The 42,130-nt window shown below is 73.6% G+C and carries 40 protein-coding genes (1 of these 40 running past the window's edge); 20 read left to right on the top strand and 20 right to left on the bottom strand.

The window, feature by feature from the left end; all coding sequences use genetic code 11:
- Nucleotides 1-298: 298 nt before the first annotated feature.
- The 8 genes from ACGF4C_RS29000 to ACGF4C_RS28965 all read left to right on the top strand — a co-directional run bounded on the left by ACGF4C_RS29000 (nt 299) and on the right by ACGF4C_RS28965 (nt 8,829).
- A complete protein-coding gene (locus ACGF4C_RS29000) occupies nt 299-1,123 on the top strand; it encodes an SGNH/GDSL hydrolase family protein (RefSeq protein ID WP_393569958.1) in 825 nt (274 codons plus the stop codon).
- Between the two features lie 94 nt (nt 1,124-1,217).
- Nucleotides 1,218-1,826, top strand: coding sequence for a serine/threonine-protein kinase (locus ACGF4C_RS28995; RefSeq protein WP_393569956.1), 609 nt, complete (start codon nt 1,218-1,220; stop codon nt 1,824-1,826).
- Nucleotides 1,805-3,199, top strand: a complete 1,395-nt coding sequence (locus ACGF4C_RS28990; protein WP_393569954.1) for a transporter substrate-binding domain-containing protein — start codon at nt 1,805-1,807, stop codon at nt 3,197-3,199. The genes ACGF4C_RS28995 and ACGF4C_RS28990 overlap by 22 nt, the downstream gene beginning before the upstream one ends.
- Nucleotides 3,200-3,289: 90 nt before the next feature.
- Nucleotides 3,290-4,723 (top strand): adenylosuccinate lyase, encoded by a 1,434-nt coding sequence (purB, locus tag ACGF4C_RS28985; protein ID WP_393569962.1) that lies wholly within the window; start codon nt 3,290-3,292, stop codon nt 4,721-4,723.
- 15 nt (nt 4,724-4,738) lie between these two features.
- The gene (gene mug / locus ACGF4C_RS28980) at nt 4,739-5,296 is read left to right on the top strand and encodes a G/U mismatch-specific DNA glycosylase (protein WP_030413620.1); all 558 of its coding nucleotides are present in this window, start codon (nt 4,739-4,741) and stop codon (nt 5,294-5,296) included.
- 143 nt (nt 5,297-5,439) lie between these two features.
- Nucleotides 5,440-6,390, top strand: coding sequence for an alkaline phosphatase family protein (locus ACGF4C_RS28975; RefSeq protein ID WP_393569951.1), 951 nt, complete (start codon nt 5,440-5,442; stop codon nt 6,388-6,390).
- A gap of 1 nt (nt 6,391) precedes the next feature.
- Complete coding sequence (locus tag ACGF4C_RS28970) at nt 6,392-7,816, top strand: MFS transporter (protein ID WP_393569949.1); 1,425 nt, start codon at nt 6,392-6,394, stop codon at nt 7,814-7,816.
- Nucleotides 7,813-8,829 carry a TolB-like translocation protein gene (locus tag ACGF4C_RS28965; protein WP_393569947.1) on the top strand — a complete coding sequence of 339 codons (1,017 nt, stop codon included), beginning with the start codon at nt 7,813-7,815 and terminating at the stop codon, nt 8,827-8,829. Before ACGF4C_RS28970 ends, ACGF4C_RS28965 begins: the two co-directional genes overlap by 4 nt.
- Here ACGF4C_RS28965 and ACGF4C_RS28960 read toward each other — a convergent pair.
- Complete coding sequence (locus ACGF4C_RS28960; RefSeq protein ID WP_393569945.1) at nt 8,823-9,278, bottom strand: hypothetical protein; 456 nt, start codon at nt 9,276-9,278, stop codon at nt 8,823-8,825. The genes ACGF4C_RS28965 and ACGF4C_RS28960 overlap by 7 nt on opposite strands.
- Nucleotides 9,279-9,458: 180 nt before the next feature.
- Here ACGF4C_RS28960 and ACGF4C_RS28955 point away from each other — a divergent pair, with 180 nt between their 5' ends.
- From ACGF4C_RS28955 to ACGF4C_RS28945, 3 genes are all read left to right on the top strand, one after another.
- On the top strand, nt 9,459-10,700 hold the full coding sequence (locus ACGF4C_RS28955; protein WP_393569943.1) for a sensor histidine kinase: 1,242 nt from the start codon (nt 9,459-9,461) through the stop codon (nt 10,698-10,700).
- A gap of 9 nt (nt 10,701-10,709) precedes the next feature.
- The gene (locus ACGF4C_RS28950; protein WP_393569941.1) at nt 10,710-11,369 is read left to right on the top strand and encodes a response regulator; all 660 of its coding nucleotides are present in this window, start codon (nt 10,710-10,712) and stop codon (nt 11,367-11,369) included.
- Between the two features lie 97 nt (nt 11,370-11,466).
- Entirely contained in the window at nt 11,467-12,624 is a 1,158-nt protein-coding gene (locus tag ACGF4C_RS28945; RefSeq protein ID WP_393569939.1) for an ROK family protein, read from the top strand.
- Nucleotides 12,625-12,649: 25 nt separating this feature from the next.
- Here the strand turns inward: ACGF4C_RS28945 and ACGF4C_RS28940 are convergent, their stop codons facing one another.
- Nucleotides 12,650-13,393, bottom strand: a complete 744-nt coding sequence (locus ACGF4C_RS28940; protein ID WP_393569937.1) for a GntR family transcriptional regulator — start codon at nt 13,391-13,393, stop codon at nt 12,650-12,652.
- A 258-nt stretch (nt 13,394-13,651) separates the two neighbouring features.
- Entirely contained in the window at nt 13,652-14,536 is an 885-nt protein-coding gene (locus ACGF4C_RS28935) for an RNA polymerase sigma-70 factor (RefSeq protein ID WP_393569935.1), read from the bottom strand.
- Between the two features lie 310 nt (nt 14,537-14,846).
- Between ACGF4C_RS28935 and ACGF4C_RS28930 the strand changes: the two genes are divergently transcribed.
- The 3 genes from ACGF4C_RS28930 to ACGF4C_RS28920 all read left to right on the top strand — a co-directional run bounded on the left by ACGF4C_RS28930 (nt 14,847) and on the right by ACGF4C_RS28920 (nt 19,785).
- Entirely contained in the window at nt 14,847-16,457 is a 1,611-nt protein-coding gene (locus ACGF4C_RS28930) for an alkaline phosphatase D family protein (protein WP_393569933.1), read from the top strand.
- Nucleotides 16,458-16,541: 84 nt separating this feature from the next.
- Nucleotides 16,542-17,939: a GNAT family N-acetyltransferase gene (locus ACGF4C_RS28925; RefSeq protein WP_393569931.1), complete on the top strand. Its 1,398-nt coding sequence runs from the start codon at nt 16,542-16,544 to the stop codon at nt 17,937-17,939.
- A 151-nt stretch (nt 17,940-18,090) separates the two neighbouring features.
- A complete protein-coding gene (locus ACGF4C_RS28920; RefSeq protein WP_393569929.1) occupies nt 18,091-19,785 on the top strand; it encodes a DUF885 domain-containing protein in 1,695 nt (564 codons plus the stop codon).
- A 118-nt stretch (nt 19,786-19,903) separates the two neighbouring features.
- Here the strand turns inward: ACGF4C_RS28920 and ACGF4C_RS28915 are convergent, their stop codons facing one another.
- Nucleotides 19,904-20,410: a rhodanese-like domain-containing protein gene (locus tag ACGF4C_RS28915; RefSeq protein WP_393569927.1), complete on the bottom strand. Its 507-nt coding sequence runs from the start codon at nt 20,408-20,410 to the stop codon at nt 19,904-19,906.
- Nucleotides 20,411-20,504: 94 nt separating this feature from the next.
- On the opposite strand from ACGF4C_RS28915, the gene ACGF4C_RS28910 reads away from it, so the two are divergent.
- Nucleotides 20,505-20,951, top strand: a complete 447-nt coding sequence (locus tag ACGF4C_RS28910; protein WP_201810976.1) for an Lrp/AsnC family transcriptional regulator — start codon at nt 20,505-20,507, stop codon at nt 20,949-20,951.
- A gap of 27 nt (nt 20,952-20,978) precedes the next feature.
- Here the strand turns inward: ACGF4C_RS28910 and ACGF4C_RS28905 are convergent, their stop codons facing one another.
- The 5 genes from ACGF4C_RS28905 to ACGF4C_RS28885 form a co-directional block, all read right to left on the bottom strand.
- Complete coding sequence (locus ACGF4C_RS28905) at nt 20,979-24,158, bottom strand: AAA family ATPase (protein WP_393569924.1); 3,180 nt, start codon at nt 24,156-24,158, stop codon at nt 20,979-20,981.
- Entirely contained in the window at nt 24,155-25,321 is a 1,167-nt protein-coding gene (locus ACGF4C_RS28900) for an exonuclease SbcCD subunit D (protein WP_393569922.1), read from the bottom strand. Before ACGF4C_RS28900 ends, ACGF4C_RS28905 begins: the two co-directional genes overlap by 4 nt.
- A 105-nt stretch (nt 25,322-25,426) precedes the next feature.
- Nucleotides 25,427-26,965, bottom strand: coding sequence for an alpha/beta hydrolase (locus tag ACGF4C_RS28895; RefSeq protein WP_393569920.1), 1,539 nt, complete (start codon nt 26,963-26,965; stop codon nt 25,427-25,429).
- Between the two features lie 63 nt (nt 26,966-27,028).
- Nucleotides 27,029-28,564, bottom strand: coding sequence for an APC family permease (locus ACGF4C_RS28890; protein ID WP_393569918.1), 1,536 nt, complete (start codon nt 28,562-28,564; stop codon nt 27,029-27,031).
- A 199-nt stretch (nt 28,565-28,763) separates the two neighbouring features.
- Entirely contained in the window at nt 28,764-29,390 is a 627-nt protein-coding gene (locus ACGF4C_RS28885; RefSeq protein WP_393569916.1) for a YigZ family protein, read from the bottom strand.
- 264 nt (nt 29,391-29,654) lie between these two features.
- On the opposite strand from ACGF4C_RS28885, the gene ACGF4C_RS28880 reads away from it, so the two are divergent.
- From ACGF4C_RS28880 to ACGF4C_RS28870, 3 genes are all read left to right on the top strand, one after another.
- Nucleotides 29,655-30,446 (top strand): type VII secretion system-associated protein, encoded by a 792-nt coding sequence (locus tag ACGF4C_RS28880; protein WP_393569914.1) that lies wholly within the window; start codon nt 29,655-29,657, stop codon nt 30,444-30,446.
- Between the two features lie 161 nt (nt 30,447-30,607).
- Entirely contained in the window at nt 30,608-31,015 is a 408-nt protein-coding gene (locus ACGF4C_RS28875; RefSeq protein WP_393569912.1) for a CoA-binding protein, read from the top strand.
- 25 nt (nt 31,016-31,040) lie between these two features.
- Complete coding sequence (locus tag ACGF4C_RS28870) at nt 31,041-31,541, top strand: GNAT family N-acetyltransferase (protein ID WP_393569910.1); 501 nt, start codon at nt 31,041-31,043, stop codon at nt 31,539-31,541.
- 42 nt (nt 31,542-31,583) lie between these two features.
- Here the strand turns inward: ACGF4C_RS28870 and ACGF4C_RS28865 are convergent, their stop codons facing one another.
- The 3 genes from ACGF4C_RS28865 to ACGF4C_RS28855 all read right to left on the bottom strand — a co-directional run bounded on the left by ACGF4C_RS28865 (nt 31,584) and on the right by ACGF4C_RS28855 (nt 33,561).
- Nucleotides 31,584-32,306: a hypothetical protein gene (locus ACGF4C_RS28865; RefSeq protein WP_393569908.1), complete on the bottom strand. Its 723-nt coding sequence runs from the start codon at nt 32,304-32,306 to the stop codon at nt 31,584-31,586.
- An 82-nt stretch (nt 32,307-32,388) separates the two neighbouring features.
- The gene (locus ACGF4C_RS28860; RefSeq protein WP_393569906.1) at nt 32,389-32,946 is read right to left on the bottom strand and encodes a YbaK/EbsC family protein; all 558 of its coding nucleotides are present in this window, start codon (nt 32,944-32,946) and stop codon (nt 32,389-32,391) included.
- Nucleotides 32,947-32,988: 42 nt separating this feature from the next.
- Nucleotides 32,989-33,561, bottom strand: coding sequence for a helix-turn-helix domain-containing protein (locus ACGF4C_RS28855; protein WP_030413592.1), 573 nt, complete (start codon nt 33,559-33,561; stop codon nt 32,989-32,991).
- A 105-nt stretch (nt 33,562-33,666) separates the two neighbouring features.
- On the opposite strand from ACGF4C_RS28855, the gene ACGF4C_RS28850 reads away from it, so the two are divergent.
- On the top strand, nt 33,667-34,536 hold the full coding sequence (locus ACGF4C_RS28850) for an EamA family transporter (protein ID WP_393569903.1): 870 nt from the start codon (nt 33,667-33,669) through the stop codon (nt 34,534-34,536).
- A 21-nt stretch (nt 34,537-34,557) separates the two neighbouring features.
- Here ACGF4C_RS28850 and ACGF4C_RS28845 read toward each other — a convergent pair whose 3' ends face one another.
- Nucleotides 34,558-35,328: an acyltransferase gene (locus tag ACGF4C_RS28845; protein ID WP_393569901.1), complete on the bottom strand. Its 771-nt coding sequence runs from the start codon at nt 35,326-35,328 to the stop codon at nt 34,558-34,560.
- A 137-nt stretch (nt 35,329-35,465) separates the two neighbouring features.
- Here ACGF4C_RS28845 and ACGF4C_RS28840 point away from each other — a divergent pair, with 137 nt between their 5' ends.
- Nucleotides 35,466-35,999, top strand: a complete 534-nt coding sequence (locus ACGF4C_RS28840; RefSeq protein ID WP_393569899.1) for a gamma carbonic anhydrase family protein — start codon at nt 35,466-35,468, stop codon at nt 35,997-35,999.
- Between the two features lie 101 nt (nt 36,000-36,100).
- Here ACGF4C_RS28840 and ACGF4C_RS28835 read toward each other — a convergent pair whose 3' ends face one another.
- From ACGF4C_RS28835 to ACGF4C_RS28805, 7 genes are all read right to left on the bottom strand, one after another.
- On the bottom strand, nt 36,101-36,865 hold the full coding sequence (locus ACGF4C_RS28835) for an enoyl-CoA hydratase/isomerase family protein (protein ID WP_393569897.1): 765 nt from the start codon (nt 36,863-36,865) through the stop codon (nt 36,101-36,103).
- A 55-nt stretch (nt 36,866-36,920) separates the two neighbouring features.
- Nucleotides 36,921-37,988 (bottom strand): cytochrome P450, encoded by a 1,068-nt coding sequence (locus tag ACGF4C_RS28830; RefSeq protein ID WP_393569895.1) that lies wholly within the window; start codon nt 37,986-37,988, stop codon nt 36,921-36,923.
- A gap of 288 nt (nt 37,989-38,276) precedes the next feature.
- Nucleotides 38,277-39,644: a cytochrome P450 gene (locus tag ACGF4C_RS28825; protein ID WP_393569893.1), complete on the bottom strand. Its 1,368-nt coding sequence runs from the start codon at nt 39,642-39,644 to the stop codon at nt 38,277-38,279.
- A 10-nt stretch (nt 39,645-39,654) separates the two neighbouring features.
- Nucleotides 39,655-40,245: an ATP/GTP-binding protein gene (locus ACGF4C_RS28820; protein ID WP_030413585.1), complete on the bottom strand. Its 591-nt coding sequence runs from the start codon at nt 40,243-40,245 to the stop codon at nt 39,655-39,657.
- Complete coding sequence (locus ACGF4C_RS28815; RefSeq protein ID WP_030413584.1) at nt 40,220-40,600, bottom strand: DUF742 domain-containing protein; 381 nt, start codon at nt 40,598-40,600, stop codon at nt 40,220-40,222. The genes ACGF4C_RS28820 and ACGF4C_RS28815 overlap by 26 nt, the downstream gene beginning before the upstream one ends.
- The gene (locus ACGF4C_RS28810; protein WP_030413583.1) at nt 40,597-41,010 is read right to left on the bottom strand and encodes a roadblock/LC7 domain-containing protein; all 414 of its coding nucleotides are present in this window, start codon (nt 41,008-41,010) and stop codon (nt 40,597-40,599) included. The genes ACGF4C_RS28815 and ACGF4C_RS28810 overlap by 4 nt, the downstream gene beginning before the upstream one ends.
- On the bottom strand, nt 41,007-42,130 hold the 3' portion of the coding sequence (locus ACGF4C_RS28805; protein WP_393569890.1) for an ATP-binding protein. Its footprint extends 91 nt past the window's final position; the window shows 1,124 of its 1,215 coding nt (coding positions 92-1,215); its start codon lies off the right edge, out of view; the stop codon is at nt 41,007-41,009. Before ACGF4C_RS28805 ends, ACGF4C_RS28810 begins: the two co-directional genes overlap by 4 nt.

Genomic DNA, 42,130 nt, shown 5'->3' with positions numbered 1-42,130 from the left:
CCCAACGGGAGGGGACGGGCCGGAGGGGCCTTGTTCGTGGACGTAAAGCGTCAGCAGTCCACGAACAAGGCCCCGGAGGCCCGTCACCGCACCCACCACAAACCCAGCCCGCCGCAGGCGCAACGGCGACCAAGCCCCGCGCCGCCGCAGACAACTACGTGCGGCGCGCCGCAAAGCGCACAACGGCGAGGCGCCCCGCGGCGGGAAAGACAGCTACGTGGGAGGCGCCGCAAAGCGCAACGGCGAGCAACCCCCACGGCGGGAAAGCCAAGTACGTGGGGCCATATAACATCCGCATGTGTCGTACACGAGTTTCGTAGCCATAGGTGACAGCTTCACCGAAGGAATGTCGGACGGGCTTCCCGACGGCTCCTACCGTGGTTGGGCCGACCTGCTCGCCGTGCGGCTGGCGGCGCGGACGCCGGACTTCCGGTATGCCAACCTCGCGGTGCGCGGCAAGTTGATCGGGCAGATCCTGGACGACCAGTGCGGCCCGGCCGCGTCGATGGGGGCGGACCTCGTGACGCTGGTGGGCGGGCTCAACGACGTGCTGCGCCCGAAGTGCGACGTCGCGCGGGTGTGCGCGCAGCTGGAGACCGCGGCCGAGCTGCTGGTGAAGGGCGGCGGGCGGCTGGTGCTGATGCGCAGTCCGGGCCGCCAGGGGCCCGTACTGGAGCGCTTCCGGCCGCGGATGGAGCAGCTCTTCGCGCGGATCGACGAGATCGCCGCGCGGCACGGCGCGCTGGTCGTGGACCTGTACGCGTCGAAGGCGCTGGCCGACCCGCGGATGTGGGCGGACGACCGGCTGCATCTGAACGCCGAGGGGCACCGCCGGGTGGCCGAGGCGGTCTGGCAGGCGCTCGGGCTGCCCGCCGAGTCGGACTGGGACGCCCCGCTGCCGGCGGCCGCACCGCCGGGCTGGCGGGCCCGGCGGGCCGCGGACCTGCGGTTCGCGCGCGAGCACCTCGGGCCCTGGATAGGGCGGCGGCTGACCGGCCGTTCCTCGGGGGACGGCCGGCTGGGCGCCCATGTGAGTCCTGAGCTGGGGACGGCCTTCTGGGTCGGCCCGGCGGACCACACGGACCCCGGCCCGGTGACCGCCTGGGTCCCGGTCGGGGCGTAACGCAGGCGCGGTCACCGGCCACCGCACGGGCCGGAGGCGGGCGGCGTGCGGAATACTGCCGGGCACAAGTGCGGGCACGGGGTGGGGGTAGTGGGTGCGACCGTTGACCAAGGGCGATCCGCAGCGGATTGGACCGTTCCGGATCGTCGGGCTGCTCGGGGGCGGCGGGATGGGCCGGGTGTATCTCGGCCGTGCGGCGGACGGGCGGACGGTGGCGGTGAAGACCGCGCGGTCCGAACTCGCCGACGACCGGGGTTTCCGGACGCGTTTCGCCCGTGAGGTGGCCGCCGCCCGGCGGGTGGGCGGGCCGTTCGTGGCGCCGGTGGTCGACGCCGCGCCGCATGACGACGTGCCGTGGATGGCGACCGACTACGTGCCGGGTGTCTCGCTGACCGATGCCGTGCACGACGGCGGGCCGCTGCCGGAGCCGGCGGTGCGGCTGCTGACGGCGGGCCTGTTGCAGGCCCTGGCGGCGGTGCACGCGCACGGCCTGGTACACCGCGACCTCAAGCCGTCGAACATCCTGCTCACGGCCGAGGGACCGCGGGTGATCGACTTCGGCATCGCGTACTCGGCCGCGGACACCGCTCTGACGATGACCGGTACCGCCCTCGGCACGCCGGGGTTCATGGCGCCCGAGCAACTCGTCATGACGGGCCGGACGTCACGGGCGCGGCGGACGTGTTCGCGCTCGGCGGGGTGATGGTGTTCGCGGCGACCGGCGGCGGCCCGTACGGGAGCGCCGAGCCGCAGATCCTGATGTACCGCACCGTGCACGAGGAACCGCGGCTGGACGGGCTGCCGGACGGGCTGCGGGAGGTGGCGGCGGCCTGCCTGGCCAAGGAGCCGGAGCAGCGGCCCGCGCTGCCCGCCCTGATGGCGCGGGTGGGCCCGGCCGGCCCGTACGGCGACTGGCTGCCCGCCCCCGTTGCCGACCGGCTCCGCCGTCTGTCCGCGCAGCTCGCCGACCCCCGGTCGCCGGACGCCCACGTTCCGCGGCCCGGGGCCCAGGCGCCGGCCGGCGTCCCGTTCGACCAGCTGCCGACCCGTACGACGCCGGACGGCCCGCCGCCCCCGCCGTCGCCCGGCGCGACGCCGGCCTGGCCCGCGCACACCGCCACGCCCCCGCCGCCCGCCTCCCCGGGACCGAGCCGGCGCCGGTTGCTCGGCGCGCTGTCCGTGGTGGGGGGTCTGGCCGGCACCGGGGCGCTGGGCTGGGCGCTGTGGCCGCAGGGCGGGGACCGCGCCAGTGGTGAGAACGCCGGGGGCCGGCCCGTTGTCTCTCCGGAACCGTCCGGCCGGTTGCCGCAGGAGATCCTTGACAAGGGCAGGATCACCATCGGCTCGGACATCGCCTACGCGCCCATGGAGTTCGTCCGGGACGGCAGGCCGGCCGGAGTCGACGTCGAGATCGCGAACGCCCTCGGACGCGCACTGGGGGTGCGCGTCGCCTTCGAGAACACCGTCTTCGACTCCCTGCTCGCCGGCCTGGCCGCGGGCCGTTTCGACCTGGTCATGTCGGCGCTGGCCGACACCAAGGACCGGCAGCAGGGGATCGCGGACGGAACGAAGACCGGCAGCGGCGTCGACCTGGTCGACTACTTCAGGGCCGGGCTCGTGCTCGTGGTCCGCAAGGGTGACCCGGAGGGCATCCGGAAGCCCGCGGACCTGGCCGGCCGGACGGTCGCCGTCCAGCGTGGCTCCCTCGCCCGGGACTACGTGGACGAGCTGGGCCGGAAGGTCGCCAAGGGGCCGCGGATCCGGGAGTTCGAGTCGCAGGCGGAGGTCTACGACGACGTCGCCAAGGGCCGTTCGTCGGCCTGTCTGGACGACTTCCCGGTGGCGGCGCACACCGCCGCCACGCTCTCGGGCGGCGGCGTCCTCGCACTCGTCGGCGAGCAGATCGAGCCGCTGCTCTACGGCATCGCGGTGGCCAAGAACCGCGCGGCGCTGCGGGACGCGGTGCGCGGAGCCCTCGACCGGCTGATCAGGAGCGGCGAGTACGCGAAGATCCTCAAGAACTGGTACGTCGAGGACGGCGCGGTGGAGCGGGCGGCCGTCAACGGGGGCCGGTAGCGGGGCCGGCCGGCGCCTGTAGGAACGCACAGCCGGGACCGGGGCGCTGGCCTGCGCGAATCGCCAGTAGACTCTGACCACGTGACTGCTGTGTCTGCGAAGCCTCGCATCCCCAATGTTCTGGCCGGCCGCTACGCCTCCGCGGAGCTGGCCGTGCTCTGGTCCCCCGAGTACAAGGTCAAGCTGGAGCGGAAGCTGTGGCTCGCCGTGCTGCGTGCGCAGAAGGACCTGGGGGTGGCGGTCCCCGAGGAGGCGCTGGCCGACTACGAGCGGGTCCTGGAGGACGTCGACCTGGCGTCGATCGCCGAGCGCGAGAAGGTCACCCGGCACGACGTGAAGGCGCGGATCGAGGAGTTCAACGCGCTGGCCGGGCACGAGCAGGTCCACAAGGGCATGACCTCCCGCGACCTGACCGAGAACGTCGAGCAGCTTCAGGTGCGGCTGTCGCTGGAGCTGATGCGGGACCGCACGGTCGCCGTGCTGGCGCGCCTGGGTTCGCTGGCCGCCCAGCACGCCGAGCTGGTGCTGGCGGGCCGCTCGCACAACGTCGCCGCGCAGACCACGACGCTGGGCAAGCGGTTCGCGACCGCGGCGGACGAGCTGCTGGTGGCGTACGCGCGCCTGGAAGATCTGCTCTCCCGTTACCCGCTGCGCGGCATCAAGGGCCCCGTGGGGACCGCGCAGGACATGCTGGACCTGCTGGGCGGTGATGCGGCGAAGCTGGCCGAGCTGGAGCAGCGGATCGCCGCGCACCTCGGCTTCGGGCAGGCCTTCACGTCCGTCGGTCAGGTCTACCCGCGCTCGCTGGACTACGACGTGGTCACCTCGCTGGTGCAGCTGGCGGCCGCGCCCTCGTCGCTGGCGAAGACGATCCGGCTGATGGCCGGGCACGAGCTGGTCACCGAGGGCTTCAAGCCCGGCCAGGTCGGCTCGTCGGCGATGCCGCACAAGATGAACACCCGCTCCTGCGAGCGCGTCAACGGCCTGATGGTGATCCTGCGGGGCTACGCCTCGATGGCCGGTGAGCTCTCCGGTGACCAGTGGAACGAGGGCGACGTGTCCTGCTCCGTGGTGCGCCGGGTGGCCCTGCCGGACTCGTTCTTCGCGCTGGACGGGCTGCTGGAGACGTTCCTGACGGTGCTCGACGAGTTCGGTGCGTTCCCCGCCGTCGTCGCCCGTGAGCTGGACCGTTACCTGCCGTTCCTCGCCACGACGAAGGTGCTGATGGGCGCGGTCCGCGCCGGGGTGGGCCGCGAGGAGGCCCACGAGGCGATCAAGGAGAACGCGGTGGCGTCGGCGCTGGCCATGCGTGAGCAGGGCGCCGAGCGGAACGAGCTGCTGGACAAGCTGGCGGCGGACGCCCGGATTCCGCTGGACCGGGCGCAGCTGGACGCGCTGATGGCGGACAAGCTGTCGTTCACCGGTGCGGCCGCCGACCAGGTGGCGTCGGTCGTGGCCCGGATCGAGGAGATCGCCGAGCAGCACCCGGAGGCCGCCGGCTACACCCCGGGCGCGATCCTCTGACCCGGGAGTCATGAGGTGCGTTTCACCCCGGAGGAGCTGCAGGCCGCTCGTGACCGCCTCGTCCCGGACGTGGCGGCGAGCGGTCTGCGGGTCCTCTTCTGCGGGATCAACCCCGGGCTGATGTCGGCGGCGACCGGCCACCACTTCGCCCGGCCCGGCAACCGGTTCTGGCCGGTGCTGCACGCCGCCGGCTTCACGCCGCGGCGGCTGCGCCCCGATGAGCAGGAGGAGCTGCTCGCGCACGGGGTCGGGATCACCAATGTCGTCGCGCGGGCGACCGCGCGGGCGGACGAGCTGACCGCGGAGGAGTTCCGCGAGGGCGGCCGGCTGCTGGCGGAGAAGGTGGCCCGGCTGCGGCCGCGCTGGCTCGCCGTCGCCGGGGTCACGGCCTACCGCGTCGCCTTCGACGACAAGCGCGCGACAGTCGGGCCGCAGGCTCGTACGCTGGGGGAAACGCGGATCTGGGCACTCCCCAACCCCAGCGGACTGAACGCCCATTGGACGCCGGTGACGATGGCGGAGGAGTACGGGCGGCTGCGCGCCGCGGCGTTCGCGGAGGACCAGGACGCATAGCGGGTCCCGCCTTCCGGGACCGGGTGGCGGGCGGACGGCGGGCGTTCGGCCAACCGTCATCCTGAAGGCGTGTACATGTCACCTCGGTGGCTCTACTCTGTCGCCGCCCGTGCACGCCCCCACTCTTCCGTACGGAGGCAGTCGTGCCCACTCCGTCCTCCTTGCCCTCCCCCGTCCCCTCCCCCTCCGCCGCCGGGTCCGCGGCGGACCACCGCGGCCGCCGCTCGCGCCGCCACAAGCTCACCGCGCTAGCCGGGGCGTTCGGCCTCGCCGTCGCCGGACTCGGCATCTGGGCCGGCAACGGCTTCGGCGCCGAGGCCGCCGCGGCCGGGGTGCCCAGCCCCGACCACGTGGTCGTGGTGGTCTTCGAGAACCACGCCTACAACCAGGTGCTGGGCAGCTCCAGCGCCCCGTACATCAACTCCCTGGCCGCCGGCGGCGCCAGCCTCACCGCCTCGTACGCCGAGACCCACCCCAGCCAGCCCAACTACTACGCGATGTTCTCCGGCGACACCCAGGGCGTCACCGACGACAGCTGCGTCACCCCCGGTTTCAGCTCAGCGGCCAACCTCGCCTCCGAGGTGACCGCGGCCGGCAAGTCCTGGGCCAGCTACAACGAGTCGCTGCCGGCCGAGGGCTCCACCACCTGCCGGAGCGGCAAGTACGCGCAGAAGCACAACCCCTGGTTCGGCTTCAGCAACGTGCCCACCAACACGGCGCACACCTTCGACGCGTTCCCCACGGACTTCAGCACCCTGCCGACCGTGTCGTTCGTCGTGCCGAACCTGTGCGGCGACATGCACGACTGCTCGGTCTCCACCGGTGACACCTGGCTGAAGAACCACCTCAAGAGCTACGCGGACTGGGCCAAGACCCACAACAGCCTGCTGCTGCTCACCTTCGACGAGGACAACCGCCTCAGCGGCAACCGCATCCCGACCGTCCTGTACGGCCAGCCGGTGCAGCCCGGCTCCACCTCGGGCACCACCTACAACCACTACGACATGCTGCGCACCCTTGAGGACATGTACGGCACCTCGCACGCCGGGAAGGCCGCCGACGCCAAGGACATCACCGGCGTCTGGGCGAACTGAGGTGTACCTCGCGGACAGCCGCGCCACCCCCACGACGGCCGGCCCGGGCGCACGCCCGGGCCGGCCGGTCCGGGCCGCGGTCCCCGGCACCGTCCTCGTCCTGGGCACCGTCAGCCTGATCACCGACGTCTCCTCGGAGATGGTCACCGCCGTCCTGCCGCTGTACCTCGTCGCCGAACTCGGCCTGTCCCCGCTCGGGTTCGGGCTGCTGGACGGCCTGTACAACGGCGTCGGCGCGCTCGTCCGGCTGGTCGGCGGGCGGGTCTCGGACCGCGGCGGGGGCGGCGGCCACAAGGTCGTCGCGGTGGTCGGGTACGGTCTCTCGGCCCTGTGCAAACCGCTGTTGCTGCTCGTGCACACGCTGCCGCTGATCGGTGCCGTGCTGGCCGTCGACCGCACCGGCAAGGGGCTGCGCACCGCACCGCGCGACGCGATGATCTCGCTCGCCGGCGAACCGGCGGTCCGCGGCCGGGCGTTCGGCGTGCACCGGGCGATGGACACCGCCGGCGCGCTGCTCGGCCCGCTGGTCGCCTTCCTCGTGCTGCGCGCCGCGGCCGGGGGGTACGACGCTGTGTTCACGTTCAGCGGCTGTGTGGCCGCGCTCGGCGTGGCCGTCCTGGTGCTCTTCGTCCCGGCCCGGATCCGGCCCTCCGCACCGGACACCACCGAGGCCGCCGGCCGGTTCCCGTCCCCGGCACACGGCTCGCTCCCGTCCCCGGCGCACGGCCCGGCGTCGCCCACCCCGCCGCGCGACGCCGCGTCCGCCCGTCCGCGGGGCCCGGCGTCCGCCCCTCCGCTGCGGCCGTTGTTGCGGCTGCCCGCGCTGCGCCGGCTCACCGGCTGCGCCGTGCTGCTCGGTCTGACCACGGTCAGCGACTCCTTCCTGTACCTCACCCTCCAGCACCGGCTCGGGCTGTCCGGGGCGTGGTTCCCGCTGCTGCCGCTGGGCACCGCCGCGGCCTTCCTGCTGCTGGCCGTGCCGCTGGGCGCGGTCGCGGACCGGTGGGGCCGCCGCCGGCTGTTCCTGCTCGGCCATCTCGCGCTGCTCGGCGCCTACGGGGTGCTGCTCGCGCCGTTCGCCGCCTCGCCGGTGCTGACCGGCCTGGTCCTCGTCCTGCACGGGGGCTTTTACGCGGCCACCGACGGTGTGCTCGCCGCGGCCACCGCCGACGCGGTGCCGGACGCCTGGCGCGGCAGTGGGCTGGCGGTGGTGCAGACCGGCCAGGCCGCGGCCCGCTTCGGCTGCTCGCTGGCCTTCGGCGCCGCCTGGACCGCCTGGGGCGACCGCTGGGCGCTCGCCCTCGCCGCGGCCGGTCTGGCACTTGCCGCAGCTATCAGCGCCCGGCTGCTGCGCGCCACCTCCGGGGCCGACGCCACTCGGCCCCCGGCCGATGTCACCCCCACACCTTCGGAGCCCGCCCCGTGAGCCGTACCGCCCGCCTCCTGGTCCTGCTCGTCACCGTCCTCGTCCTCGGCGGGATCGCGGTCGGCGCGACCCTGCACGCCGCCGGGCGGGCCGCCGAGAAGGACCGCCCCCAGGCCGGCGGCCCCGCGGTCGCCTCCGGGACAGTACGGCTGAGCGATCCGCACCGCGTGCTCTTCCGCAACCTGGCCTGGGGCCCGCACCGCGACGAGATCGCCGCGGTGCGGGCCGGCGGACCCGCCGGCCCGCGCACCGCCTCCGGCGTCCGCTGCCTGCGCTTCCACGCGGCCGCCGGCACCGGCATCTGCCTGCAGGCCGTGCACGGCGAACTCCGCGACACCTACCGGGCGGTGGTCCTCGACGACCGGCTGCACGAGCGGCGCCACTACGGTCTGGCCGGCACCCCGACCCGGGCCCGGGTCTCCCCCGGCGGCCGCACCGTCGGCTGGACCGTCTTCGTCAGCGGCGACTCCTACGCGGGCACCGCCTTCTCCACCCGGACCTCGATCCTCGACACCCGCACCGGACATCTGGACGCCAACCTGGAGACCTATGCGCTGTCCGTCGGCGGACACCGGGTGCACGCGGCCGACGTCAACATCTGGGGCGTCACCTTCGCCGACGACGACCACTTCTACGCCACCGCCGCCACCGGCGGGCAGACCTACCTCGTCCGCGGTGACCGCACCGCCCGTACCCTGCGCGCGCTGCACGGCAACGTCGAATGCCCCTCGCTGTCGCCCGACGGCACCCGCATCGCGTACAAGAAGCGGGTCACCGGCGCCGATCCGGACGCCCCCTGGCGGCTGTACGTGCTCGATCTGCGCACGCTGCACGAGACCGCGACCGGGGAGCACCGCAACATCGACGACCAGGCGGTCTGGCAGGACCGCCACACGCTGGTCTACGCGCTGCCGGGCGACTACGGCGCCGATCTGTGGACCGTCCCCGCCGACGGCTCGGGCACCCCGCACCGGCTCGCCAGCGCCGCGCTCGCCCCGGTCTTCCCTCACTGACCGCCGGCCGACCGCGCCACCTCCTCCTCCCCCACCGCCACCAGCAGCTGCAACGGCAGCTCCCGGCCGCCCTGTCCGACGCCGACGCCTATCCACCGGCCCGCCACCCGCCAGCCGTACATCCGCGGCACGAAACCGCACAGGGTGTCCAGCGGCGGCCGCACCGGCAGCCCCTGCGCCGTCCGCTCCAACGCGCCTTCCAGGTCCAGGACTTGGGGCTCGCCCCACCGTAAGGACAGCGCCTGCACCAGTGCGGTCAGCGCGGCCTCGAACTCCTCCTCGGCCTCCGCCAGCTCGGTGTGGTCCGCGTCCCAGAAGTCCCCACTGACCCGCAGGTCCGCCATGTGGAAGCCCGGCCCGCTCCCGGCCGGCGCGGAGCCGACCCGCTGCGCCGGGAACTCCTGCAGGCGCAGCCGGTCGATGGTCGTCAGCTGCTCGTCAAGCGTCATACCGTCAGTAAAGCGCGGGGGTCTGACATTTGGCCGTGCGCCCGGCGGCAGACCGGCTCCCACCAGCCCTCGACCTCCTCGTCCGGCCTCCCCCTGCACCGGGAAGCGCCTCCCTCACCGGTCAACGTCTCCCCCACCAGAGGGAGGCGACGCCCGGTCGCGCGCTGGCACGATGACGGCGTGACCGTCCCGTTCGCCTTTGTCGTCCGCCGGCTCGGCCGGCCCGTCACGTACACCCGCTGGCTGCACCTGCTCATGGCCACGGTCGCCGGGGTGCTGGCCGGTTTCCTGCACCCGCAGACGTTCCGGACGGGCGGCTGGGAGACCTGGCTGTGGATCGCGGTGCTGCCGGTGCCCCTGGTCCTCGCGGCCGCCCTGGTACCCGTGGTCCGGCGGATCGAGGGCCTCCAGGCCCAGCTGCTGCTGACGCCCGGCCCGCACGGCCCGGTGCAGCGGGCCGCGTCCGGTATCTCCACCACCCCGGCGGCCCGCCGGCGCGATCGCGTCCGCACCGCCGGATGGCTGCTGCTGCGGCTGGAGACGGGTGTGGCCGTGACCGCCCTGACCGTCCAACTGCCCGTCCTGGTGGTCGCGTTCGCCATGGCGGCGGCCGGCCGGCCCAGCCATCTGAGGGGTCTGCCGGCCATCGAGGCGCCCCACTGGTGGTACGGCCTGTTCGTGCCGCTCCCCCTCGTGCTGCTCCTGGCCGTGGTCCTGGCGGCGGGGTCGCTGATGGCCCGTGCCGCGCGGCTGTTGCTGGGCCCCTCGGCGGCCGAACGGCTGGCCGCGCTGGAGGCCCGTACGGAGCGGCTGCTGGCGCACAACCGGCTGGCCCGGGAGCTGCACGATTCGATCGGGCACGCGCTGACCGTGACCGTGGTGCAGGCGGGGGCGGCCCGGGCCGCCGGGGCGCCGGAGTTCACCGACCGGGCGCTGGAGGCCATCGAGGAGACCGGGCGGCAGGCGCTCGGCGAGCTGGAGCGGGCCCTCGCGCTGCTGCGCGAGGACGCACCGCGGCCGGCCGACCGGCCCCTGCTCACCGAGGCCGAGCGGCTGCTGGAGTCCGCCCGGGCCGCCGGCTGCACGGTCGGCGCCGAGTTCAGCGGCCCGCTGGCGGACCTGCCCGGGCCGGTCTCCCGGGAGGGGTACCGCATGGTGCAGGAGGCCCTGACGAACGTACTGCGGCACGCGGGTCCGGTGCCGGTGTCCGTCCGGATCGCGGCCGGCGGCGGTGTGCTGGAACTGGACGTCCGCAATCCGCTGCCCGCCGCCCCGGCGGGCCCCGGCAGCGGCGGCCGTGGCCTGCGCGGCATCCGCGAACGCGCCGCACTGCTCGGCGGCGAGGCCCGCACCGGCCCGGCGGACGGCGCATGGCAGGTGAGCGTCCGCCTGCCGCTGCCCGTTCGACCGCGCCTCCCCTAGGGTGGTCCGGTGCCGATATCCGTACTCCTGGTCGACGACGAGCCGCTGGTGCGCGCCGGGTTGCGCGCCGTTCTGGAGGCCCAGGCCGACATCGAGGTGACGGGTGAGGCGGCCGACGGGGCCGCCGTGGTCCCGCTGGTGCGGCAACTGCGGCCGGACGTGGTCGCCATGGACGTACGGATGCCGCTGCTGGACGGGATCGAGGCGACCCGCGCGGTGCTCCGGACGGTCACCGACCCGCCGCGGATCCTCGTCATCACCACCTTCGAGGCGGACGAGTACGTCTACGAGGCACTGCGCGCGGGTGCGGACGGCTTTCTGCTCAAGCGGTCCCGGCCGGCCGAGATCGTGCACGCGGTGCGGCTGGTCGCGGAGGGTTCCTCGCTGCTGTTCCCGGCGTCGCTGCGGGCCATCGCCGCGGAGCGGGTGAGCGACCGGGCCCGGTCGGAGTTCGAACGGGCCGCGCTGACGGGCCGGGAGCGGGGGGTGCTGCGGCTGATGTGCCGCGGCCTGTCGAACGCGGAGATCGCCGCGGAGCTGGTGGTCGGGGCCGAGACGGTCAAGACGCACGTCAGCGCGGTGCTGGCCAAGCTGGGTGCCCGGGACCGCACCCAGGCCGTGATCGCCGCCTACGAGTCCGGGTTCGTGACGCCGGGAACGGTCGGGTAGCGGGGGCCGGCGCCTGCCGCGGCCCCGGGCGGGGCTCGCCGCACACCGTCTGACCGGCTACGATCCGCCACACAACGGAAAGCTAGGGAGACGGACGTTGGGGCGGCTCACCGGCGGGGACCCCTCGCTGCTGCGACGGATCAACTCCGCGGTGGTGCTGGACGCGCTGCGCGCCGCGGACGCCGCCACGCTCACCCATCTCGTCCAGGTGACGGGCCTGTCGCGGCCCACGGTCGAGGGCGTGGTCGAGGGGCTCATCGAGAGCGGTCTGGTCGTGGAGGTGCCCGCCGAGGAGGGTGAGGCGCGCCGCCAGGGCCGCCCGGCCCGCCGCTTCCGGTTCCGTACCGAGGCCGGTCATCTGCTGGGCATCGAGATCGGGCCGCACCGCATCGTGGCGCTGCTGTCGGATCTGAGCGGCCGGGTGCTGGACACCGCGCAGCGCCCCGTCGAGGAGGGCGCTCCGGCCGATGAGCGGCTGGACCGGGTGCGGGCCGTGGTGGCCGATCTGCTGCGGCGCACCGGCGTGCCGCGCCGGGGCCTGCGGGCCGTCGGCGTGGCCAGCCCCGGCATCGTGGAGGCGGACGGCACGGTACGGCTGGGCACCGCGCTGCCCGGGTGGACCGGGCTGCCGCTGGGTGACCGGCTGCGGCGGTCGTTCCGCTGTCCGGTGCTGGTCGAGAACGACGCCAACGCGGCGGCGGTGGCCGAGCACTGGCAGGGCGCGGCGACCGGTTCGGACGACCTCGTCTTCGTGCTGGCGGGGCTCAGTCCGGGTGCCGGTTCGCTGATCGGCGGGCGGCTGCACCGCGGGTTCGGCGGCGCGGCCGGGGAGATCGGCGCGCTGCATCTGCTCGGGCGGGAGGCGACCCCGGAGGCGCTGCTGTCGACGACCGGGAAGCCGCTGCATCCGCTGGACGAGGCGCAGGTCGCGGCGGTGTTCGCGGCGGCCGGGCGGGGTGATGCGCGGGCCCGGGACGCGGTGGACCGGTTCGTCCGGCGGCTGGTGCACGACGTCGCCGCGCTGGTGCTGGCGCTCGATCCCGAGCTGGTGGTGATCGGTGGGTGGGCGACCGGGTCGGCCGGCGTACTGGAGCCGCTGCGCGCGGAGTTGGCGCGTTATTGTCTGCGGCCGCCGCGGGTCGTCCTGTCCCAGCTGGGCGAGGCGGCGGTGGCGACCGGCGCGCTGCGGCTGGCGCTCGACCACGTCGAGGGGGAACTCTTCGCGGTGGAGGGGACCGTGACGGCCCGTCGGTGAGCCGTCACCCTTCCCCGGCGTACGGTCAGCCCGCGAGGGCCATCGCGTCGCGCTCGCCGAACGTCAGCCGGCAGGTGTCCGCGCGGTATGTGGACACCGCGACCGCGGTCGGGCGTCCCCCGGAGACATAGCGGGTGGTGACGACGAGAACGGGCGCGCCCGGGAGCCGGTCGAGCTGCTTGGCGTCCTCGGCCCGGGCCGAGCCCAGCTCGACGGTGCGGTCCTGGCCCTCCAACTCGCGCTCCTGGAGTGCGCGCAGCACGGCACGGGCGCGGCCGGGGGCGCTGAGCGCGGCCGCCGCGTCGTATCCGGGGACCGCGGCCGCGGGGACGTACAGCAGCTCGGCGGCGACCGGGCGGCCGTCGGTGACCCGGCTGCGGCGCACGACGTGGACCGGCTCGCCGGGGGCGGTCTCCAGCAGCCGCGCCACGTCGGCCGGGACGGTGTCGCTCTCGGCGGCGTCGACCGGCTGCCAGTCGTCGCCGGGGGCGCCGGGCCAGGTGTGCCGGACGGAGTCGACGGCGACGTCGGCGCGCGGCGGGGCGACGGTGGTGCCGACGCCGCGGCGGCGCTGGAGCCGGCCCTCCAGCTCCAGCTGTTCGAGCGCCTGCCGGAGCGTGGCCCGGGCGACCCCGAACCGGGCCGCCAGATCACGCTCGTTGGGCAGAACCTCACCGACCGCGAACTCCGAGTCCAGCGCCTGGCTGAGCACGGTCTTGAGGTGCCAGTACTTCGGCTCCGGCACCGTGTCGAGCTGCGTGGTCCCCACCCTGTCCTCCGCACTGGCGGCTGCCCGCGGGGCAGCGCCCCCTGGGATCCGGGCCCGCACACGGGCCCTGCACGACGGCCCGTCCGCGCACCCTTTATGAGCGCTTCTTTATTAAAGGTTGTTGCAGTATCCCGACGATATGGCCGCCCCCACCCTTGGTCAAGACCAATCCCGCCACCGAATTCACCAAGCGCCGCGCGCCAAGGAGGCCCCCGGGACGCCCGGCCTGCGGGCCACGCCGGCCACGGGGGCCACGGCTCAAGGGGTGGCCAGCGCCCCGAGCTTGTCGGGGTTGCGCACGATGTACACGGTCCGGATCCGGCCGTCCTGGACGCCGAGCTGGATGACCGTGTCCGGGACGCCGTCCAGGTGGAGCAGCACCGCGGGCCCGCCGTTGAGGTCGCACAGGCGGAAATCCAGGCCGGCCGGCTGGGACTTGGCGACGCCGAGGAGGAAGCGGGCGACCTTGTCGGCGGACTCGATGATCCGCAGCGGCGCCTTGGCCTTGCCGCCGCTGTCGCCGACCAGCCGGGCGTCCGCCGTCAGCAGGCTCAGCAGTCCGGCCAGGTCGTCACCGGCCGCCGCGGCGAGGAACCGCTCGGTCAGATCGCGCTGCCGCTCCGGGTCGACCTCGTAGCGGGGCCTGCCCTCCTCGACGTGGCGCCGGGCCCGGCCCGCCAGTTGGCGCACCGCGGCCTCGCTGCGGTCGAGGACCGCGGCGATCTCCGCGTAGGGGTAGCCGAACGCCTCGCGCAGGACGAACACCGCGCGTTCCAGGGGGGAGAGCGCTTCCATGACGACGAGCACCGCGAGGGTGACGGTCTCGGCGAACACCGCCCGCTCCGCGCCGTCCGGCGGGCTCCCGGCGGCGTCCGTCGCCAGCGGCTCGGGCAGCCAGGGCCCCACGTAGGACTCCCGCCGCGACTGGACCTGGCGCAGCCGGTCGATGGCCAGCCGGGTGGTGATCCGGATGAGGAAGGCGCGCGGCTCGCGGACCTCGGCGCGGTCCGCGCCGGCCCAGCGCAGCCAGGCGTCCTGCACCACGTCCTCGGCGTCGGCCACCCGGCCCAGCATCCGGTAGGCCACCCCGAACAGGACGGGCCGGTGTTCCTCGAAGACCTCGGTCGCGGTATCGCTTCGCACCCGCCCATCCCACCCGGCGATCCGGCCGTTGTCCAGCGGAAACGGCCCGGTGCGAGGCACACCACTGCCCCGGCGGGCCGGGCCGGCGCGGTGGGCTGCGGCGCGTACGGGGAGCGTCATCGTCGTGGCGGAGTCCTGGCGGTCGCCCCGCCGGCTTGCGACCATGACCCGGGGCCGGCCGCTCCCGTGGGCCGGGATACCCGTACACCACCCGTGAACCCCTCTGCGTTCACCGGGAGTTCGACTGCGGGGCATCGAACAGCGATACGAACGGGTCGTCAGTGAGTCGGTCGAGGCATGGAGGTTGGACATGGCGCAGGGATCCGGCGGCGGCTGGGGGCGACGGGCGGTGTTGCGGGGCGCGGCGGCGGGTTCCGCGGCGCTGGCGCTGCCCGCGCTCACCGGGGCCGCGCCCGCACTGGCCCGCGGCGGCCGGCCGAGCGCCGACTGGGGCGTGCAGGTCGGCGATGTGACGACGTCCTCGGGTCTGGTGTGGGTGCGGTCCGACCGGCCGGCCCGGATGGTGGTGCAGACCGCTGCGACCGAGTCGTTCCGCAACGCCCGTAGCTGGCGCGGTCCGGTCCTCGGGGCGGGCACGGACTTCACCGGCGTCACCGGGCTGCACGGCCTGCCGCCCGGCGAGCAGATCCACTACCGGGTGCTGCTGGCCGACCCGGACGACCCGCGGCGCACCGGCGAGCCGGTGACCGGCACCTTCCGTACCGCCCCCGAGGGGCGCCGCTCCGATGTGCGGTTCCTCTGGTCGGGTGATCTGGCCGGCCAGGGCTGGGGCATCAACCCGGATCGCGGCGGCTACCGCATCTACGAGGACATGCGGCGCCGGAACCCGGACTTCTTCCTGTGCAGCGGCGACAACATCTACGCCGACAACCCGATCACCGAGCGGGTGACGCTGCCGGACGGCCGGATCTGGCGGAACATCACGACCGAGGAGAAGTCGAAGGTCGCCGAGACGCTCCAGGAGTTCCGCGGCGCGTTCCGCTACAACCTGCTGGACGAGAACCTGCGCCGCTTCAACTCCCAGGTCCCGACGATCACGCAGTGGGACGACCACGAGGTGCACAACAACTGGTACCCGGGGCAGCTGCTCGACGACGACCGGTACACCGAGAAGCGCACGGACGTGCTCGCCGCGCGGTCGCTGCGGGCCTTCGCCGAGTACTTCCCGATCCGTACGCTGCGGCCGAATGACGGGGGTACCTCCCGGTCGAGCGAAGCCGAGAGTGGGGAAGGCCGGGTCTACCGGGTGGTGCACCACGGCCCGCTGCTGGACGTCTTCGTGCTGGACATGCGGCGTTACCGCAACGCCAATTCGGCGGACCGGCAGACCGACGACCCGCAGGGCATCCTCGGGGCGGAGCAGCTGCGCTGGCTGAAGCGGGAGCTGTCCCGCTCGCGTGCGGTGTGGAAGGTGATCGCCTCGGACATGCCGCTGGGACTGGTCGTCCCGGACGGCAGGACGAACTTCGAGGCGGTGGCGCAGGGCGATCCGGGCGCTCCGCTGGGGCGGGAGCTGCAGCTGGCGGAGCTGCTGCGGCACATCAAGCACGCCCGGGTGACCGGCACGGTGTGGATCACCACGGACGTGCATTACACCTCGGCGCAGCACTACGCGCCGGAGCGGGCGGCGTTCCAGGACTTCGCGCCGTTCTGGGAGTTCGTGTCGGGGCCGTTGAACGCGGGCGGTTTCCAGGCCGTGAAGCTGGATGGAACGTTCGGCCCGGAGCAGGCGTTCATCAAGGCACCGGACCGCGCGAACGTCTCCCCGGCGGAGAGTCCGCAGTACTTCGGCGAGATCGACATCGACGGGGGAAGCGGGGAGCTGACGGTGCGGCTGCGCCAGGAGGGCGGCGACGTATTGTTCAGCAAGGTGCTCCAACCCGGACAGGTAGGGCAGTAGGGACCAATGCCCCGATTGCACCTTTTACCCGTCGGACACAATGTGTTGGCGACCAGGCAACACCTGTCGGCAAGGCTTGTGTGCATGACTGAAGCAACCTCTGCCACATCGTCCCGCCGTCACCATTGGCGGCGGGAGCTCGTCGAGCTGGCGGCGCTGTTCACGGCCGTCGCGGTGGCCGACGCGGTCGCCGACACCGTCGCGCACGGCCCGTCCGGGCCGGGGCTGCTGTGCGCCTTCGCGGTGGCCCTGCTCGCCACGGCGGGCTTCCACGTCTGGTGGTCACGGCGCCACGACCACGCCCCGCCGCCGACCGATACCGGCGCCACGGCGCCGTCCCCCACCGGCGCCGCCCCCCGGGCCGCCGGCCGGGAGACGACGCTGTGGCGGATGCGGACCACGGTCCGCGACGAACCGGGCAGCCTGGCCGCGCTGTGCACGGCACTGGCCGCCCGGCAGGTGGACATCCTCAGCCTGCAGACCCATCCGCTGTCCGAGGGCACCGTCGACGAGTTCCTGCTGCGCGCGCCGGCCCCGCTGACGCCCGCGGAGCTCACCCGCACGGTGACCGGCGCCGGCGGCTCCCGGAGCTGGCTGGAGCGGGCCGATGCGCACGACCTCGTCGACGCACCGACCCGGATGCTCGGGCTGGCGACCCGTACGGCCCTGGATTCCGCCGAACTCCCGTTGGCACTGCGGCAGTTGCTGGGGCGCTGCACGATCCACTCGGTGCCCGCCCGGTCACTGACCGGGCAGCCGCTCGCCGAGCAGGTGCCCGCGGAGGGCGTGCTGGAGGACCATGTGATGAAGTTCCGTGACCCCTGGGGGGGCTCACTCACGATCGAAAGGCCGCAGTTGCCGTTCACCCCCACCGAGTTCGCCCGGGTGCGGGCGCTGGTCGAGCTGGACGCCCGGCTGGGCCAGCGGGTGCCGCCGCGGCGGGACGTGCTGACCCTGCCCGAGGGCAACGAGATCACCGTCCGCCGGGCCGGCCCCGCCGATCTGGCCGCGGCCCGCGAGATGCACGACCGCTGCTCGACGCGGACCCTCGCGCTGCGCTACCACGGCCCGGTCGGGGACGCGGACCGCTACCTCGCCCATCTGCTCAGCCCGCGCTTCGGCCGCACGCTGGCGGTGGAGACCGCGTCCGGCCGGCTGGTGGCGCTCGGCCATCTGCTCTGGGACGGCGACGAGACCGAGGTCGCCCTGCTGGTCGAGGACGCCTGGCAGCAGCGCGGCATCGGCGCCGAGCTGCTGCGCCGGCTGGTGGCGATGGCGGCCGAGACCGGCTGCGAGAGCGTGTACGCGATCACCCAGGCGTCCAACACCGGCATGGTGGCCGCGATGCGCGGCCTCGGTCTGCCGCTGGACTACCAGATCGAGGAGGGCACGCTGGTGATCACGGCGCGCCCGGCCGGCCCGCCCGCCCGGCGGGAGCCCCGCGAGACCGTGCACATCCAGGACGCGACCGGCCGCCGCTGAGGCGGGGCCGCGGCCCACGGTCCGGCCGGGTGGCGCGCACACCCGGCCGGCCGCCCGCCGGGCCCGCGAAGGCAATGACGGCGTAAAGTGACAGGAACGTATGGGCTGTTGATGGTGACGCGGCGGGCCGATCCGTACGAGGATGGGCCGCATGCCCCACACCACTACTCCCGCGAGCGGTCCACTGCCCCGCCAGGTCGCCGACGCCTACGTCGACGCGCTCGTCGAGCTGAACCCCATCATCGGCACCTACCTCGGCATTCCCGAGAGCTCCGGCAAGCTCCCCGACTTCTCACCGACGGGCCTGGAAGCGGTGGCCCAGCTCGCCCGTACGACGCTGGAGAAGCTCAGCGAGGCGGAGGCCCGGCCGGGCGCGGAGCACCCCACCGAGAAGGTCTGTGCGCGGCTGCTGCGCGAGCGGCTGACCGCCGAGCTGGCGGTGCACGAGGCGGGTGAGGGCCTGCGGGCGGTCAGCAACCTCAGCTCGCCGCTGCACCACGTCCGCGAGGCGTTCACGCTCACCCCGTCCGAGACCGAGGAGGACTGGGCGGCGATCGCCCAGCGGCTGCGGGCGGTACCGGCCGCCCTGGAGGGCTACCGCGCCGCCCTGGACGCCGGCCGCAAGCGCGACCTGCCCGCCGGTCCGCTCCAAGTCACCACGGTCATCGGCCAGTTGGACGAATGGATCGGCACCGACCGCAGCTGGTTCGCCGAGTTCACCGACCCGGGCCCGGAGAAGCTGCGCGCCGAGCTGGCCGAGGCCGCCGAGGTGGCCACCGGCGCGCTGGTGGAGCTGCGCGACTGGTTCCGTGACGTCTACGCCCCGGCCATCGCCGGCGCACCGGACGTGGTGGGCCGGGAACGCTACGCCCGTCTCGCCCGCTACTACAACGGCGCCGACGTCGACGCGGACGAGGCGTACGCGTACGGCTGGTCGGAGTTCCACCGGCTCCTGGCCGAGATGAACAAGGAGGCGGAGCGGGTACTGCCCGGCGCGAGGACGCCGTGGGAGGCGCTGGCCTGGTGCGACGAGCACGGTGAGGCGATCGAGGGGGTCGAGGAGACCCGGCAGTGGCTGCAGTCGCTGATGGACGAGGCGATCGACGCCCTGGACGGCACGCACTTCGAGCTCGCCGAGCGGGTGCGCCGGGTGGAGTCCAGGATCGCCCCGCCCGGCAGCGCCGCCGCCCCGTACTACACCCAGCCGTCGTTGGACTTCTCCCGCCCCGGCCGCACCTGGCTCCCGACCATGGGCGAGACCCGCTTCCCGGCGTACGACCTGGTCTCGACGTGGTACCACGAGGGCGTGCCCGGCCATCACCTCCAGCTGGCGCAGTGGGCGCACGTCGCCGATTCGCTCTCCCGCTACCAGACGACGGTGGGCATCGTCAGCGCCAACGCCGAAGGCTGGGCGCTGTACGCCGAACGCCTCATGGACGAGCTGGGCTTCCTGACGACGCCGGAGCGCCGGCTGGGCTATCTGGACGCGCAGATGATGCGGGCCATCCGCGTCATCATCGACATCGGCATGCATCTGGAGCTGGAGATCCCGGCGGACTCACCGTTCCACCCGGGCGAGCGGTGGACGCCGCAGCTGGCCCACGAGTTCCTGGCGGGCCACTGCAGCCGCCCGGCCGACTTCGTGGAGAGCGAGATCATCCGCTATCAGGGCATGGCCGGCCAGGCGATCGGCTACAAGCTCGGCGAACGCATCTGGCTCCAGGGCCGCGAGGCCGCCCGCGCCCGCCACGGCGCCGACTTCGACCTGAAGTCCTGGCACATGGCCGCGCTCTCCCAGGGCTCCCTGGGCCTGGACGACCTCCTGAGCGAACTCTCGGCTCTCTGAGGGGAGTTCGCGCCGCGCCGGGGTCCGGGGCCGGTACGTGACCACCCGGTCCGGTACGGGAGTGCCGGGCCCGTACCGGAACCGACGGGTCCCGGCGCCCGGCGCGCGCCCGGACCGCTCAGCAGCCGCAGTCCGCCGCGCCGACCGGGGCCGTCAGCGGGTCGGCGGGCCGGGTTTCGGTGCCCTGCCAGGTCTCGGTCGGGTAGCCCTCGCGGATCCAGTACTCGATGCCGCCGAGCATCTCCTTGACGCGGTAACCGAGCCGGGCCAGCGCGAGGGCGGCGCGGGTGGCGCCGTCGCAGCCCGGGCCCCAGCAGTACACGACGACCGGCACCGCCGGGTCGAGCAGCTGCGGGGCGTCCGCGGGGATCCGGGCGGTGGGCAGGTGGACGGCGCCGGGGACGTGGCCCTGGTCCCAGGCGGCGGTGCTGCGGGAGTCGACCACGACGAAGTCCGGGGCGCCGGCCGTGAGGGCGGTGTGCACATCGGCGACGTCGGTGTGGAAGGCGAGCCGCGCGGCGAAGTAGGCGGCGGCGTCCGCCGGGGCGGCCGGCGGGGTGGCGAGGACGGGGCTGGGGGCGGCGGCCGGGGACGGCTCGGCGGGGCGGGGCTGCTGAGTGATCATGGCGGTAAATCTATGGTCCGCCACGGCGGCCGAGAAGTGACGATCCCCGGCGGAAACCTTGCCGAGCCGGGGATTCCACTGCTAGACAGCGCAGATGACCGGATATTCCCCCGACGCCACCGACTGGCGCATCCTCGACGTCCTGCAGCGCAACGGCCGCGCGGGCTACGCCGAGCTGGCCCGCGCCGTGAACATGTCCGCCAGTGCCGTCACCGAGCGGGTCCGGCGGCTGGAGGAGGCCGGGGTGATCTCGGGGTACGCGGCGGTGGTCGACCCGGAGCGGATCGGACTGCCGGTGCTGGCCTTCGTACGGCTCCGCTACCCGAACGGCAATTACAAGCCGTTTCATGATCTGCTGGAGACGACGCCGGAGATCCTGGAGGCGCACCACGTCACGGGCGACGACTGCTTCGTGATCAAGGTGGCGGCCCGTTCCATGAAGCATCTGGAAGAGGTGTCCGGGCGGATCGGCGCGCTCGGCGCGGTGACCACCAGCGTGGTGTACTCGTCGCCGCTGCTGCGCCGCCCGGTCGGCCACTGACCGAGGCGCCCCGCCCTCCCCCGGGGCTCAGTGCCGCAGGTGGTGCCGTACCGCCGAGCCGGTGCGGGCCTTGACGACCTCCAGCTGGGCGGGGATGCGGGCCTTGAGGTCCGCGACATGGCTGACGATGCCGACGCTGCGGTCGCGTTCGCGCAGCGAGTCCAGGACGTCCAGGACCTCGTCGAGGGTCTGCTCGTCGAGGCTGCCGAAGCCCTCGTCGATGAAGAGGGTGTCCAGCCGGGTGCCGCCGGCCTCGTCGGTGACGACGTCGGCGAGGCCGAGGGCCAGCGCGAGCGAGGCGAAGAAGGTCTCGCCGCCGGAGAGGCTGGCGGTGTCCCGCTCGCGGCCGGTCCAGCCGTCGATGACGTGCAGCCCGAGCCCGGAGCGGCGGGTGCCGCCGGCCCGCTCGTCGGAGTGGACGAGGGTGTAGCGGCCGGCCGACATCCGGTGCAGCCGGGCGCTGGCGGCGGCCGCGACCTGTTCGAGCCGGGCGGCCAGGACGTACGACTCCAGCCGCATCCGCCGCTCGTTCTCACCGGACGTGCCGGCGGCCAGGGCGGCGAGCCGGGCGATGCGGTCGTGGGCGGCGCGCGCCGGGGCCAGCGCCCGGGCGTCGGCCTCGGCGCGCGCGGAGAGCCGGTCGAGTGCGGCGGCGCGGTCCTCGGCGGCGGCGTGGGCCGTGGCGGCGGTCCGCAGCCGTGCCGCCGCCTGCTGGTGGGCGGCCTGGGCGGCGTCCGGGTCCGCGGGCGGCAGGACGGACGCGGCGGACACCTCCGGGTCGGCCAGTTCCGCCTCGGTCGCGGCGGATTCCCGCTGCTGGTCGTCGAGCCGCTGCTGCAGGGCCCGCCACTCGTCGTCCCGCAGCAGTGCCCCGGCGACCTCCTGCGGGGTGTCGAACCCGGCGCGGTAGGCGGCGTCGGAGAGCGCGGCGTCGGCCTCCTTGAGCCGCTCGGCGCAGGAGTGCGCCGTACGGGACGCCTCGGCCGCGGCGGCCAGCCGGGCCACCTGCCGCTCCAGGTGCCCGGCCCGCTCGGCGACGCTCGCGCAGTCCGCGCGGGCCCGGGTCAACTCCTCGTCCAGGGACGCTCGTTCGGCGTCCAGTGCCTCGCGGCGGGAGGTGCGGGCGGCGGCCCGGCGCTCGGCCTGCTGCTGCTCGGTGCGGCGCCGTTCGTGCTCCCGCTCGGCGCGTTCGAGCGCCTCGCGGGCGGCGTGCAGATCGGCGCCTCGGGCGTGCTCACGGGCCAGCTCGGCCCGCAACTCCTCGACCTGCGCGATGAGTTCGGCCACCGGGGCGTCCCCGGCGGTGGCGGCGGCGCCGGCCAGTTCCTCCTTGGCCGACTGGCCGCGCTGCTCGGCCTGCCGGCGGGCGTCCTCGGCCCGGCGGTACGCGGCCAGAGCGGCTTCCTCGGCGGCGCGGTCGACGTGGCCGGCGCCGGCCCGGGCCGGTGCCGGGTGCTCGGTGGCACCGCACACCACGCAGGCCGTGCCGTCCGTCAGCCCCGCCGCGAGCTCGGCGGCGATCCCGCGCAGCCGCCGGTCCTTGAGGTCGAGCCAGTGCTCATGGGCGGCCGCGGACTCCTCACGTGCGGTGAGCAACTCCTGTTCCGTGGCGCGTACTTCTTCGGCGAGCCGGTCGCGACGGCGGGCCGCGGCGAGCCGTTCGGCGGCCGGTTCCACGCGGGCGGCGAGCTGCTCGGCGCGGGTGGCGGCCTCCTGGGCCGCCTCGATGCGCTGCTGGTGGGCGCGGCGGGCCCGGTCCCACTGGGCGAGCCACTCGTCGGCGTCCAGCAGGGTCTGCTCGTCGGCGCGCGCCTCGCGGTCCAGTGCGCCCCGTTCCGTACCGATCTCGGCGGCCCGCCGCTCGGCCCGCCGGGCCGCCCCGAGCGAGCCCAGTTCCTCCCGCAACTTTCGCTCGTGGAGGGCGAGTTGGTCGCCCGCGGCGTCGGTGAGCTCCGGCGGCAGGAGGCCGCGGCATTCCGCGTCGGCGCGCCGGGCGGCGTCCAGGTCGCGTCCGGCGGCGTCGCGCAGCGCCAGCGCGGGCGCCACCTCCGCGGCGGCGCGGGCCCGGGCCAGCCTCGCGCGGGTCTCCTCCCGTTCCGTGGCCCGGGCCTCGATCGCATCGGCCCGGCGGCGGGCGTCCGCGTACCGCTGCTGGAGCCGGTGCCGTTCGCGGGCCTCCGCCAGCCGGCCGGCCGCGGTCCGTTCGGTCTCCTCGGCCCGGTGCAGCGCACAGCGGGCGATGTCCAGCCGCTCCCGTGCGGTCACCCGGGCGACGGTGGCGACGGCCAGCACCGCGTCCGCGAATCCCGGCTCGCCCGGCCCGGGTACGTCCGACTCCGCGCGGGCGGCCCCGGTGCCGCGTCCGGCCCGCCCGGCCGTGCCCGCGGTACGCCGTCCGGCGGCGCCGCCTTGTGCCGGGACCGCGGCCGCCGTACGCCGGCCGGGGTCCGCGGCGGGCAGCAGTCCCGCGAAGACGGCGGCGTCGCCGGTTTCCGCGTCCGCGGTCCCGCCGGCCGCCTGTGCCATCCGGTGCGCCAGCGCCAGCAGCCGTTCGTCGCCCGCCGCGACCTCGTCGGCGGCGGCCCGGCGGCGCGCGGTCAGCTGCTCCTCCAGCGCGGCGAACCGGCGGGTGTCGAAGAGCCGCCCCAGCAGCCGGGCGCGGGCCTCGGCGTCGGCCCGCAGGAAACGCGCGAACTCCCCCTGCGGCAACAGCACGACCTGGCAGAACTGCTCCTTGCTCATGCCGAGGAGCTGCCCGATCTCCTCCCCGATCTCCTGGTGCGAGCGGCTCAGCGCCTTCCAGTGCCCGTCGCCGCCGGCCGCCCGCTCCTGCGGCCCGGCCGGTACGAACTCCCGCAGCCGGCTCTGCGCCTTCTCCCTGGTCGTGCCGCTGCCGCGCTTCTTGGGCCGCGGCTGCTCGGGCAGCCGGGTGATCTCCAACCGGCGTTCCGCGACGGTGAGTTCGAGGACGACCTCGGTGAGGGTCAGTGGGTCGGCCAGGTCGCTGCGCAGTGCCTGGCCGCTCTGCCGCGCCCCGGGGACCGACCCGTACAGCGCGAAGCAGACCGCGTCGAGGACGGAGGTCTTGCCGGCGCCGGTCGGCCCGTGCAGCAGGAACAGGCCGTCCCGGGTGAGCCGGTCGAAGTCGACGGTCTGGGTGTCGCCGAACGGCCCGAAGGCGCTGACGGTCAGCCGGTGCAGCCTCATCGTGCCCCCTCGCCCGCCATCTCCTGGGCGCGCACCTCGTCGATCGCGGAGCTCAGTTCGGCCCGCTCGTGCGCGTCGGCCGCGCGACCGGACCGTACGTGTGCCACGAAGTCCTCGGCGATCTCCTGGTCGCTGCGGCCGCGCAGCCGCTGGGCGTACGAGGCCGACGAGCGGCCCGGCTCCTGGTCGGGGTCGAAGACCAGGCTGACCAGGTGCGGGAAGCGGCGGGCCAGCCGGGCCATGGGTTCGTGCGGGCGGGCGCTGTCGGTGAGCGTCGCCTCGACCCAGGAGTCCTCGTGCCCGGCCAGCGCCGGGTCGTCGAGCAGGTGCGCAAGCGGCCCCCGGATCCGGGCCAGCGGCCGCGGGACCGGGCAGTCCACCCGCTCCGCGTGCACCGCCCCGTCCGCGTCGAGCTCGACCAGCCACATCGATTTGCGGTGGGTGGCCTCGGAGAACGAGTACGCCAGCGGGGATCCCGAGTAGCGGACCCGTTCGGTGAGGGTCTGGCAGCCGTGCAGATGGCCGAGCGCGGCGTAGTCCACGCCGTCGAACACGGCCGCGGGGACGGAGGCGACGCCGCCGACGGTGATGTCGCGTTCGCTGTCGCTGACCGCGCCGCCGGTGACGAAGGCGTGCGCCAGCACCACCGAACGGGTCCCGGGCGGCCGGCCGGCGAGGTCGGCGCGCACCGTGTCCATCGCCGCGCCCAGCACCGCCGCGTGGTCGGCCCGGGGCGCGCCGAGGGCGTCGCGCACCATGGCGGGTTCGAGGTAGGGCAGGCCGTAGAGCGCGACCGGGCCGTGCGCGTCGTGCAGCAGCACGGGGGTGGCGCAGTCGGCCGGGTCGGTGCGCAGGTGTATGCCGGCCCGTGCCATGAGTCCCGAGCCGACGCCCAGCCGGCGGGCGGAGTCGTGGTTGCCGGAGATCATCACGGTCGGGACGCCGAGCTCCGCGAGCCGGTGCAGCGCCTCGTCGAAGAGCTCGACGGCGGCGAGCGGCGGCACGGCCCGGTCGTAGATGTCGCCCGCGACGAGTACGGCGTCGATCCCCCGGTCGTGCACCGTCGCGACGAGGTGATCGAGGAAGGCGCGCTGGGCGGTGAGCAGGCTTACCCGGTGGAAGGACCGGCCCAGGTGCCAGTCGGAGGTGTGCAGAAATCTCAACTATCCGCTCCGACCTGCACGATTCCCCTCCCGGTCCGTCCTGTGCGCCGTCCGGGGTCCGCCGGCCGGCCGTGCCCAGGGTAGCCGCCGGCGGCCCGCCGTCGGCTACCGGGCTCCGGCCGCGGGCGGCGTGGCGCGGTCCGTGCAGCGGACGTCGTGGGCCGGGCGGCGGCCGGTGGTGAGGAAGGTGGTGACCGTGCGGTCGCCGCAGGCGGTGCCATTGGTCAGGTAGGCGCCGTGGCCGCCGTGGTCGAGCGTGACCAGGCGGGCGCGGTCACCGAAGGCCCGCCGCATCTTCAGGGCACCGAAGTAGGGGGTGGCGGGGTCCCGGAGGTTCTGGAGCATCAGGACGTTGGACGGGCCGTCGTCGGTGATCCGCGTGGGCCGGGCGTCCGGCTTGTCCTTCCAGAAGGAGCAGGGCGTGATGTTCACCGGCATGCCGGCGGTGAGCGGGTGGCGGGCCCGGTCGGCGGCGACCGCGCGCCGGTGGGCGGGGACCGACGCCGGCCAGCGCACGTCGTTGCAGAGGGTCGCCATGATGCCGGTGGCGCCGGGGTCGGGCAGCGGCCGGGCCAGGTCGGCGGGCAGCTCCGGGCGGGCGGCGGGGTCCTGGGCCTGCCGGACGAGCCGGGCCAGCGGCGCGAAGAAGGTGTCGCTGTAGAGGGCGTTCTGCAGCGCCTGCCGCAGCACGTTGCCGGTCAGTGGCACGGACGGGGTGCTGGATTCCCTGGGCGCGCGGTCCAGCTTCGCGGCCAGTGCGACGAAGCGCGGGCGGACGTCCTCGGGGCGGGCGGCCAGCCGCAGGCCGTCCTTGTCGCGGGCCGGGTCGGCGGCCCAGGCCGCGAAGTCGGGGAACCGGTCGTCCGCGGCGGCCGACATGTTCGCCAGCCAGCCCCGCTCGACCCGCGCCGGGTCGGGGTCGCCGCTGCTGTCCAGTACCCAACGGTCGGTGTGCTGCGGGTACTTCTGGGCGTAGACGGCGCCCACGTAGGTCCCGTAGGAGACGCCCCAGGCCGAGAGTTTCCGCTCGCCGAGCGCCTGCCGGAAGCGGTCGATGTCGCGGACCTCGTTGGCGGTGGAGATGCCGCGCAGGACGGCGCCGCCGTTGCGGTGGCAGGCGTCGGCGACGCGCCGGGCGCGGGCCACGTTGTCGGTGATGTCGCCGTCCGGGGAGGGCCAGGAGCGCAGGGTCACCAGATAGCGGTCGGCGGGCGCCAGGCCGCAGCTCGCCGTGGTGCTGCCGCCCACCCCGCGCGGGTCCAGACCGACCAGGTCGTACGCCCCCGCCGTGGCCTTGCGCAGCGCCTCCCCCTTCTGCGTGAGCCGCTGCACCCCCGAGCCGCCGGGGCCGCCCGGGATCAGCAGCAGGGTGCCGCGCCGGGCCGCGGGCCGGTCGCTCGGGAGCCGGGACACCGCAACGGTCAACCGCGGGCCGTCCGGGTGCCGGTAGTCCACCGGGACGGCCAGGTCGGCGCACTCCTGCCCGGCGGGGCCGCCGGGCCGGGCACAGGGCCGCCAGGCGAGGGGGGTGGGCGCGCCGGTGGCGGCGGGGGCGGGGGCGGGCGGGGCGAAGCCGGTCAGGGTGGCCGCGACCGCCGTGGCGGAGAGGCTGAGGAGGAGGGCGCGTCGTGGGTAACTGGTCATGGGACAAGGGTGGTTGGGGCGCGCCCGGACTCCCATCCGGCAGCCACGAGACCCGGGGTGGGGTTATCCCCCGGCACCGGCGGCGCCGGCCTCGCCCCCGGCCGGGCGGACGCCCTCGTCGCCGCGCCCGTCCCGGTGCCCGTCGCCGGGTCCGTCCGCCTCCGGGGAGCGCTCGTCCCCTTCCGGGTACCGCTCGTCGATCCGCTTCGGGCCGAACGGCCACTCCTTCTCCCGGCGGGCCCAGCCTAGGAACGCCACCATGCCCGCCGCGACCCAGGCCAGCGACCATTCGATCGGATGCCGGCCGGGCGCGTTGCGGTCCGCGTAGCCGTAGATCACCAGCCAGCCGACGAGCGCGACGAGCCCGGGCAGCGGGTAGAGCCACATCCGGTAGGGGCGGTGCAGGGCCGGCCGGCGGCGGCGCAGCACGGTGACCGCGGCGACCTGGGCCAGCGACTGCACGATCACCATGACGGTGGTGAGCAGCTGGATGATGGTGGCGAGGTCGGTGTGGCGGCCCAGGAGGAAGCCGGCCGCCATCACCGTCCCCATGGTGAGCAGGCCGAGCACCGGGAAGCGGTGGCGCGGGTGGAGGGTGCCGTACGGGCGGAAGAAGACCCGGTCGCGGGCGGCGTCGTAGGGGACCCGGGAGCCGCCGAGGAGCCCGGTGAGGACGGAGGCGACGGCGGTGACGAGGATGAGCACGGTGACGGCGCGGGCCGCGCCCGGGCCCCAGGCCCGCTCCAGCACGGCGGAGGCGACGGAGGAGGACGCCTTGGAGTGCGGGTCGAGCATCTCCCGCCAGTCGACGACGCCGAGCGTGCCGATCTGCAGCAGCAGGTAGATGGCCATGATGCCGAGGATGGCGGCGATGATCGCGCGCGGGACGGTGCGCCCGGGATCGCGGATCTCGGCGCCCATGTAGGCGATGGTGTTGTAGCCGAGGTAGTCGTAGATGCCGATGGTCAGCCCGGCCGCGAAGCCCACCCAGAAGTGACCGGCCGTCAGCTCGAAGGCGTGCGCGGGGTAGGTGAAGGCGCGCTCCGGGCTGAAGTGGGTGAACGCGGCGACGATGACGAGGACGACGGCGGCGATCATCACCACCCAGAGGACGACGGTGAGCCGGGCGATGCGCTCCACCCGCCGCCACAGCAGCACCACGATGCCCACCGTGACCACGAGTCCGACGGCATCGCCCTGCCCCTGGCTCATCCCCGGCCACAGATAGCCGAGGTACTGCACGAAGCCGATCACGCCGGTGGACATTCCCAGCGGGATGAACAGCATGGCCGTCCAGACGAACAGGAACGGCATCAGCTTGCCGGTGCGGTACTGGAACGCCTGCCGCAGGTAGACGTAGCTGCCGCCGGCGCCGGGCAGCGAGGCGCCGAGTTCGGCCCAGACCAGCCCGTCCGCGAGCGCCAGGACGGCGCCGGCGAGGAATCCGATGACCGCCTGCGGTCCGCCGAAGGCGGCCACCATCAGCGGGATGGTGACGAACGGACCGATGCCGCACATCTGGCTCATGTTGATGGCGGTGGCCTGGAACAGGCCGATCCGGCGGACGAATCCCGCCCGTTCGTCGAGGAGTTCAGGCATCGGCGGCCCCCTTCTCGTGCCGGCCCGGCGGAGCTTTTCGCCCCCGCCGCTCGCCGGTGCGGCACCGGTCGCCGCGCCACAGGCTGACACGCCCGGCACCGCCGCGCACCGGTACGGACCGGACTTTCCGCCGCGGCCGCGGACGGACGTCACCGCGACCGCCGCGCCCGGCCGCCTCCCCCGCAGGCCGCGCCGCCGATCAGAGCTCCCCGTACGCCTCGCCGCCGAGCTCCAGCCGGGCGGTACCGGCCGTCGCGTCCGCGAGCCAGGCGCGGAACGCCGCCACCTCGGCCTCCGGCAGCCCGACCTCGATGCGCACCTCCGCCCCGTACGTCACCTCTCGCACCGCGCGGCCGGTGGTCCGCAGGTCGTTCTCGACCCGGCCGGCCCGCTGGTGGTCGACGGTGACCGTGGCCAGCCGGAAGCGCTGCCGGGTGACCGTGCCCAGCGCGTCCAGGGCCTCGCCGACGACGCCGCCGTAGGCGCGTATCAGCCCGCCGGCGCCGAGCTTGATGCCGCCGAAGTAGCGGGTGACGACCGCGACGACGTAGCGCACCTCGCGGCGGAGCAGCATCTGCAGCATCGGGACGCCCGCGGTGCCGCCCGGCTCGCCGTCGTCGCTGGCCTTCTGCACGCCGCCGTCGGCGCCGAGGACGTACGCCCAGCAGTTGTGGCGTGCGGTGGGGTGCTCCTTGCGGATGCGCGCGATGAAGTCCTGCGCCTCGGTCTCGTCCGCGACGGGCGCGAGCGCGCAGACGAAGCGGGACTTGTTGATCTCGATCTCGTGGACACCCTCGCGCGCGAGCGTGCGGTACTGCTCCTGCATCGCTCCAGCCTATGCGGCCCCTGTGACAACGGGCTCCGGGTCCCGGCGGCCCGCGCCGCGCTGGACCGTCCGCCAAAAGGGCACGGGGGTCCGCCGGACGGGCGCAGTCCGCACGGCCAGGCGGCGTACCCGCCCCGTCCGCACGGTGCGTCGGGGAGACGTCGGGGCCGGCCGTGGGCAGGGTGAGGCCAGTGCGAGAGCCTCGTGTTTCCGGGGCCCCGCGCGTACGCGCAGGAACGGAACGGCGGGTTGGCGGAGGGCTGCATGGAAGAGAGCACACAGTCGGCGATGACGGCGGGCGAGCCGCTGACGGGCGAGGACATGCCCGAGCCCCCGCCGGAGGTCGTCGAGGCGGCACGCGAGGCACCCGACCACTGGCTGGCCCTGGTGGACCTGACCTGGCAGGGCGAGGGACCGCCGCCCCTCTGGGCGCTGATCGGGCAGTGGCGGTCCGGGCCGACCGGCGAGATCGAGGAGTGGCGGGACAACCCGGAGTACCGGCCGTCGCCGCAGATGCTGGAGTGGTCGGAGCCGGCCGACCCGGTGGACCGCGCGGTGCAGCTGGCCGCGACCGGCTACGGGCCCGGCCAGGACGTCACCGAGGCGCTGGCGCGGGCCGAGGTGTCCGTCCTGGTCACCGCGACCGGCACCCCGCTGGCCGCCGCCTCGCCCGAGGGCACCCCGGTGATCCCGGTCTACACCTCGGAGGGCTACCTGGAGTCGGTGGGCCGGCTGCTGTACGACCGCCGTCCGGTGGCCGACCTCGTCGACCAGCTTCCGCCCGGCCATGCGCTGTACCTGAACCCGACCGGGCCGGTGAGCATGCTGGTCGACACCGAGGAACTGCGTGCCGCGCTGGCCGGGACGTCCGCGGAGGCGCCCGAGGAGGCCCGGGGCGCGGCCGCGAACGGGGCGCTGCGGCCCGGCACCGGGGCCGGCGGCGTCGAACCGGTGGGCGGCGGCCGGGCGATCGGCAAGCCGGCCCGGGCCGCCACCGGCAGCACCGTCGTCGGCGCCGGACTGGCCGGCGGCACCGTCGTCCGCGCCCGCCGCTGACCGCCTCCGCCCCGCCGCACTAAAGAACCCGCCCCGCCCGCCTTCCCCTTCGGGCGGGGCGCCTGCGTCCACGGCCGCGCCCGCCGTGGCCCGGGCGGGAATCTTCCGGCGGTGCCGGCCGTTGATCCGCACGAGAACCTTCCCTGAGCAGGAGGCAGTGCGTGTACGGCGATCCCAGTACGATCCGCAGGATCCTCACCGAGCTCGGCGACACCTGGGCCGTCGTGGGCCTGTCGAACAACGACCGGCGTGCCGCGTACGGCGTGGCCGAGGTGCTGCAGCGCTACGGCAAGCGCATCGTTCCGGTGCACCCGAAGGCCGAGACGGTGCACGGCGAGCCGGGCTACCCCTCGCTCGACGCGATCCCGTTCCCGGTCGACGTGGTCGATGTGTTCGTCAACAGCGAGCTGGCGGGGTCGGTCGCGGACGAGGCCGTGGCGGCCGGCGCGAAGGCCGTCTGGTTCCAGCTCGGCGTGGTCGACGAGGGGGCCTGGAACCGCGTGCGCGATGCCGGTCTCGACATGGTCATGGATCGTTGTCCGGCCATTGAGATACCGCGTTTGGGCTGAGCCGGGCGTCCGCTAGCGTCCGTACATGAGCGAAATACGGGCCGCCGTCCCCGAGGACGCCGCCGAACTGGTCCGGCTGCGCCGTCTGATGTTCCAGGCGATGAACGGCGAGGACCGGCCCGGCAGTTGGGAGCAGGAGGCGGAGGCGGTGGCGCGCCGGCTGCTGTCCGGGCCGGAGGCGCGCCTGGGTGCGTTCGTGGTGGCGGGCGACGAGGCGGCCGGTGCGCCGCATCTGGCGGCGTGTGCGGTCGGGACGGTGGAGCAGCGACTGCCCGCGCCGGGCCATCCCTCGGGCCGCTTCGGCTTCGTCTTCAACGTCTGTACGGACCCGCGCTATCGGGGCCGCGGCTATGCCCGTGCCACCACCGAGGCCCTGCTCGACTGGTTCGCCGAGCAGGGCGTCAGCCGCGTCGACCTGCACGCCACGGACGGCGCCGAACCGCTGTACCGCAGCCTGGGGTTCCACGAGCACTCCACACCGCTGTCGCTGGACCTGCGCGCGGGCGTGCGGCGGAAGGCCGGCTGAGCGGGCACACGGCCCGCCCCGGCCCGCCCGGAGGCACCGGCCCTAGTCCACCCGGGCCGCGAAGCCGTAGGGGAGGCCGCTGCCCGGCACCGGCAGCCCGGCGGGCAACTCCTCGCCGGTCAGCGGCGGAAGGGGGACGGTGCCCCAGTCGACGGTCCGGTCGAAGTGTGCGGCGAGGTGGATGACGCTCGTCCGCTCGCCGTGCGCGTACGTGGTGAGGGTCGGCGCCCCGCTCAGCCCGCAGCCGCCGACGACCGAGAACCACTGGTCGCACGCCCAGCGCAGCTCTTCGGGGCGGGAGGCGACGAGCGTCACGCAGTGCGCGGCCGAGCCGCTCCAGCCGGTGTCGTCCAGCACGTAGAAGCTGTACGGCCCGGCGGGGTGGTGCGCGGGCCCGGCGGCGGCTGCCCGGGCGAGGAGTGCGTCCGCCTCGGCCTGCCGCCGCGCGAGGGTGGTCTCGTCCTCTCCGAACGCCTCGGCGGCCTCGGGGTTGAGCTCGCGCATGTTCTGCCAGAAGTCGATCTGCTGGACCAGCCGGCCGGCCAGCAGGGTCATGGCGGGCACGTGCCCGGGACGGATGCCGAGGGCCGCCCGCAGCCAGGTTTCCTCCGGCCAGCTCTGCCCGGGGCCCTCGATGTCCTCCGGCGCGTCCGCCGGGCCGGTGGCCGTCAGGCACAGCAGCCGCCCCAGCGCGAAGGCGGCCTCGGCCTCACCGGCCGTCGCGGCGGCCCGCAGCCGCGTCAGCCTCTCGTCGTCGATCGTCATGTGCCGCAGGGTAGGCGCCGGCACTGACAGGCGGCGCCGCCATGGCCCGGCCGGGTGCCCGGACGGAGCCGGCAGGCCGCCACTAGGCGATGCCCAGGCCGTCCAGGACCGTGGCGCCGGGGAGTTCGGCCAGGGCCTTGCCGGGGACGATGAGCTTGCCGCGGCGGCTGCCGCTGCCGATCAGGGCGTAGGGGGTGTCGGCGACGGCGGCGTCGACGAGCAGCGGCCAGCCGGCGGGCAGGCCGACGGGGGTGATGCCGCCGTATTCCATACCGCTTTCGCCGACCGCCCGGTCCATCGGCGCGAAGGACGCCTTGCGCGCGCCGAGTTGGCGGCGGACCACGCCGTTGACGTCGACGCGGGTGTGGGAGAGGACGACGCAGGCGGCCAGGGTGGTCTCGCCGCCGCGCTTGCCGGCGACCACCACGCAGTTCGCCGACTGCTCCAGCAGCCAGGGGCCGTAGTGCTCGACGAGCAGGGCGGTGTCCGCGATGGCCGGGTCGGTGTCGACGAAGCGGAGTTCCTCGACCGGTACGGAGCCGCTCCAGGCGCGGATCGCCGCGGCAACGGGCTCGGTCAGCAGGTCCAGGCACTCGACGGCGGGCCGGACCTCGTCAAAGGCATCCATCGGGACGGGCATGGCGCCAAGTTAACAGCCGCGGCCGGTCGCCGTACGACCGTCTCAGCGGGCGGGCTGGATGATCACGGACATGGTCATCTCGACCGGTTCGGTTCCGTCGTTGCGATAGCCGTGCGCGACCTTGGCCTCGAACGTCGCCGAGGCGCCGGCCGGCACCGTGTGGTCGACCCCGTCGACGACGAGGGTGAGGGTGCCGGCGCGGACGTGGAGCAGTTCGACCGTGCCGGGCGGATGGGGGTCGGAGGTGCTGCCGTCGCCGGGCATCAGCCGCCAGTCCCACAGTTCGAAGGGGCCGGGCGCCTCGCCGCCGACGAGGAGCTTGGTGAAGCTGCCCGCCTCGGTGGACCACAGGCGGACCGCCTCGCCCGGCCCGACGATGCGGACCTGGGGGCCCTGTTCGTAGTCGAGGAGGGTGGTGATGCTGACGCCGAGCGCGTCGGCGATCTTGACGGTGGTTCCCACGCTCGGGTTGGTACGGGCCTGCTCGATCTGGATGATCATGCCGCGGCTGACGCCGGCGCGGGCCGCCAGCGCGTCGAGGGTGAAGCCGCGCTCGGCGCGCCAGTGCTTGAGGTTGCGGGCGAGCGACTGCGTGAGCTGGTCGAGGTCCGTCACGGTCCGTCCAAGTCGGGGCTAATAAATTAGATGCCGCAGTTCATTTTGTTGGACTACGGTGTGGTGTACTTCAGCGTCCGGTTCACTGTACTGCGAGGTTTCACCATGACAGCGGTCTTCGCCCTGGCCACCAGTCTCCTCTGGGGGCTCGCCGACTTCGGGGGCGGACTGCTCACCCGACGATTCCAGGCGCTGACCGTCGTGGTCGTCTCGCAAACCCTGGCCGCCGTGGTCCTGGGCGCCATCGTGGTGGCGACCGGTGGCTTTCGGGAGGTCGGTCCGCAGCTGTGGTTCGCGGTCGGTGCGGGCGTCGTGGGCCCGGCCGCGATGCTCTGCTTCTACCGCGCCCTGGCGCTCGGACCGATGGGCGTGGTCTCCCCGCTCGCCGCGCTCGGCACCGTGCTCGTACCCCTCGGCGTCGGCATCGTGGCGGGCGAACGGCCCGGGCTGCTGCAGGGCGCCGGTATGGTCGTGGCGGTCGTCGGGGTCCTGCTGGCCGGCGGCCCGAAGATCGGCGGCGCGTCCATCGCCCGCCAGACGATCGTGCTGACGCTGGTCTCGGCGCTCGGTTTCGGCGCGGTGATGGCGCTGATATCCGAGGCGTCCACGACCGTGACCGGGCTGTTCCTCGCGCTCTTCGTCCAGCGGGTGTGCAATGTCGCGGTCGGCGGGGCCGCCCTGTACGCGGCGGTGCGGCGCGGCACCCCGGCGCTGCCCGAGGGCGGGTTCGCGGCCCTGACGGGTTCGCTGCCGATGCTCGCCTTCGTGGGCATCGCGGACGTCGCCGCGAACGGCACGTACTCCCTCGCCGCCCAGCACGGCCCGGTCACCATGGCCGCGGTGCTCGCCTCCCTCTACCCCGTCGTCACCACGCTCGCCGCGCTCGGCGTCCTCAAGGAGCGGATGCGGGCCGTACAGACGGCCGGCGCCTCCCTGGCGCTGGTCGGCTCGGTCCTGCTCGCCTCCGGCGGCTGACACCCCGTCGGGCCGCGGCCGCTACGCCTCCCCGGCGGGCGCCGCGGCCTCCTTTGCCGCCCACTCCCCCAGCGCCAGCAGCTGCTGCGGTGTGACGCCCTCCGGGATCGGCACCGGCGCCGGGGTGCGCAGCGGCGGCTGCCAGCCCGTAGCCGGGTCCCAGCGGCGGACGACCTTGGCGGGCGCGCCGGCGACCACCGCGTGGTCGGGCACCTCGCCGCGCACCACGGCACCGGCCGCGACCACCACGTTCCGGCCCAGCCGGGCGCCGGGCAGGATGACCGCACCGGTGCCGATCCAGCTGCCGGGGCCGATGCTGACCGGGTCGGTGCGCGGCCACTGCTTGCCGACCGGCACCTCGGGGTCGTCGTAACTGTGGTTGGTGGTGGTGACGTACACACCGGGGCCGAAGAAGCAGTCGTCGCCGATCGTCAGCCGGACATCGGCGATCACATGACTGCCGCGGCCGAGGACCACACCGTTCCCCAGCGTGAGGATCGGCTCCGGGCCGAGGTCGAGGTCCGGCATCATGCCCGCGGTGAGCGTCACGTCCTGGGCGATGATGCAGTGGTCGCCGATCTCGATCCAGGGGTCGCCGAAGACGGTGCCCTGCGGGAACGCGAGCCGGGTGCCGGTGCCGATCCGGCGGAAGCGGTACGGGCCCGGCCGGCCGGCCGTGACGGCCGCGGCCTCCCGCACCCAGCGCGCGCCGCGGTGGACGGCGCGCGACACGGCCCGGCGCCGCCAGGCCGCCAAGGACGAGAACACGTTCTGGTTTATCGGCACCCGCACACCGTACTCAGCACCCCGGGCGCCGGACCGCGCGCCGGGCTGTGATCTTCGCCCCACCGGCCGACGGCCCGGTCCGCCGGCCCGTGGGTCGTCTACGGTGCAGGGGGCGCGGCGCACAAACGGCGAGGAGATCCAAGATGGCGGAACGGGCGTTGATTTCAGCGGTGGGCGGCAAGGAGCCGAAGGTGGATCCGACGGCGTTCACCGCCCCGACGTCCGTGGTGCTCGGCGAGGTCACCCTCGCCGCGGGCGCCGGCGTCTGGTACCACGCGGTGCTGCGGGCCGACTGCGGCCCGATCGTGCTGGGCACCGACAGCAACATCCAGGACAACTGCACGGTCCACGTCGACCCGGGCTTCCCGGTGACCGTCGGCGACCGGGTCTCGGTCGGCCACAACGCGGTGCTGCACGGCTGCACCGTCGAGGACGACGTCCTGATCGGCATGGGCGCCACGGTCCTGAACGGCGCCCACATCGGCGCCGGCTCCCTGGTCGCCGCCCAGGCACTGGTCCCGCAGGGCATGCAGGTGCCGCCCGGCTCCCTCGTCGCCGGCGTACCGGCGAAGGTCAAGCGGGAACTGACCGCCGAGGAGCGCGAGATGATCCGGGTCAATGCGGCGATGTACCTGGAGCTGGCGGCCGCGCACCGGGAAGCGACGGCGGAGGACTGAGGCACGCCGGGGCGGGGGCCGCGGGCGGGCGTGGGGACCGCGCCGCGGCCGGGGGCGTCGCGAGGGCTTGGGGCGGGCCTCGGCGACGCCGCGGAGGAACCTCAGCGACGTCCGACGGAGGCGGCGACGGTGAGCGCCGACGACAGCAGCTCGGCGTCGAAGAGGGAGGCGTCCGCGAGGCGGTGGGCGCCCGCGTACCCGTTCATCATGAGCTTGGCGGTCCGCAGGGCCGCGGGCGACCGGCGGATCAGCGGCTTGGTCCAGCGCGTGACGGTGCTGTCGAGCTGATCCTCGGGGACGACCTTGTGGAGGAGGCAGAGCTCCTGCGCGGTGACGGCGTCGAAGTTGTCGGCCGTCAGTATCAGCTCGCGCACCCTGGCGGCGCCTCCCTCGCTGAGCAGCCGCGGCATGATGCCGCCCCAGGCGGGCGGCACGCCCAGGCCCAGCTCGGGCAGCCGGAAGCGGCAGTTGTCCGCGCCGACCCGCAGATCGCAGAAGACGGCGAGCCCCACACCGGCCCCGACCACGCCGCCGTGCAGCCGCGCGATGGTCACGACATCGGTGGTCGCGAGGGCGTCACACACCCGGCGGGCCTTGTTGGCGAGCGCCCGCAGCTCCACACCACTCGGGTCGGCCGCGAGCAGGGCGGGGAATTCCGCGCGGTCGCCGCCCAGACAGAAGTCGTCGCCCGCGCCGGAGAGGATCAGCACCCTGATGCCGGTCTCGTCGTCCAGGGCCCCCAGGACCGCGAGCAGCTCGTCGAGGATCGGTCCGGAAATGGCGTTGCCGGTCTCCGGGCAGTTCAACTGCACCCGGAGAACGGGCCCTTCCCGGGACACGAGGAGGGACTTGAAGTCGTGCATCATGGCGGTTCCTTGTTCGTTGTTCCACGCTGCGTGGGAGCCCGGTCCACCGGGCGACTCAGGCACGGGCGACCGGAAGTGTGATCAGGCGGCGGAAGGCCACCCGGGACGCCCAGAGGGGCGCACCCGCGAGCCGCAGGCCGGGGAGGCGCTGGAGCAACGCGGTGAGCAGGCACTCCGCCTCCATACGGGCGAGCGCGTTGCCGAGGCAGAAGTGGATGCCGCCGCCGAAGCTGAGGTGGGGGGACCGCCGGCGGATGTCGAAGAGTTCGGGGTCCGCGTACTGACGCGGGTCGTGGTGGGCGGCGCCGACCATGAGCTGCACCATCTCGTTCTCGCGGACGGTGACCCCGGCGAGCACGGTGTCCTCCGGAGCGACCCGGCTGATCATGTGTATCGGGGCGTCGTAGCGGAGGACCTCGTCGATGGCGCCTGGTATGTGCTCGGGACGGGTGCGCAGCCAGTCCCGTTGGCGCGGGTGCTCCAGGAGCAGGCGGACCGCCCCGGAGAGGACGTGGGCGGTGGTCTCCAGCGCCGCCAGCACCATGAACAGCGCAAGGTGGAACACGGCCTCGTCGGCGGCCGCCCGGTCGGGTTCGAGGTCGTCCCAGACGGCGAGCCAGGACGAGACCGGGTCGGTCCCGGGATTCCTCCTGCGGTCACGGATCAGCGCGGTGAAATACTCCCGCAATTGACCGGTGGCCCGGTCGGAAAGCGCGAGCTGACTTCGGGTCGGGAACAACTCCTGGGTGAATACCTGGTCGTGCGTGAGCGACCGCAGCAACGGGTAATCGGACGGCGGGAGTTGCAGCCATTCGCCGATGGTAATCACCGGCAATTCGTCGCTGACCAGTGCGCAGAAATCGGCTGTGCCAAAGGCGAGTTCTTCGTCCAGGCGGTCGAGCAGTCGATGCACCGTACGCTCGATGGAACCCTTCATCAGCGCCAGGGAATGGCGGTCGAAAACATTTCCCACCGACCGCCGCATCCGGGTGTGGTCCGGCGGGTTGAGCATGGGCAGGGTGCCGCCCATCTGGCGTGATGCGGGCGCCTTCCAGCGCGCCGCATCGACCTGGCGGGCCCGCCAGCCGCTGTCCGGCACCCGCCACGATCTGCTGCGCAACACCTGGTGGCACAGTGCGTAAGAAGTCGCCAGGTGCCCGCCCCAAGGTGCCGGGACGATATCCCCCATTTCCCTGAGCTTCACATACCAGGGCAAGGGATTTGCCTGACCATCGCCCGTACGCAGACGGGAGAAGAGCGAAACCACGCTGCGCCGGTCAACGGGGGCAGTGGCCAGAGCGGGCTCCACAGCGACACCTTCTTCCAGAAGATCACACAGTAAACGCCAACGCTGCATACCCCCGAGCTTGAACATTCATGCGGTCAACGAACATTTACTCTGTCAGCAACGTCACACACGCCACCAGTTGAGAAAGCCGCTCCACCAGCTTCCCTTCTGTGACCTGCCCTTGGGCTGCTGGGCCGACGGGTCTCCCTGTCGTGGGCCGCTGGCGCCGCCCGGGGTCGCCTCACCGCGTGTGTGGCGCACCGGGGTGAAACGGGCGGGCAGCGCGATGAGAGCGCGGTGGAACGGGCCGGGACGCCAGGTCAGGGTGTCCGCCGGCACGCCCAGCTCGACGTCGGGCAGCGTGTTCAGCAGCTTCTCGATGGCCCGGATGGAGATGAGCAGTGCCGGGTCCTTGGCGGGACAGGCATGCGTTCCGGCGCCCCACGCCAGGTGGGCCCGCTTGCTGAAGGTCTGCCGTGAGGCGGACAGGCTGGGGTCCGCGTTGGCCGCCGCGAAGCTGATCAGGACCGGCGTGCCGGCCGCCAGCTTGGTGCCGGAGATCTCCACGTCGTGGACCGGGTAGTGGGTGGCGTAGTTGGCGATCGGCGGGCTGTTCCACAGCACCTCGTTGATGGCGTCCTCGACCAGGACGCCGGCGCCCTGCTGGCCGTCGGCGAACTGCTCGTCGGACAGCAGCAGGCGCAGCGCGTTGCCGATGATGTTCTGCACCGGCTCGGTGCCCGCCCCGATGAGGAGGGCCAGCTGGTGGACCATCTCCTCGTCCGACAGCTGCGAGGGGTGCTGCATCAGCCAGGAGGTGATGTCCTCACCGGGGCTGGTGCGCTTCAGCGTGACCAGCTCGAAGAGCGCCCCTGCCATGGCCTCGTTGGCCCGCTCCACATCGACGCCGTCGAAGAGGTTGGAGATGGCGCTGATCAGCCGGTCGCCGAGCTCCGCGGGGCAGCCGAACAGGTCGTTGAAGACCAGCAGGGGCAGCACCTGGGCGTAGTCGCTGATCAGGTCGGCCTTACCGCGGAAGCCGAACTGGTCGATCAGGTAGGCGGCGACCCGGTCGACGTGCCGGCTCACCCGGTGCATGTCCAGGCGCGCGAAGCTGTCCGTCACGGCCTGGCGCAGCTTCAGGTGGTCGGCACCGTCGGAGAACATGCAGTTCGGCCGGAACATCATCATCGGCAGCACCGGGCTGTCCAGCGGTACCCGGCCCTCGTTCAGGGCGCGCCAGCGGCGGGAGTCACGGGCGAAGGTGTCCGGGTTCTGGAGTACCTGGAGCGCGGTGGCGTAGTCGGTGACGAGTTCCGCCTCCACCCCGGGAGCGAGCTCGACGGGGGCGACGGGGCCGTGCTGCCGGAGACGCTCGTAGAAACCGTGCGGGTCCGCGGCGAATTCCGGGCCGTACAGGGACGTTCTCATGCCATCGGCATGGGCCGGGCAGCCCGGCGGCGGAGTCTCGAATTCCGAATGAGAATGCATGCCTGAACTCCTAGTTGAGGCGGGACTGGAGATAGCGGACGAGCGCGATCAGGGAATCTGCCGAAGAACGCTGGTCCCGCGCGTCACAGTGGACAACGGGCGTCTCGGGAAGCAGGTCCAGCGCCTCGCGGATCTCGTCGACCGAATGCGCGGGGGTCCCGTCGAAGCGGTTCACGGCGATGGCGTACGGGATTCCGTAGTGTTCCACCAGGTCCATGACAGGGAAGGACTCCTCAAGACGCTGGGGGTCCACCAGGACCAGCGCCCCGAGCGCCCCGCGCGTCATGTCTTCCCACACCTGAACGAAGCGCTGTTGCCCGGGCGTTCCGAACAGATACAGGACCAGCTGGTCGCTGAGGGTGAGCCGGCCGAAGTCCATGGCGACGGTCGTCGTGGTCTTGCCGGGCGCGCCCTTCGGGTCGTCAATTCCCTGGCCGGCCTGGGTCATTACCTCTTCGGTACGCAGCGGAGGAATCTCCGACATCGTCCCGATGAACGTCGTTTTCCCCACGGCGAAGTGCCCCACCACCAGGATCTTCGCCGCGGTCTGCACCGAATTGCGCAGGTACACGCCGTCATCCAAAGCGGGCCTGGAGCCCATGCAGCACCTCCTCAAGAATTTTCCGGTCGACAAGCTGGGCGCTGGGTACGGGCGCCCGGGAACAAAGGTGACCCTCGTGTACGAGGTCGGACACCAGAATCTTGACGACGCCCATCGGAAGCCGGGTGTGCCCGGCAATTTCGGCGATGGACAGGAAACCGCCCGAACAGAGGTCGAGTACGCTCAGCCGCTCGGGGTCGAGCGGCCTGGTGCGGGGCGGTTCCGGGTGCACGGTGACCAGGGTGATCAGCGAGAACTCCTGATCATCAAGGAGGTCACGGCCGTTGGTGATGACGTACGGCCGTACTAATTCAGCTGCTTCCTGTTCCAGCTCCGGCTCGTCATCGGTCGTCATGGCTGGATATCGGCCCTCTCACGCGGCGGACTGGTCAGTGCCTTACCGAGCTGGCCGACCAGCTGCTGCATGCGGAAGGTGATCTCCGCCATGTCGACGTCGGGTGATGCCGAAACCGCAAGATAGGCGCCTTCGCCGGCCGAGATCAGGAAAACCCAGCCGTGGTCGAATTCCACCAGTGTCTGACGCCATTGCGGACGGACCGTGGGCGCGCCGCCGTTGCAGAAGTCGGCGACCGTACGGCTCAGTGACTGCATTCCGCTCATGGCGGCGGCGACGGTGTCGGCGTGATCCCGGCCGACGTCCTTCGAACGGGCCATGAGAAGGCCGTCGGCGGAGACGAGAATGGCATGCTGCGCTTCGGGCAATTCCAGAGCACTGTCAAGCATCCACGACAGATCGTAGTTCACTGAACCTCATGCCCTTCATTGCTTGCATTGGTGGATCGACGGCCGGATTGGGTGCCGCGCTGGAATGCACCCATCACGGATGCGGCCCTTGCGCTGTCCCGGGCCGGAGTCCGGTCACTCTCGGCCTCGGCCGGCACGATGGATATCGCCCCGCGACGGCGGCGCTTGGGCAGCCCGCCCGCGGTGGTCTCCGGCTCCGCCGGTGCGGCGGCCGGAGCGGGCGGCGCGGCAGGGGCCGACGGGGCCGGCCCGCGGTAGCCACGTGCGCCGACATCAGCGGTCTGACCAGGACGATTCTCGGGAGGCAACGGGGGCGACGCGGCCACGGCAGGGCTCTCCTCGGGCTCGTGCAGGGACGTGAGCAGATCGTCGGGGAGCAGGACGACCGCGCGCACGCCGCCGTACGGAGAAGTGGAGTCGACCGAGACGCTGAAGCCGTACCGGGCGGCGAGCACACCGATGACGGTGAAACCGAACTGCGGCGGATTACCGAGGCTGGAGACGCTCGCGGAATTCTCGCTGGACAGCAGCCGGGCGGCCCGCGCCTTCTCCTCCTCGTTCATGCCGACACCGGCGTCGTCGACGACGATGCAGACACCCTTGGGCACCGGGCGGATATTGATCTCGATGACCGTCTCGGGCGCCGAATAGCTGGTCGCGTTGTCCAGCAGTTCGGCGAGCACCAGCGCCACCGGTTCCACGGCACGGCTCACGATGCCGAAATGGCTCTGCGACCGGATTTCGACGCGCGTGAAGTGACGAATACGTCCCTTCGCGCTGCGGACCACGTCGTAGAGCGAGGCGTCCTGGCGGCGCCGGCCGAGCCAGCCGTCGCAGAGCACGGCGATGGACTGGGCCCGCCGCGCGAACTGCGAATTCATGTGGTCGATGTCGAGCAGATCCTGCAGGATCTTGTGCTCGCCATATGTCTCCTGCAGCTTGGAAATCGCCAGCTGCTGCTCACTCGCCAGACCTTGCAGGGTCCGCATGGCGGCCTTCAGAGTGGTTTTGGTGGCCTCTTCGGCCCGGTCCTTCGCCTCCTCCACGGCCTCCGCGTAGTGGTCCTCAAGATTCGCGTAGTGCTGCTTGAGTTCGACCTTCTCTTTTCTCAGCTCCGCGA

It is taken from the genome of Streptomyces sp. NPDC048197 (assembly GCF_043202395.1).
GTDB lineage: Bacteria > Actinomycetota > Actinomycetes > Streptomycetales > Streptomycetaceae > Streptomyces > Streptomyces siderophoricus.
This window is presented reverse-complemented; position numbering and strand designations above follow the sequence as displayed.

Coding starts and splice junctions, on each gene's coding strand:
- ACGF4C_RS28960 (WP_393569945.1), bottom strand. CDS start 9,278: ATGACGCTTGACGAGCAGCTGACGACCATCGACCGGCTGCGCCTGCAG.
- ACGF4C_RS28930 (WP_393569933.1), top strand. CDS start 14,847: ATGGCGCAGGGATCCGGCGGCGGCTGGGGGCGACGGGCGGTGTTGCGG.
- ACGF4C_RS28925 (WP_393569931.1), top strand. CDS start 16,542: ATGACTGAAGCAACCTCTGCCACATCGTCCCGCCGTCACCATTGGCGG.
- ACGF4C_RS28920 (WP_393569929.1), top strand. CDS start 18,091: ATGCCCCACACCACTACTCCCGCGAGCGGTCCACTGCCCCGCCAGGTC.
- ACGF4C_RS28915 (WP_393569927.1), bottom strand. CDS start 20,410: ATGATCACTCAGCAGCCCCGCCCCGCCGAGCCGTCCCCGGCCGCCGCC.
- ACGF4C_RS28910 (WP_201810976.1), top strand. CDS start 20,505: ATGACCGGATATTCCCCCGACGCCACCGACTGGCGCATCCTCGACGTC.
- ACGF4C_RS28905 (WP_393569924.1), bottom strand. CDS start 24,158: ATGAGGCTGCACCGGCTGACCGTCAGCGCCTTCGGGCCGTTCGGCGAC.
- ACGF4C_RS28895 (WP_393569920.1), bottom strand. CDS start 26,965: ATGACCAGTTACCCACGACGCGCCCTCCTCCTCAGCCTCTCCGCCACG.
- ACGF4C_RS28890 (WP_393569918.1), bottom strand. CDS start 28,564: ATGCCTGAACTCCTCGACGAACGGGCGGGATTCGTCCGCCGGATCGGC.
- ACGF4C_RS28885 (WP_393569916.1), bottom strand. CDS start 29,390: ATGCAGGAGCAGTACCGCACGCTCGCGCGCGAGGGTGTCCACGAGATC.
- ACGF4C_RS28880 (WP_393569914.1), top strand. CDS start 29,655: ATGGAAGAGAGCACACAGTCGGCGATGACGGCGGGCGAGCCGCTGACG.
- ACGF4C_RS28870 (WP_393569910.1), top strand. CDS start 31,041: ATGAGCGAAATACGGGCCGCCGTCCCCGAGGACGCCGCCGAACTGGTC.
- ACGF4C_RS28865 (WP_393569908.1), bottom strand. CDS start 32,306: ATGACGATCGACGACGAGAGGCTGACGCGGCTGCGGGCCGCCGCGACG.
- ACGF4C_RS28860 (WP_393569906.1), bottom strand. CDS start 32,946: ATGCCCGTCCCGATGGATGCCTTTGACGAGGTCCGGCCCGCCGTCGAG.
- ACGF4C_RS28850 (WP_393569903.1), top strand. CDS start 33,667: ATGACAGCGGTCTTCGCCCTGGCCACCAGTCTCCTCTGGGGGCTCGCC.
- ACGF4C_RS28840 (WP_393569899.1), top strand. CDS start 35,466: ATGGCGGAACGGGCGTTGATTTCAGCGGTGGGCGGCAAGGAGCCGAAG.
- ACGF4C_RS28835 (WP_393569897.1), bottom strand. CDS start 36,865: ATGATGCACGACTTCAAGTCCCTCCTCGTGTCCCGGGAAGGGCCCGTT.
- ACGF4C_RS28825 (WP_393569893.1), bottom strand. CDS start 39,644: ATGCATTCTCATTCGGAATTCGAGACTCCGCCGCCGGGCTGCCCGGCC.
- ACGF4C_RS28820 (WP_030413585.1), bottom strand. CDS start 40,245: ATGGGCTCCAGGCCCGCTTTGGATGACGGCGTGTACCTGCGCAATTCG.
- ACGF4C_RS28815 (WP_030413584.1), bottom strand. CDS start 40,600: ATGACGACCGATGACGAGCCGGAGCTGGAACAGGAAGCAGCTGAATTA.